General features: G+C 60.7%; 50 protein-coding genes and 2 pseudogenes (2 of these 52 only partly in view). 20 read left to right on the top strand and 32 right to left on the bottom strand.

The genetic code is table 11. The features are described 5' to 3' along the window. Positions 1 to 6,730: the 3' portion of a non-ribosomal peptide synthetase gene (locus tag K0P33_RS22715; RefSeq protein WP_242151561.1), read on the top strand. 6,167 nt of this gene lie to the left of the window's left edge; 6,730 of the gene's 12,897 nt are visible here — the last part of the coding sequence; its start codon lies off the left edge, out of view; it ends in the stop codon at positions 6,728 to 6,730. Between the two features lie 95 nt (positions 6,731 to 6,825). Here the strand turns inward: K0P33_RS22715 and K0P33_RS22710 are convergent. Beyond that, positions 6,826 to 6,987 (bottom strand): annotated as a pseudogene (locus K0P33_RS22710) (IS5/IS1182 family transposase); the annotation flags it as partial. 397 nt (positions 6,988 to 7,384) lie between these two features. Here K0P33_RS22710 and K0P33_RS22705 point away from each other — a divergent pair. Beyond that, on the top strand, positions 7,385 to 8,020 hold the full coding sequence (locus K0P33_RS22705) for a lytic polysaccharide monooxygenase auxiliary activity family 9 protein (RefSeq protein ID WP_094950788.1): 636 nt from the start codon (positions 7,385 to 7,387) through the stop codon (positions 8,018 to 8,020). Between the two features lie 40 nt (positions 8,021 to 8,060). Continuing rightward, a pseudogene (locus K0P33_RS22700) lies at positions 8,061 to 9,059 on the top strand (chitinase); the annotation flags it as partial. 267 nt (positions 9,060 to 9,326) lie between these two features. On the opposite strand, the gene dsbG reads toward K0P33_RS22700, so the two are convergent. Genes dsbG through dsbD form a run of 3 tightly spaced genes read right to left on the bottom strand, consistent with a single transcriptional unit; the run spans position 9,327 to position 12,636 of the window. Next, positions 9,327 to 10,088 (bottom strand): thiol:disulfide interchange protein DsbG, encoded by a 762-nt coding sequence (gene dsbG / locus K0P33_RS22695; RefSeq protein WP_242151558.1) that lies wholly within the window; start codon positions 10,086 to 10,088, stop codon positions 9,327 to 9,329. After that, positions 10,064 to 10,909, bottom strand: coding sequence for a TlpA disulfide reductase family protein (locus tag K0P33_RS22690; RefSeq protein ID WP_094950791.1), 846 nt, complete (start codon positions 10,907 to 10,909; stop codon positions 10,064 to 10,066). Before K0P33_RS22690 ends, dsbG begins: the two co-directional genes overlap by 25 nt. Beyond that, complete coding sequence (gene dsbD / locus K0P33_RS22685) at positions 10,909 to 12,636, bottom strand: protein-disulfide reductase DsbD (RefSeq protein ID WP_242151556.1); 1,728 nt, start codon at positions 12,634 to 12,636, stop codon at positions 10,909 to 10,911. Before dsbD ends, K0P33_RS22690 begins: the two co-directional genes overlap by 1 nt. A gap of 176 nt (positions 12,637 to 12,812) precedes the next feature. Here dsbD and K0P33_RS22680 point away from each other — a divergent pair, with 176 nt between their 5' ends. The 5 genes from K0P33_RS22680 to K0P33_RS22660 all read left to right on the top strand — a co-directional run bounded on the left by K0P33_RS22680 (position 12,813) and on the right by K0P33_RS22660 (position 17,581). Next, entirely contained in the window at positions 12,813 to 13,508 is a 696-nt protein-coding gene (locus K0P33_RS22680) for a response regulator transcription factor (protein WP_094950793.1), read from the top strand. Further along, positions 13,508 to 14,827, top strand: a complete 1,320-nt coding sequence (locus tag K0P33_RS22675; RefSeq protein ID WP_242151552.1) for an ATP-binding protein — start codon at positions 13,508 to 13,510, stop codon at positions 14,825 to 14,827. Before K0P33_RS22680 ends, K0P33_RS22675 begins: the two co-directional genes overlap by 1 nt. 124 nt (positions 14,828 to 14,951) lie before the next feature. Beyond that, positions 14,952 to 15,719, top strand: coding sequence for an N-acetylmuramoyl-L-alanine amidase (locus K0P33_RS22670; RefSeq protein WP_242151549.1), 768 nt, complete (start codon positions 14,952 to 14,954; stop codon positions 15,717 to 15,719). Positions 15,720 to 15,860: 141 nt separating this feature from the next. Beyond that, positions 15,861 to 17,273 carry an aspartate aminotransferase family protein gene (locus K0P33_RS22665; protein WP_242151546.1) on the top strand — a complete coding sequence of 471 codons (1,413 nt, stop codon included), beginning with the start codon at positions 15,861 to 15,863 and terminating at the stop codon, positions 17,271 to 17,273. Positions 17,274 to 17,356: 83 nt separating this feature from the next. Beyond that, positions 17,357 to 17,581: an MbtH family protein gene (locus tag K0P33_RS22660; RefSeq protein ID WP_028617283.1), complete on the top strand. Its 225-nt coding sequence runs from the start codon at positions 17,357 to 17,359 to the stop codon at positions 17,579 to 17,581. A 1,071-nt stretch (positions 17,582 to 18,652) separates the two neighbouring features. Here K0P33_RS22660 and K0P33_RS22655 read toward each other — a convergent pair. From K0P33_RS22655 to minC, 8 genes are all read right to left on the bottom strand, one after another. After that, positions 18,653 to 19,999: an amidohydrolase gene (locus tag K0P33_RS22655; protein ID WP_094951469.1), complete on the bottom strand. Its 1,347-nt coding sequence runs from the start codon at positions 19,997 to 19,999 to the stop codon at positions 18,653 to 18,655. 16 nt (positions 20,000 to 20,015) lie between these two features. Beyond that, positions 20,016 to 22,181 (bottom strand): mechanosensitive ion channel domain-containing protein, encoded by a 2,166-nt coding sequence (locus tag K0P33_RS22650; protein WP_094951468.1) that lies wholly within the window; start codon positions 22,179 to 22,181, stop codon positions 20,016 to 20,018. Positions 22,182 to 22,253: 72 nt separating this feature from the next. Then, complete coding sequence (locus K0P33_RS22645) at positions 22,254 to 22,430, bottom strand: hypothetical protein (protein WP_176462949.1); 177 nt, start codon at positions 22,428 to 22,430, stop codon at positions 22,254 to 22,256. Positions 22,431 to 22,613: 183 nt separating this feature from the next. Next, positions 22,614 to 23,903, bottom strand: coding sequence for a M18 family aminopeptidase (locus tag K0P33_RS22640; protein WP_094951467.1), 1,290 nt, complete (start codon positions 23,901 to 23,903; stop codon positions 22,614 to 22,616). 196 nt (positions 23,904 to 24,099) lie between these two features. Beyond that, positions 24,100 to 24,735: an RluA family pseudouridine synthase gene (locus tag K0P33_RS22635; protein WP_003192838.1), complete on the bottom strand. Its 636-nt coding sequence runs from the start codon at positions 24,733 to 24,735 to the stop codon at positions 24,100 to 24,102. A gap of 96 nt (positions 24,736 to 24,831) precedes the next feature. Further along, entirely contained in the window at positions 24,832 to 25,086 is a 255-nt protein-coding gene (gene minE / locus K0P33_RS22630) for a cell division topological specificity factor MinE (RefSeq protein ID WP_003175252.1), read from the bottom strand. Between the two features lie 3 nt (positions 25,087 to 25,089). Next, on the bottom strand, positions 25,090 to 25,902 hold the full coding sequence (minD, locus tag K0P33_RS22625; protein ID WP_057011745.1) for a septum site-determining protein MinD: 813 nt from the start codon (positions 25,900 to 25,902) through the stop codon (positions 25,090 to 25,092). 200 nt (positions 25,903 to 26,102) lie between these two features. After that, complete coding sequence (minC, locus tag K0P33_RS22620; RefSeq protein WP_094951465.1) at positions 26,103 to 26,840, bottom strand: septum site-determining protein MinC; 738 nt, start codon at positions 26,838 to 26,840, stop codon at positions 26,103 to 26,105. Positions 26,841 to 26,958: 118 nt separating this feature from the next. On the opposite strand from minC, the gene K0P33_RS22615 reads away from it, so the two are divergent. Continuing rightward, positions 26,959 to 27,894: a lipid A biosynthesis lauroyl acyltransferase gene (locus tag K0P33_RS22615; RefSeq protein ID WP_094951464.1), complete on the top strand. Its 936-nt coding sequence runs from the start codon at positions 26,959 to 26,961 to the stop codon at positions 27,892 to 27,894. Between the two features lie 30 nt (positions 27,895 to 27,924). After that, positions 27,925 to 29,073, top strand: a complete 1,149-nt coding sequence (locus tag K0P33_RS22610; protein WP_094951463.1) for a patatin-like phospholipase family protein — start codon at positions 27,925 to 27,927, stop codon at positions 29,071 to 29,073. A gap of 110 nt (positions 29,074 to 29,183) precedes the next feature. Here the strand turns inward: K0P33_RS22610 and K0P33_RS22605 are convergent, their stop codons facing one another. The 8 genes from K0P33_RS22605 to puuE all read right to left on the bottom strand — a co-directional run bounded on the left by K0P33_RS22605 (position 29,184) and on the right by puuE (position 36,432). Beyond that, positions 29,184 to 29,969 (bottom strand): outer membrane protein OmpK, encoded by a 786-nt coding sequence (locus K0P33_RS22605; RefSeq protein ID WP_094951462.1) that lies wholly within the window; start codon positions 29,967 to 29,969, stop codon positions 29,184 to 29,186. Positions 29,970 to 29,984: 15 nt separating this feature from the next. After that, positions 29,985 to 30,362, bottom strand: a complete 378-nt coding sequence (locus K0P33_RS22600; RefSeq protein ID WP_242151542.1) for a hypothetical protein — start codon at positions 30,360 to 30,362, stop codon at positions 29,985 to 29,987. 47 nt (positions 30,363 to 30,409) lie between these two features. After that, complete coding sequence (locus K0P33_RS22595) at positions 30,410 to 31,753, bottom strand: nucleobase:cation symporter-2 family protein (protein ID WP_242151539.1); 1,344 nt, start codon at positions 31,751 to 31,753, stop codon at positions 30,410 to 30,412. A gap of 194 nt (positions 31,754 to 31,947) precedes the next feature. After that, complete coding sequence (locus K0P33_RS22590; protein ID WP_242151536.1) at positions 31,948 to 33,240, bottom strand: urate hydroxylase PuuD; 1,293 nt, start codon at positions 33,238 to 33,240, stop codon at positions 31,948 to 31,950. Positions 33,241 to 33,291: 51 nt separating this feature from the next. Further along, the gene (locus K0P33_RS22585; RefSeq protein WP_094951459.1) at positions 33,292 to 33,795 is read right to left on the bottom strand and encodes an ureidoglycolate lyase; all 504 of its coding nucleotides are present in this window, start codon (positions 33,793 to 33,795) and stop codon (positions 33,292 to 33,294) included. Positions 33,796 to 33,919: 124 nt separating this feature from the next. Then, the gene (gene alc / locus K0P33_RS22580; RefSeq protein ID WP_242151534.1) at positions 33,920 to 34,915 is read right to left on the bottom strand and encodes an allantoicase; all 996 of its coding nucleotides are present in this window, start codon (positions 34,913 to 34,915) and stop codon (positions 33,920 to 33,922) included. Positions 34,916 to 34,993: 78 nt separating this feature from the next. Next, the gene (gene uraD, locus K0P33_RS22575) at positions 34,994 to 35,509 is read right to left on the bottom strand and encodes a 2-oxo-4-hydroxy-4-carboxy-5-ureidoimidazoline decarboxylase (protein WP_242151531.1); all 516 of its coding nucleotides are present in this window, start codon (positions 35,507 to 35,509) and stop codon (positions 34,994 to 34,996) included. Next, positions 35,506 to 36,432, bottom strand: a complete 927-nt coding sequence (gene puuE / locus K0P33_RS22570; protein ID WP_094951456.1) for an allantoinase PuuE — start codon at positions 36,430 to 36,432, stop codon at positions 35,506 to 35,508. Before puuE ends, uraD begins: the two co-directional genes overlap by 4 nt. A gap of 389 nt (positions 36,433 to 36,821) precedes the next feature. On the opposite strand from puuE, the gene uraH reads away from it, so the two are divergent. Then, positions 36,822 to 37,175 (top strand): hydroxyisourate hydrolase, encoded by a 354-nt coding sequence (uraH, locus tag K0P33_RS22565; protein ID WP_094951455.1) that lies wholly within the window; start codon positions 36,822 to 36,824, stop codon positions 37,173 to 37,175. Positions 37,176 to 37,340: 165 nt separating this feature from the next. Then, the gene (locus K0P33_RS22560; protein ID WP_242151528.1) at positions 37,341 to 42,572 is read left to right on the top strand and encodes a DUF6543 domain-containing protein; all 5,232 of its coding nucleotides are present in this window, start codon (positions 37,341 to 37,343) and stop codon (positions 42,570 to 42,572) included. On the opposite strand, the gene K0P33_RS22555 is transcribed toward K0P33_RS22560, so the two are convergent. The 3 genes from K0P33_RS22555 to K0P33_RS22545 form a co-directional block, all read right to left on the bottom strand. Continuing rightward, positions 42,553 to 43,188, bottom strand: a complete 636-nt coding sequence (locus K0P33_RS22555) for a LysE family translocator (protein WP_094951453.1) — start codon at positions 43,186 to 43,188, stop codon at positions 42,553 to 42,555. The genes K0P33_RS22560 and K0P33_RS22555 overlap by 20 nt on opposite strands. Before the next feature lie 67 nt (positions 43,189 to 43,255). After that, on the bottom strand, positions 43,256 to 44,587 hold the full coding sequence (locus K0P33_RS22550; RefSeq protein ID WP_242156099.1) for an NCS2 family permease: 1,332 nt from the start codon (positions 44,585 to 44,587) through the stop codon (positions 43,256 to 43,258). Between the two features lie 250 nt (positions 44,588 to 44,837). Next, complete coding sequence (locus K0P33_RS22545; RefSeq protein WP_094951451.1) at positions 44,838 to 45,272, bottom strand: MarR family transcriptional regulator; 435 nt, start codon at positions 45,270 to 45,272, stop codon at positions 44,838 to 44,840. Between the two features lie 81 nt (positions 45,273 to 45,353). On the opposite strand from K0P33_RS22545, the gene K0P33_RS22540 reads away from it, so the two are divergent. Beyond that, positions 45,354 to 46,520: a PLP-dependent aminotransferase family protein gene (locus tag K0P33_RS22540; protein WP_094951450.1), complete on the top strand. Its 1,167-nt coding sequence runs from the start codon at positions 45,354 to 45,356 to the stop codon at positions 46,518 to 46,520. 10 nt (positions 46,521 to 46,530) lie between these two features. Then, positions 46,531 to 47,133 (top strand): glutathione S-transferase family protein, encoded by a 603-nt coding sequence (locus tag K0P33_RS22535; RefSeq protein WP_094951449.1) that lies wholly within the window; start codon positions 46,531 to 46,533, stop codon positions 47,131 to 47,133. 118 nt (positions 47,134 to 47,251) lie between these two features. On the opposite strand, the gene K0P33_RS22530 is transcribed toward K0P33_RS22535, so the two are convergent. The 5 genes from K0P33_RS22530 to K0P33_RS22510 all read right to left on the bottom strand — a co-directional run bounded on the left by K0P33_RS22530 (position 47,252) and on the right by K0P33_RS22510 (position 50,036). After that, positions 47,252 to 47,623, bottom strand: a complete 372-nt coding sequence (locus tag K0P33_RS22530; RefSeq protein ID WP_094951448.1) for a glutathione S-transferase N-terminal domain-containing protein — start codon at positions 47,621 to 47,623, stop codon at positions 47,252 to 47,254. A 102-nt stretch (positions 47,624 to 47,725) separates the two neighbouring features. After that, positions 47,726 to 48,271 (bottom strand): GTP cyclohydrolase I FolE, encoded by a 546-nt coding sequence (gene folE, locus K0P33_RS22525; RefSeq protein ID WP_024076633.1) that lies wholly within the window; start codon positions 48,269 to 48,271, stop codon positions 47,726 to 47,728. A 78-nt stretch (positions 48,272 to 48,349) separates the two neighbouring features. Beyond that, positions 48,350 to 48,907, bottom strand: coding sequence for a Smr/MutS family protein (locus K0P33_RS22520; RefSeq protein WP_083357563.1), 558 nt, complete (start codon positions 48,905 to 48,907; stop codon positions 48,350 to 48,352). A gap of 75 nt (positions 48,908 to 48,982) precedes the next feature. Further along, positions 48,983 to 49,303: a hypothetical protein gene (locus tag K0P33_RS22515; protein WP_094951447.1), complete on the bottom strand. Its 321-nt coding sequence runs from the start codon at positions 49,301 to 49,303 to the stop codon at positions 48,983 to 48,985. A 142-nt stretch (positions 49,304 to 49,445) separates the two neighbouring features. Next, positions 49,446 to 50,036, bottom strand: coding sequence for a cysteine hydrolase family protein (locus K0P33_RS22510; protein WP_094951446.1), 591 nt, complete (start codon positions 50,034 to 50,036; stop codon positions 49,446 to 49,448). A 239-nt stretch (positions 50,037 to 50,275) separates the two neighbouring features. Between K0P33_RS22510 and prmB the strand changes: the two genes are divergently transcribed. Then, a complete protein-coding gene (prmB, locus tag K0P33_RS22505; protein WP_242151523.1) occupies positions 50,276 to 51,184 on the top strand; it encodes a 50S ribosomal protein L3 N(5)-glutamine methyltransferase in 909 nt (302 codons plus the stop codon). A 119-nt stretch (positions 51,185 to 51,303) separates the two neighbouring features. Here the strand turns inward: prmB and K0P33_RS22500 are convergent, their stop codons facing one another. Next, complete coding sequence (locus tag K0P33_RS22500; RefSeq protein WP_242151520.1) at positions 51,304 to 52,110, bottom strand: hypothetical protein; 807 nt, start codon at positions 52,108 to 52,110, stop codon at positions 51,304 to 51,306. Positions 52,111 to 52,209: 99 nt separating this feature from the next. Continuing rightward, positions 52,210 to 53,172 (bottom strand): alpha/beta fold hydrolase, encoded by a 963-nt coding sequence (locus tag K0P33_RS22495; RefSeq protein WP_094951443.1) that lies wholly within the window; start codon positions 53,170 to 53,172, stop codon positions 52,210 to 52,212. Positions 53,173 to 53,315: 143 nt separating this feature from the next. Between K0P33_RS22495 and aroC the strand changes: the two genes are divergently transcribed. From aroC to K0P33_RS22475, 4 genes are all read left to right on the top strand, one after another. Continuing rightward, complete coding sequence (gene aroC / locus K0P33_RS22490; RefSeq protein ID WP_094951442.1) at positions 53,316 to 54,407, top strand: chorismate synthase; 1,092 nt, start codon at positions 53,316 to 53,318, stop codon at positions 54,405 to 54,407. Between the two features lie 55 nt (positions 54,408 to 54,462). Then, positions 54,463 to 55,626, top strand: a complete 1,164-nt coding sequence (locus K0P33_RS22485) for an MFS transporter (RefSeq protein WP_242151516.1) — start codon at positions 54,463 to 54,465, stop codon at positions 55,624 to 55,626. Further along, positions 55,623 to 56,153 carry an acireductone dioxygenase gene (locus K0P33_RS22480; RefSeq protein WP_094951441.1) on the top strand — a complete coding sequence of 177 codons (531 nt, stop codon included), beginning with the start codon at positions 55,623 to 55,625 and terminating at the stop codon, positions 56,151 to 56,153. The genes K0P33_RS22485 and K0P33_RS22480 overlap by 4 nt, the downstream gene beginning before the upstream one ends. 212 nt (positions 56,154 to 56,365) lie before the next feature. Further along, positions 56,366 to 56,635: a helix-turn-helix transcriptional regulator gene (locus K0P33_RS22475; RefSeq protein WP_094951440.1), complete on the top strand. Its 270-nt coding sequence runs from the start codon at positions 56,366 to 56,368 to the stop codon at positions 56,633 to 56,635. 63 nt (positions 56,636 to 56,698) lie between these two features. Here the strand turns inward: K0P33_RS22475 and K0P33_RS22470 are convergent, their stop codons facing one another. Together K0P33_RS22470 and K0P33_RS22465 are read right to left on the bottom strand one after the other, a co-directional pair. Then, on the bottom strand, positions 56,699 to 56,977 hold the full coding sequence (locus K0P33_RS22470) for a DUF3509 domain-containing protein (RefSeq protein ID WP_048721059.1): 279 nt from the start codon (positions 56,975 to 56,977) through the stop codon (positions 56,699 to 56,701). Between the two features lie 96 nt (positions 56,978 to 57,073). Continuing rightward, on the bottom strand, positions 57,074 to 57,298 hold the full coding sequence (locus K0P33_RS22465; protein WP_242151513.1) for a hypothetical protein: 225 nt from the start codon (positions 57,296 to 57,298) through the stop codon (positions 57,074 to 57,076). 75 nt (positions 57,299 to 57,373) lie between these two features. Between K0P33_RS22465 and K0P33_RS22460 the strand changes: the two genes are divergently transcribed. Further along, on the top strand, positions 57,374 to 57,428 hold the 5' end (the start) of the coding sequence (locus K0P33_RS22460) for a long-chain-acyl-CoA synthetase (protein WP_094951438.1). Its footprint extends 1,772 nt past the window's final position; only the first 55 of its 1,827 coding nucleotides appear in the window; it begins with the start codon at positions 57,374 to 57,376; its stop codon lies beyond the right edge, outside the window.

Raw genomic sequence — 57,428 nt, 5'->3', positions numbered from 1 at the left:
GGTGATGTGCAACGTGCAGCGCTGGGAATTCCAGCAGAGCCGCCAACTGGCCGGCATGACTGTCGAGTACCTGGCCAACGATGCACGTGCAACCAAGTTCGACCTCAACCTGGAAGTCACCGACCTCGACCATCGCCTGGGTTGCTGCCTAACCTACAGCACCGACCTGTTTGACGAACCGCGCATTGCGCGCATGGCCGAGCATTGGCGCAACCTGCTGGAGGCGTTGATCGCCAACCCGCAACAGCGCCTCAGCGAACTGCCGCTGCTGACGGCGACCGAGCAGCGTGCGCTGCAAAACAGTTTGGGTGTCGAGGCCGGTGAGCATCGCCTCGATCAGTGCATCCATCCGCTGTTCAGCCAGCAGGCGAATAATCGTCCCGATGCGCCTGCGCTGACCTTCGCCGGTGAGACGCTGACCTACCGCGAACTGGACGCCCGCGCCAACCGCCTGGCCTGGATGCTGCGCGAGCGCGGCGTCGGCCCTCAAGTACGTGTTGGCCTGGCGCTGCCGCGTTCTTTGGAAATGGTGATTGGCCTGTTGGCGATCCTCAAAGCCGGCGGTGCCTATGTGCCGCTGGACCCGGAATACCCGCTGGACCGCTTGCACTACATGATCGAAGACAGCGGCATCGGCCTGCTGCTCAGTGACGCGGCGATGTTTGAAGCGCTCGGTGAACTGCCGGCGACGGTGGCGTGTTGGTGCCTGGAAGATGACCTTGCGGTGCTCGCCAATTACCCGGCCAACGAGCTGCCCTTCATCAACCTGCCGCAACACCAGGCGTACCTGATCTACACCTCCGGCTCCACCGGCAAGCCCAAAGGCGTGGTGGTGTCCCACGGTGAAATCGCCATGCATTGCCAGGCGGTGATCGAGCGTTTCGGCATGCGCCCGGATGACTGCGAACTGCACTTTTATTCCATCAACTTCGACGCCGCCACCGAGCGTTTGCTGGTGCCGCTGCTCAGCGGTGCGCAGGTGGTTCTACGAGCCCAGGGCCAGTGGGATGCCGAAGAAATCTGCGCGCTGATCCGCACCCATCGCATCAATATTCTGGGCTTTACCCCAAGCTACGGCAGCCAGTTGGCGCAATGGCTGGCGACCCAGCACCAGACCTTGCCGGTGCGCATGTGCATCACCGGCGGTGAGGCGCTGACCGGCGAACACTTGCAGCGTATCCGCGCGGCGTTCAACCCCGAGGTGTTTTTCAACGCCTACGGCCCGACCGAAACCGTGGTCATGCCGCTGGCCAGCCTGGCGCCGGAGCAGTTGGAAGAGGGCGCCGCCAGCGTGCCGATCGGCAGCATCATCGGCGCGCGTGTGGCCTACATTCTCGACGCCGACCTGGCGCTGGTGCCGCAAGGCGCGACCGGCGAGTTGTATGTCGGCGGGGCCGGTCTGGCGCAGGGTTACCACCAGCGCCCGGGCATGACCGCGGAGCGCTTTGTCGCCGACCCGTTTGCCACGAAGGGTGGGCGTTTGTACCGCACCGGCGACCTGGTGCGCCAACGCGTCGATGGCCTGGTGGAGTACCTGGGCCGTGTCGACCATCAAGTGAAGATTCGCGGTTTCCGTATTGAGCTGGGCGAAATCGAAACCCGCCTGCTGGAACACCCAGCGGTGCGCGAAGCGGTGGTGCTGGCGTTGGAATCACCCAGCGGCAAACAGCTGGTGGCCTATCTGGTCAGCGACGCCGACCACGGCACCCTGCGCGAGGCGCTGAAGGCACACCTCAAGGCGCAACTGCCGGACTACATGGTGCCCGCGCACTTGATCGTGCTGGACAGCATGCCGCTGACCGCCAACGGCAAGCTCGACCGTCGTGCCTTACCGCAGCCGGACCCGGAGGCGAATCGCCAACAATACGTGGCGCCACGCAATGAGCTGGAGCACACCCTGGCCGCGATCTGGTGCGCCGTATTGAACGTGCAGCAAGTCGGCCTGGACGATAATTTCTTTGAACTGGGCGGCGACTCAATCCTGTCGATCCAAGTAGTCAGCCGCGCGCGGCAAGCTGGAATTCACTTCAGCCCGCGCGATTTATTCCAGCACCAGACCGTGCAAACCCTGGCTGGCGTGGCCACACGTTCCGAGCAGGTTACCGCCGAGCAAGGCGTGCTGACTGGCAGCTCAGGGCTTACGCCGATTCAGCATTGGTTCTTCGATACCGAGATGCCTAATCGTCAGCACTGGAACCAGGCGTTGCTGCTAAAACCGCTGCAACTGCTCGAACCTCATCGCCTGGAGCAAGCGCTGTTGGCGGTGCTGGAGCACCACGACGCCCTGCGCTTGAGCTTCACCCCGCGCGACGCCCAATGGCACGCCGAGCATTTGGCCGTGCCGCAAGGCGGCGTACTGATGCAGGCGCAAGTGCGCGATATGCAGCAGTGCAGCGCGCTGTTCACCGACACCCAACGCAGCCTCGACCTTGAACACGGCCCGCTGCTACGCGCCTTGCTGGTGGACGGCCCGCAAGGTCAGCAACGCCTGCTGATCGCGATTCATCACCTGGTGGTGGATGGCGTGTCGTGGCGCGTGTTGCTCGAAGACCTGCAAACGGTTTACCGCCAGTTGAGCGATGGTCAGTCCGTGAGCCTGCCGGCCAAGACCAGCGCCTTGCGCGATTGGGCTGCGCGCTTGCAGGCTTATGCGAGCAGCGAATCCCTGCGCGAAGAGTTGGCTGTGTGGCAAGACCAGTTGGCCGGCCCGCAGGTGGTATTGCCGGTGGATCGCCCGAACGGCGCGCGGCGCAATCGCGATGCCGACACCGTCAGCGTGCGCCTGGATGCCGAACACACCCGCCAGTTGTTGCAACAGGCGCCAAGCGCCTACCGCACCCAGGTCAACGACCTGCTGCTGACGGCCTTGGCCCGCGTGCTGTGCCGCTGGAGTGGGCACGATTCAGCGCTGATTCAGCTGGAAGGCCATGGTCGTGAAACCTTGTTTGATGACATCGACCTGACCCGCAGCGTCGGCTGGTTCACCAGTGCTTATCCGCTGCGTCTTACACCGCAAGCAGAGCAGGGCGCGTCGATCAAGGCGATCAAGGAGCAACTGCGCGGCGTGCCGCACAAAGGCTTGGGCTACGGCGTGCTGCGTTACCTGGCGGACGATCTGTGCCAGCAGACCATGGCCGCCCTGCCAAGCGCCGACCTCACCTTCAACTACCTCGGCCAATTCGACCAGAGCTTCGGCGCCGATGCGCTGTTCCATCCATTGGATGAGTCGGCCGGCCTGGCCCATGACCCGGATGCGCCGCTGCCCAACGCGTTGAGCGTCGACAGCCAAGTGTATGGGGGTGAATTGGTGCTGCGCTGGACCTTCAGCCGCGAGCGCCATGATCAGCAGACCATTAGCGAGCTGGCCGATGCCTACCTCGCCGAACTGCAAAGCCTGATTGCCCACTGCCTCAAGGACGATGCCGGCGGCCTCACGCCTTCCGACTTCCCGCTGGCCCACCTGAGCCAAGCACAACTCGACAGCCTGCCGATTGCGGCCGGCACCATCGAAGACGTCTACCCGCTGACGCCGATGCAGGAAGGCTTGTTGCTGCACACCCTGTTGGAACCGGGCACCGGCCTTTACTACATGCAGGACCGTTACCGCATCCACAGCGCGCTGGACCCCGAGCGTTTCGCCCAGGCCTGGCAGGCGGTGATCGCCCGTCACGAAGCCTTGCGTGCGTCGTTCTGCTGGAACGTCGGCGAAGACATGCTGCAAGTGATCCACAAACCGGGCAGCACGCCGATTGAGTACCTGGACTGGAGCGCCGATCCGGAAAGTGAACAGGAGCCGCGTCTGCAAGCGCTGCTCAAGGCCGAGCGTGAAGCCGGTTTCGATCTGCTCAACCAAGCGCCGTTCCACCTGCGCCTGATCCGCGTCGGCGAAGCGCGCTACTGGTTCTTGATGAGCAACCACCACATCCTCATTGATGCCTGGTGCCGTTCGCTGCTGATGAATGACTTCTTTGATATCTACATGGCCCTGAGCGAAAGTCGCGAAGCGCAACTGGCCACGCCGCCGCGCTACCGCGACTACATCGCCTGGCTGCAACGCCAGAACCTCGCCGAAGCGCGCCAGTGGTGGCAGCAGAACTTGCAAGGTTTCGAGCGCACCACGCCGATCCCGAGCGACCGGCCGTTTCTGCGTGAACACGCAGGTCACAGCGGCGGCATGGTGGTGGGCGACTGCTACACCCGCCTGGATGCCCGCGACGGTGCGCAACTGCGTGAATTGGCGCAGGCCCATCAACTGACCGTCAACACCTTCGCCCAAGCGGCCTGGGCGTTGGTGCTGCGTCGCTTGAGCGGGGAGCGTGACGTGTTGTTTGGCGTCACTGTGGCCGGGCGCCCGGTGGAAATGCCCGAGATGCAACGCACCGTCGGCCTGTTCATCAACAGCATTGTGCTGCGGGTGAAACTGCCTGAAGACGATCAGCACTGCAGCGTACGCCAGTGGTTGAGTGGCTTGCTCGACAGCAACATGCAGCTGCGCGAGTACGAATACCTGCCACTGGTGACTATTCAGGAACACAGCGAGTTGCCCAAGGGCCAGCCGCTGTTCGACAGCCTGTTCGTGTTCGAGAACGCGCCGGTGGAAGTCTCGGTGCTGGACCGCGCGCAACGCCTGAACGCCACCTCGGATTCCGGCCGCACCCACACCAACTTCCCGCTGACCGCGGTGTGCTACCCGGGCGATGACCTCGGTTTGCACCTGTCCTACGACCAGCGTTACTTCGACGAAACCACCGTGCAAGGCATGCTCGGTGAGTTTAAGCGGCTGTTGCTGGCGTTGGTGCAGGGCTTCCATGGCGACATGGCCGACCTGCCGCTGATCGGCGAGCAAGAGCGTGAATTCCTGTTGGACGGCTGCAACCAGAGTGAGCACGCCTACCCATTGGAGCGCAGCTACGTCGAGCTGTTTGAAGCGCAGGTGGCCGAGCATCCGCAGCGCATCGCCGCCAGTTGCCTTGACCAGCAATGGACCTATGACGAGTTGAACCGGCGCAGCAACGGCCTGGGTTACGCGCTGATTGCGGCGGGTGTCGGCCTGGATCAACCGGTGGCGTTGCTGGCCGAGCGCAACCTGGATCTGCTGGGCATGATCATCGGCAGCTTCAAGGCCGGCGCCGGTTACTTGCCGCTGGACCCGGGCCTGCCAAGCCAGCGCCTGAGCCGCATTATTGACCTGAGCCGCACGCCGTTGCTGGTGTGCACTGAAGCGTGCCGCGAGCAGGCGATTGAGTTGTTGGAAGGCACCGACTGCCAGTTACTGGTGTGGGAGGAAGTGCCGGGCCGTGGGGAAAATCCAGGGATCTACAGCGGCCCGGACAACCTTGCCTACGTGATCTACACCTCGGGTTCTACCGGCCTGCCCAAAGGCGTGATGGTCGAACAGCGCGGCATGCTCAATAACCAATTGAGCAAGGTGCCGTACCTGGACCTGAGCCCGGCGGATGTAATCGCCCAGACGGCTTCGCAGAGCTTCGATATTTCCGTGTGGCAATTCCTCGCCGCGCCGCTGTTCGGCGCGCGGGTGGATATCGTGCCGAACACTATTGCGCATGATCCGCAGGGGTTGCTGGCGCATGTGCAGGCCCAAGGCATAACCGTGCTGGAAAGCGTGCCGTCGCTGATCCAGGGCATGCTCGCCCAGGAGCGCATGAGCCTGGACGGCCTGCGCTGGATGTTGCCGACGGGCGAAGCGATGCCGCCGGAGCTGGCACACCAATGGTTGCTGCGTTATCCAGAAATTGGCTTGGTCAACGCGTACGGCCCGGCGGAATGTTCGGACGACGTGGCGTTCTTCCGTGTCGACCTGGCGTCTACCCGTGGCACTTATCTGCCGATTGGTACGCCGACCGACAACAACCGGTTGTACGTGCTCGATGGCGCACTGGAGTTGGTGCCACAAGGTGCTGTGGGTGAGTTGTGCGTGGCGGGTACCGGTGTGGGCCGTGGTTACGTCAGCGATCCGCTGCGTACAGCGCAGGTGTTTGTGCCCAACCCGTTCGGCGAGCCGGGCGAGCGTCTCTACCGCACCGGCGACCTGGCACGTCGGCGCAGCGATGGCGTGTTGGAATATGTGGGCCGTATCGATCATCAGGTGAAGATTCGCGGCTACCGCATCGAGCTGGGTGAAATCGAAGCGCGCCTGCATGAACAGCCCCAGGTGCGTGACGCGGCGGTGGGGGTGCAGGAAGGCGTCAACGGCAAGCATCTGGTGGGTTACTTGGTGGCGGCGGACGACGTGTTGAACCCAAGTGATCGCCTCGACCGCATCAAGCAACGCCTGCGCGCTGAACTGCCGGAATACATGGTGCCGCTGCACTGGTTATGGCTCGAGCGCCTGCCGCTGAACGCCAACGGCAAACTCGACCGCAAGGCCCTGCCAGCCCTGGAGATCGGCCAGTTGCATAGCCAGGACTACCTGGCACCGCGCAACGAGCTGGAAACCACCTTGGCTGCCATTTGGGCTGAGGTGCTCAAGGTTGAGCGAGTAGGCGTGCAGGACAACTTCTTCGAGTTGGGCGGGCACTCGTTGCTGGCCACGCAGATTGCCTCCCGCGTGCAGAAAAACCTGCAGCGAGATGTACCGTTGCGGGCGATGTTTGAGTGCAGCACGGTGGCGGAGTTGGCCGAGTACATCGAGGGGTTGGCGGCGAATGAAATCAGCGCCGAGAAGGTGGATCGGTTGAGTGATTTGATGGCGGAGTTGGAGGGGCTTTAAGCAAACGTGGAACAACTGGCGGTGAGCGTGCTGTTAGTCGAAACGCAAACGACTTTCAGCGTTGCTTAACGCAGAATCCACATCGGCGCTGATAGGGCCTTTATTCCAAAGTGGCACGGGTTACCTTTTTGGGTCTGATGCCTCTCAGGATCACGCTGGCCTCCCTCGTTCTTGGTTGAACTGGGAGCATGAATAATCGTGGCATCGACGAGGGTGCCCTGGCGCGGGGACAGATCTTTTTCCTGTCAGTAACCGTTCGAAGTCGCAGAAGCCCATCGGGCTCATGCGTGGCTCGGGCCAGGTGGTGAGGGTGGCTTTCAGCACATCTGATTGATTGAGAACGCTCCCTAGAAATTCTTTCTCGCCGCCAGGCCAATGCCTCATCACGTGCAGAGGGCCATCACTTACGAACGGGCTAAGGCGATTTGCGAGAGACGCTGTGTCTATTTGCGCCTTGAATTGTAGGAAATTGACCCCTGGTAGCGTAGGTTATTGCCATTATACTGTTTTTATATACAGTGTTTGCGGGTCTATCGTCTCATGAGAAGAAAATGAGTGAAAAACGGGCCTGTGGAAAAAAAAAGCAACTCCGTTAGTTTGAGGTTCTCTCCTTAAGGAAAGGAGAGTTCTTAATCAATCTCAATGGAGTAACAAATGAACAAACCACAAACCCAGACACCTCTTCGCCATGGTCGTGTCACGTCCCCTTCCAGCCGTGGCGCAGTCGCCGTGGATCTCGGCCTGCTGGCTACCTGGCAGGTCAATGAAATGGAAGGCGGCAAGAACTTTCCGGCACTGATTGCCGGTCCGTTCCCGGCGCCTTATCAAACCGACACTGACAGCGTCACTCCACCAGCCGACGGCTTCATCCTCAGCGGCGGCAAGACCGATGCCCGTGACTGCATCAACTTCACCAACGAGGAAATGGCCAAGAAACTCAGCCGCGACTTCACCTGGCCGCTGCTCAATGTCGACCCGGGTCAGACCTTCAAGGTCACCTGGGAATACACCGCGCCGCACACCACCCGTGGCTATCGCTGGCTGATCACCAAGGATGGCTGGGATCCGAAACAGCGCATCACCCGCGCACAACTGGAAACCCAGCCGTTCGCCGAAGACTTCTATACCCAGGTGCCGTACTTCAGTCATGCAGGTGAACTGAAGGCCAAGGTCAATCACGAAGTGAAACTGCCGGCCAACAAAAAGGGCAAGCATGTGATCGTGTTGATGTGGATCGTCGCCAACACCGGAAACGCCTTCTATCAAGCCTTCGACGTGGACTTCAAATAAGCCCACGCCGTTAAACCCATACGTTCTGAAGGATTAGAACATGTCAAAGATTGACTTCACCTTACTGAAATCGCCGCTGAACGATGTCGCCTCGCTGATGCCGAGCATTGCCGGCAAAAAGATCCTCATGGGCTTCTGGCACAACTGGCCTGCCGGCGCGAGCGACGGCTACCAGCGTGGCCAATTCGCCAATATGAGCCTGGCGGACGTGCCGAGGGATTACAACGTGGTGGCCGTGGCCTTCATGAAAGGCAACGGTATCCCAACGTTCAAGCCGTACAACCTGTCCGACGCCGAGTTCCGCCGCCAGGTGGGCGTGCTAAACAGCCAGGGCAGGGCGGTGCTGATTTCCCTTGGCGGCGCCGATGCGCACATCGAGTTGCATAAAGGCAACGAACAGCCACTGGCCAACGAGATTATCCGCCTGGTGGAAACTTATGGCTTTGATGGCCTGGACATCGATCTTGAACAGAGCGCGATTGATTTCGCCGACAACAAGACTGTCCTGCCCGCCGCGTTGAAACTGGTCAAGGACCATTACGCCGGTGAAGGCAAACACTTCATTATCAGCATGGCGCCGGAGTTTCCTTACCTGACCACCGCCGGCAAATACGTCGGTTACCTCCAGGCGCTGGAAGGCTATTACGACTTCATTGCCCCGCAGTATTACAACCAGGGGGGCGACGGGATCTGGGTGCAGGAGGTCAACAACGGCAACGGTGCCTGGATTGCCCAGAACAACGACGCGATGAAAGAGGATTTCCTGTTTTATCTGACCGAAAGTCTGGTGAGCGGAACGCGAGGGTTTACCAAGATTCCGGCGGACAAGTTCGTCATTGGCCTCCCGGCCAACGTCGACGCAGCCGCCACCGGTTATGTGATCAACCCCGCAGCCGTGACCAATGCATTCAAGCGTTTGTACGACAAAGGGTTGTCGATCAAGGGCCTGATGACATGGTCGGTGAATTGGGATAACGGGATCAGCAAAGACCACGTGCCCTACAACGGGGAATTCAGCCGCCGTTATGGGCCGTTGATCAAAGGCACTCATCTCTCTGGCCTCGGTGAGGATGAGGCGGATCTCGAAGTCGCCAATCGGCAGTAGCGCAAAGAGACATCTGGCAGACGTGCCTGATCTCAAGCCGCTATGTTTATGATCTGATCGTTGGCTTTATGAAACAAAATCCGATGCCTGTTTGGGCATCGGATTTTTTGCGTCAAGCTCAAATCTTCATGCGGTTTTCTATGAATTTGCTTTGCTCGTTTTCTGTTGGGCAAGCCTGAAACAGTCTTAGGGAAACGCCGATTACTTCGGCCCCAGAATCTTCGCCAGCTTGTCCGGCGATGGTGCGCCTTGTTGCTGCTGCAACCCACCCTTGTCATCCAGGTAGAAAATCGCCGGCGTTGCCGACAATTCCAGCTCTTCCATCAACTTCATGTTGGCATCGAGTTTGGCTTCGATATCCGCCGGGATCTTGTCCAGCGCCTGCAATTTGCTGCCTTTGCCGGCGGCTTCGTGTTCTTCCAGGGCTTTTTGCGGGTCTTTGGCGGCGAACAGGGCTGCCGACTTGCCTGGGCTGTCTTCGCGGATGATGCCGACCATGATGTGGCGCAACTGCACCTTGCCGGCTTTTACCCACGGCCGCGCCTGTTCCCAGAACATGTTGCAGTACGGGCAGTTAGGGTCGCTGAACAGGTAGACGGTGCGCGGCGCGTTTTTATCGCCGTCCTGAATCCAGTTGCTGTGTTCCATCTTGGCCCAGACTTCCTTGGCCATCGGCGCGTACACCAGTTTTTCCAGGGGCGCGGTGCTCAGGTCTTTACCGTCGGCGTCGTACAGGTTGCCGGCGACCACGCTTTTGCCGTCGGCGGTCAGGTACAGGGCCATGCCCCGGTTCTGGTACTGCGCGGCGTAGCCGGTGAGGCCGCTGGGGGCATCGAACTTGCCGAGGATCTTGGCGCCTTTGGCTTCGATCTGTTTGATCGGTGCCGGCCAGTCTTCGGCCTGGGCCAGGGTGGCCGCGAGCGTCAGCGGCAGCAGGGTCAGCAGTTGGCGGAGGCGAGGCATGTCGGTTTCCTTTCAGGGGCGGTGTCGAAGGGTTCCATGGCACGGGCCAGGCTGGCTTGGGACAGCTCACCGAGGTGGCTGTTGATCAGGCGCCCGTCGGCTTGGTAGAACAACGTGGTCGGCAAGGCCATGGAACCCACGGCCTGGCCGAGGCGGCCGCTGGCGTCAAACAGCATGTTGTCGAGAGTCAGGCCTTGGGTCGCGAGGTAGGTGCTGACGCTTTGCATGCTTTCGGCCTGGTTGACGAACAGGAAGGTCACGTCGGGGCGTTGTTGCTGTGCGCGTTCCAGCACGGGCATTTCCCGTCGGCACGGCGGGCACCAGGTGGCCCAGAGGTTGATCACCAGCGGGCCGCCTTTGTAATCGGCCAGTTGCACCACGTCGCCATTGGCATTGCGCAAGGTGATATCCGGCAGTTGCGCGCCCTTGTCGTAAAGGCTCAGAGATAAACTGGTCATGCCCCAGAACAGCAGCCCGGTGATCACCCCGGCGCTCAGCGGTTTGCGCAGCGCAGGGCGGCGCCAGCCGTACAGCAGTGCACCGAGCACCAGCGCGATCACGCCGGGCCAGGCGAGAAAACCGCCGTCGCGCAGGTCGACCATTTGCAGCGGGTCGTGGCGGTAGTCGCTCCAATACATCAATACAAAGCTAATGCGCGCCACCAGCATGCCCAGCAGGAACAGGCTGAAAAGCACTGACTCCGGGTTTTCACCGCCGTGCTTGGCCACGCGCCAACCCACCACGGTGGCGAGAATCAGCGCGCTGATCAGCAGGATGTGATTTAGGGCGATGGCGAAGGTGCCGATGGTCAGGGTCAGCATCAGCGCGCGTCCCGGGTCTGTAACCAACGTTGCAGGAAGGCGGTGGCATCCACTTCGCCGGTGATGCGTTGGGCGCGGCGTTCTTCACCGTCCGGGCCGATCCACACGAAGCTCGGTGGCCCCGGCACCTTGTAGCGGCCGAGCAGCTCGCGGCTGGCGGCGTTGTCGGCAGTGACGTCCAGGCGCAGCAGGCGCACATCTTTGAGGGCGTCCATCACTTCGGGTTTGCCGAACACCTGTTTTTCCATGATTTTGCACGACACGCACCAGTCGGCGTAGTAATCCACAAGCACCCATTGGCCCTGAGCCTTGGCGCTGTCGAGTTGGCTTTGCAGCGCGGCCGGGTCGTTGATGGTCATGAAGGCGTCATGGGCACTCGGTGCAGCGCCCACCTGCGAGCCGCTGTAGACCTTCAGCGGTTGCCACAGGTCGTCGCTGCCTCCGGCTGCGCCCACCACCAGCACGGCGCCCCACAGGCCCAGCACCAGGGAACCAGCGCCAAAAACCTTGGCCGCCAAGCCATACTCGCGGGCCAGGCTCCAGCCGCAGTAGGCCATCACCAGCGCCAATGCGCCCCACAGGCCGAGCCACAGGCTTTCGCCGACGACCGGGCGAATCATCAGCACCGCCGTGCCCAAGAACAGGAAGCCGAAAACGCCCTTGAGCACATTCATCCAAGTACCCGGTTTAGGCAGGAAGCGGTTGCCCACGGTCACCAGCAGCAACAACGGAATACCGATGCCGATGCCCATCGCAAACAGGATCAAGCCGCCGTGCAGCGCATTGCCGCTCTGGGCGATATACAGCAGGGCGCCGGCCAGCGGCGCGGTCATGCACGGCCCCACCAACAAACCGGACAGTGCACCGAGAATGCCGGCGCCCACCAAACTGCCGCCGCTTTGCTGGCGGCTGACGTTGTCCAGGCGGTCACGCAGGAAGGTCGGCAGTTGCAGTTCAAAGAAACCAAACATTGGTAGCGCAAGGATTACAAACAGCGCGGCGAAGCTGCCCAGAATCCACGGCGTTTGCAGCAGTGCGGCGAGGTTGCCGCCGAGTAACGCGGCCAATACGCCAAGGGCCGCATACACCAGCGCCATGCACACCACATAGCTGCTGGCCAGGGCAAAACCACGGCGCGGGCTGGCGCCACTGCCGACCACCAGGCCTGCGAGGATTGGCAGCATCGGCAACGAGCACGGGGCAAATGCCAGCAACAGGCCGAGGCCAAAGAATACCAATAGGCTCCAACCCAGGCTGCGCTGCTGCAGGCCGCTGGCCAGGCTCTCGTCCTGGGCTTGGGCGGTAGCGGCAACGGCCGGGTTGCCGCCCAGGTCCACGGTGGTCGACTGCGGCGGGTAGCACAGCCCCGCATCGGCGCAGCCCTGCCAGCTCAGTTTGATCTGGCCGGTGGCGCCGGCAGGAATCTTCACTTCCAGGCCTTGGCGATACACTTGCTGCTCACCGAAGAACTCGTCGCTATGGGCTTCACCCTGCGGCAATACGGGCTTTTCGGCCAGGCCCTCGAACTTCATGCGCTGCTGGTAGAGGTAATAACCGTCGGCAATCTGCCAATACAGCTGGGTCTCGCCACTTTCAAGATGCTCGGAGGTAAAGGTGAAAGCTTTGCCCACCGGGAGGAAGTCGGGTTTGGTCTCGAATGGATTGCCCGGCGCGGCCTGGGCGAATCCCGCGAATAACACCAGCAGAAAGGTAAACAAATACCGCATGGACACGCCTTAGTTTGATGCAAGTTAGGCACACAATGTGTGGCGTTGATTAACCGATGATTAACCGGGCGCTATTCTAAAGTGAGGGAATGCCCGAGTGCGCCTGTTTTCACGGCATAATCGGCGCTTAATCCGCCGCACCTTTAATTCTCCCCATCTTTCATGAAGGGTTAACCATGCACGTACTGGTCTGTGAAGACGACGAACTGATCGCCAGCGGCATTGTTGCTGGCCTCGGCGCCCAAGGCTTTACCGTCGAGCGCGTGGCTACGGCCGCTGCCGCGCGGGCGATGCTCAGGGCTGCCACGTTCGACATCATGGTGCTCGACCTCGGTTTGCCCGACGAAGACGGCCTCAAGTTGCTGCAGCAACAGCGCAGCCAAGGCCTGGAAATTCCGGTGCTGATCCTTACCGCGCGCGACTCGGTAACTAATCGCGTCGACGGCCTGCAAGCCGGCGCCGACGACTACCTGCTCAAACCCTTCGACTTGCGCGAGCTTGCTGCACGCCTGCAAACCCTGCTGCGGCGGGTGGCGGGGCGCAGAATCAACCTGATCGAACACGGCCGTCTGGCCTATGACCCCAGCAGCCGCGAAACCTTCCTGGCCGGCGAGCCGGTGGACCTTTCCCGTCGCGAACAAGCGTTGTTGCAGGCACTGCTGCACAACAAGGGCCGGGTGCTGTCCAGCGAACAGCTCAAGGACAGCGTCTACGGCTTCAACGACGAGCTGGAAAGTAACGCTCTCAATGTGCATATCCACCACCTGCGGCGCAAATTGGGCAACGGCATTGTCGAGACCGTGCGTGGCCTCGGTTATCGCCTGGGCGTGGCGGACGGTGGCGTGCTGGATGATGGAGAAAATGCTTCGTGATGAGCCTGCGCCTGCGCCTGACGTTCAAGCTGGGCGCTGCCTTTGTGCTGATTTGGCTGCTGGCGGCAGCCTGGATGCTCAACGACCTGCGCAACCAGATGATGTTTTCCCTCGACCAGCGCCTGGTCGCGTCGGCACGCATGGTGGCGGGTCTGACCGAGCAGATGCCGGGCCTTGCCAGCGTGAGCGGCGGTACGCAGTTGCGCACCGAACAACTGAATGTGCCGGGTGGCATGGCCTGCCAGGTCAGCTCCTTGCGCGGGGAAGTCCTGGCGCGCAGCCATACCACCCCGAATGAAGGCTTGGAGTCGCGCAAGAGCGGCTTTCGCGATCAGGTCATCGACGGCGTGGGCTGGCGCAGTTTCACCCTGTCCCGTGGCGATCTGCTGATCACCACTGCCGATCGCCAAGTGGAGCGTGAGGCGCTGAACCTGTCGATCCTGCTGGCGGCTTCGGTGCCGGTCGGCGTGGCCTTGCTGGGTTGCCTGTGCCTGCTGTGGCTGGGCATCGGCCAGAGCCTGGTGCCGCTGAACCGCATGCGCGATGCGTTGATGCGCCGCAGTGCTGACTCCCTAGAACCCCTGCAGATTCACCCGCTGCCCAGCGAGCTGAAGCCGCTGCTCGACACCCAAAACCAACTGTTGCAACGCATCGCCAAGGCCATCGAGCGTGAGCGCCGGCTCACCGGCGATGCCGCCCATGAGCTGCGCAGCCCGCTGACGGCGATCAAGACCCACCTGCAAGTAGCGCGCATGACCGACGGTGCGGCCCGCGACCAATCCCTGGCTCATGCCGAAGAGGGCGCCGACCGCTTGCACCGCACCCTGGAGCAATTGCTGCTGTTGGCGCGGGTGGAGGGCAGCCTGTCGTTCGACGATGGCTTGCAATCCAGTGCTGAACAAGTCGCACGGCTGGCGATCCAGGACGCCAACGCCGGCGATAACCGGCGTATCGACCTGATCCTGGCGGACAACCTCACGCAAACCCCGGTAGAAATGCCGGTGGCCTTGGCCGTCGCGGCCTTGCGCAACCTGCTGGATAACGCCCTGCGCCACACCCCGGGCGACACGCGCGTGGAGCTGGATGTATTCACCAGCGCCGACACGGTGGTGTTCCGCGTGCGTGACCATGGCAAGCAGATTTCCAGTGATGACCTGCAATACCTGACCCAGCGTTTCTGGCGCAATGGCAGCAGCGAGGGGTGTGGACTGGGCCTGGCGATTGTGCAGGCTATCGTGCAGCGCTGCTCCTGCTCGTTGAAATTCGACAGCCAGCCGGATGGCCTGCGGGTTGACTTAGGCATGCCGCTGCGGCGCTGATCACGTTCTTTTAAGGTGCCAAATAATTACCGCCTTTTTGAAGTTCAGCGCTTCAGGATGGCGGTAATTTTTTTGCGCTTGAACGGGCTGAATGACTCGGCCTGTACTGAAAAGGACGGTTCTTATGTTGGTGATCGATAGCAGTTTCCCTTCCAGGGATTTCAATGAACGCATGGGCGAGCCCGTGCGGCAGGTGGTCCTGCATTACACCGCGTCGCCTTTCGCTTCATCCCTGCTTACGCTTACTCAAAATGGCGTCAGCGCTCACTATCTGCTGCCGGACCCTGATGAGCTCGGCTACCGTGCCGCCGGGTATGACGAATTGCGCGTGTTTCGGTTGGTGGACGAGGATAAGCGTGCCTGGCATGCCGGGGTGAGCCATTGGGGTGGTCGGGATAATCTCAATAGCCGGTCGATTGGTGTCGAGATTGTTAATTTGGCGCGGGAGGATGGCGGGGTGTTTACCTTTCCTGCGTACGGCGAGGAGCAGGTTGATGTGTTGATTGCGTTGGTTCGCGACATTCTTGAGCGGTATCCGCAGGTTGAGCCCGTCGACATTGTTGGGCATTCGGATGTGGCGTATTGGCGCAAGAGTGATCCTGGGCCTCGGTTGCCTTGGCGGCGATTGTTCGAGGCTGGGATTGGGGCCTGGTTTGATGAGTCGACGCGGGCCATGTATCAGCGGCGTTTTTGTCTTGGGTTGCCGCCGGAGGTTGAGGTGGAGCGGGCGTTTCAGCGGTATGGGTATAAGCCGGCTTGGAATCGCCAGGCGTTTGAGCTGAGAACGCGGGCGTTTCAGATGCACTTTCGGAGTCGGGATTATGGTGGGGTTTTGGATGGCGAGACGTGTGCGATTTTGTATGCGTTGAATGAGCGGTATCGGGGGCTTTGACTGACGGAATGATCGTTCCCACTCAAAAAACCACAACAAGCCTAAATCCCCCCACCCCTGGTGCGTCTCCAGAACATGAAATCCGCGCGCACGCGGATCGGCAGTTTGGTCACCCCCACCAGCGTATTGAGGGATCGAGAGATGTCAGTCGCTACCAGCCGTATCGAAGACGCCCCGGTGCACGCCAGCCCGGCACCCGTGGAAACGCTCTACCAGTTCGAAGAAACCCCGTTACTGGCCCGCCAACGCCAGCAGGAGTCCAACGCCCGCAGCTATCCCCGGCGTATCCCCCTGGCGCTCAAGCGCGCTAAGGGCATCTACGTGGAAGACGTCGAAGGCCGAAGCTTCATCGACTGCCTGGCCGGCGCCGGCACTCTGGCGTTGGGCCATAACCACCCAGTGGTGATCGAAGCCATCCAGCAGGTACTGAGCGACGAACTGCCACTGCACACCCTCGACCTGACCACACCGGTGAAGGACCAGTTCGTACAAGACCTGTTTGGCCTTTTGCCGATGGAGCTGGCGCGGGAAGCGAAAATCCAGTTCTGCGGCCCCACCGGCACCGATGCGGTCGAAGCCGCGCTGAAGCTGGTGCGCACGGCCACCGGTCGCAGCACGGTGTTGTCGTTCCAGGGCGGTTACCACGGCATGAGCCAAGGCGCGCTGAGCCTGATGGGCAGCCTGGGGCCGAAAAAACCTTTGGGCGCCTTGCTCAGTAATGGCGTGCAATTCCTGCCGTATCCCTACGACTACCGCTGCCCTTTCGGCCTGGGTGGCGCAGAGGGCGTGCGGGTCAACCTGCATTACCTGGAAAACCTGCTCAACGACCCGGAGGCCGGGGTGTTGTTGCCGGCGGCGGTGATTGTCGAGGTGGTGCAGGGCGAGGGCGGTGTGATCCCGGCCGGTCTCGACTGGCTGCGTGGCCTGCGCCGTATCACCGAGCAAGCCGGTGTGGCGCTGATCGTCGATGAAATCCAAAGCGGCTTCGGTCGCACCGGCAAGATGTTTGCCTTCGAACACGCGGGCATCATCCCGGATGTAGTGGTGATGTCCAAGGCCATCGGCGGCAGTTTGCCGTTGGCGGTGGTGGTGTACCGCGACTGGCTCGACACCTGGCTGCCGGGCGCGCATGCCGGGACATTCCGGGGCAACCAGATGGCGATGGCGGCGGGGTCGGCGGTGATGCGCTACCTCAAGGAGCACGACCTGGCCGGCCATGCCGCGGCCATGGGCGAGCGCCTCGGCGAGCACCTGCGCATCCTGCAACGCGACTTCCCGCACTTGGGGGATATTCGTGGGCGTGGGCTGATGCTCGGCGTGGAACTGGTGGACCCCAGCGGCACCCTTGATATCCAGGGCCACCCACCGGTGCATCGCCAACTGGCGCCGCTGGTGCAGCGCGAATGCCTCAAGCGCGGCCTGATCCTCGAACTGGGCGGCCGCCATGGGAGTGTGGTGCGCTTCCTGCCGCCGCTGGTGATCACCGCCGCCGAAATCGACCGGGTTGCCGAGATCTTCGGCCGTGCCTTGGCGGCAGCGGTCGCCAGCCTCTAATTTTTCGTACCCTTGGTACGTTTCTACAGATATCAGCGCTGCGCGTGGTGCGCAGCCAGCCTTATTTTTGATGGAGAACAGCAATGACCTCAGTATTTGACCGCGACGACATCCTGTTTCAGGTAGTGGTCAACCACGAAGAACAGTATTCCATCTGGCCCGACTACAAAGCCGTACCGGAAGGCTGGCGCACCGTGGGCAAGAGTGGCATGAAGAAAGAGTGCCTGGCTTACATCGAAGAAGTCTGGACCGACATGCGCCCGCTCAGCCTGCGCCAGAAGATGGATGGCGCAGCGTTGGCTGGCTGACACACCGCAAACCCAATGTGGGAGCGGGCTTGTCTGCGATAGCCACGGGTATCTGCGCAACTTTTTGTGTTGCGTTAAGTTTTTGATGGGGTTTTTAGGTGGATATGAGTACATATCCGTTGCTGCGGTAACGGCTTCGTATGGTTCCGCCCTTACAGCGGGTCACTTTTGGAAAAGAGCCCCAAAAGTAACCAAAAGGGCTCTTGCCCCACCACTCGGCACCTCGCCTAGGCTCGGTGTGCCCTCACTCCGGCTTGAATCCGTGGGCCGCCGCCATGGGCCATCCTTGGCCCATCGCGGCTAACCCGGCGTCCTGCCGGGTTACCCACGGATTCAAGCCTGCGTTCGGCCATCGTGGTTAACGGGGCGCCTCAGATCAAGATCAAAAGCAGATCAAGATCAAAAGCAAGAGCACGGCGGCCTAGTAGCCGACCTGAGTGGTTGAAGCAAAAGCAGGGCAAAAGCACAGCAAAAGCAGATCTGCTTTTCTGTGGGAGCTGGCTTGTCGGATCGCCGCACCGCTGCGATGCAGACACCTCGGTCCATCAAGTACACCGAGTTGATGCCATCGCAGGCAAGCCAGCTCCCACATTTGATTGAGTTCAGCTTCCACTATCAGGTCGGCTGTCAGGCCGCCTCGGCTTCGCTTTTGATTTAACCACTCAGGTCGGCTACTAGGCCGCCGTGCTCTTGCTTTTGATCTTGATCTTAGGCGCCCCGTTAAACCACGCTGGCCGAACGCAGGCTTTGGAGCGTGGGTAAACCGGCAGGACGCCGGTTTAGCCGCGATGGGCCAAGGATGGCCCATGGCGGCGGCCCACGGTCCAAAGCCGGAGTGAGGGCACACCGAGCCTAGGCGAGGTGCCGAGTGGTGGGGCAAGAGCCCTTTTGGTTACTTTTGGGGCTCTTTTCCAAAAGTGACCCGCCGTAAGGGCGGAACCCATAGCAGCCGTTACCCAAATAACGGATATGTACCCAGCGCCCCCGCGACAACCAAAGAACTCAACCCATAAAAAGATGTGTAGATACCTACACCGCCATCGCGGGCAAGCCCACTCCCACATAAAAGCGTTATTGCGGTGGGTGGGTATAGAGATAATCCGTCGCCAACGACGCCAACGTCCTGACCCCCACCACCAACGCCGACTCATCCACAAAGAAGCCCGGATTGTGATTCGGTGCCGCCTTGCTCATCTCCTGATCCCTCGGCGTCACCCCCAGGAACACAAACAGCCCCGGCGCTTCCTTGGCGTAAAACGAGAAGTCTTCGGCACCGCCGACCAGCGGCCCCTGCACCACATCATCCTTGGCCGCCCAACGCAGGCTTGGCAGCATTTTCTCTGTCAGCGCCGGGTTGTTGATGGTCGGGTCGTACTTCTCGATGATGGTGACTTCGGCCTTGGCACCGCCACTTTCAGCGATTTTCTCCACGGTCTGGCGCACGTCCGCGTGCAGTTTCTGGCGGATGCCGTAGTCGTAGGAGCGGATGGTGCCGGTCATATCCACCGATTCGGGGATGATGTTGTAGCGGGTGCCGCCGTTGATGGTGCCGATGCTCACCACCGACGGGAATGACGAAATGTCGGTGCGGCGGCTGACCACGGTCTGCAGGCCGACAATGGTTTGTGCGCCCACGGTGATCGGATCGATGCCGTCCCAAGGGCGGCCGGCGTGGGTCTGTTTGCCGAGGATCTTGATGCGCAGGTCATCGGAGCTGGCCAGGGTCGGGCCCGGACGGTAGGCGATCTGCCCGGCGGGGACACCGGCCCACACGTGCAGGCCGAACACCGCGTCCGGCTTGGGCGCTTTCATCACGCCTTCCTGCACCATCATCTTCGCGCCCCAGGTGTTCTTACCGTCGGGGACAAAGTCGCTCGGGCCTTCTTCGGCCGGTTGGAAGTAAAACACCACGGTGCCGGGCAAGCGGTCGCGCATGCCGGTGAGGATTTTCGCCGTGCTCAGTAGGATGGCGGTGTGGGCGTCGTGGCCGCAGGCGTGCATCACGTCGACCTCTTTGCCCAAGTAGGTGCCTTTGGCTTTGGAGGCGAAGGGCAGGTCGGCGACTTCCTTGACCGGCAATGCATCCATATCCGCACGCAAGGCGACGGTCGGGCCGGGCAGGGCGCCCTTCAAGATGGCGACGACGCCGGTGCGGGCCACGCCGGTTTTGACTTCAAGGCCCAGGTCGCGCAGTTGCTTGGCGACCAATTCGGCGGTGCGGGTTTCGGTGTTGCCCAGTTCAGGGTGGGCGTGGATATCGCGGCGGGTTTCCAGCAGGGCCGGTTCAAGGATTTTGGCCTGGGCGGCGATTTCCTCCCGGGCACTGTCCTGGCCGCTGCTGGCGGCTATGACCACCCCGCTGGCGGCGCCGCACAGCAAGCCCAAAACCCATTGGTGTGTCAGACCGTTTAAACGCATAAGCACCTCTCCCTAATTATTGTTGTGGATCTTTCTCCAGCACGGAGCCTGCGGTCACTACCTGCACGCTCAGGCGCGGCGTCGCCAGGTCCAGCCCGGCCTCATCCAGATGGCGCTTGAGCGACAGGTTGAATGCCCGCGAGACTTCCCACTGCTTGATCGGCGCGGTCTTGAACCGCGCCCGCAGAATCGCGCTGCCGGACTCAAAGCTTTCCACGCCCTGAATCTCCAGCGGTGACCAGATGTTGCGGCGTTGCAGTGGGTCGTTGCGCATTTTCTGGCCGACGTCGCGCATCAACTTGATGGCGTCGTCGATTTCCATGTTGTAGGGGATCGCCACCCGGAAGATCGCGTAGCCGAACTCCCGCGAGTAGTTCTTGATACTTTTGATTTCGCTGAACGGAATGGTGTGCACGATGCCGTCGATGTCGCGCAGGCGCACGGTGCGGATGGTCAGGCCTTCGACGGTGCCGAGGTGGCCGCCGACGTCCACGTAATCATCAATCGCCAGGGAGTCTTCGATGATGATGAACAGGCCGGTGATCAAGTCGGCCACCAGCGACTGCGCACCAAAACCGATGGCGATACCGATCACACCGGCACCGGCCAGCAGTGGCGTGACGTTCATGCCCATGTTCGCCAGGGCCACGATGGCGGCGATGATAAAGATGGTCACGAACAGCACGTTGCGGATCAACGGCATCATCGTCTGCGCACGCGCATTCGCCATGCCTTTGCGCGAGCGGGTCAGGGCATGGTGGATCGCGGTGTCGCTGAGGATCCAGATTAGCCAGGCAAACAGCAGCGTGCCGCCCAGGCCGAACAGCTTGACGCTGACTTCATGGCCGTCACCTTCGGTGAAGCGAATCATCGACAGCCCCCAAACCCGCAGGCCCAGCTCGATAAACACCAGCCACACCACCAGATGGATCAAGGTGTAAACGAAGCTTTTCAGGCGGTCGGAGTACAGCGCATGGCGTTTGTGCCCGCGCTGTGGCTTGAGTGCATGGCGGCGCACCAGGCCGTTGATCACCATGCACAACACCAGCAACACCGTGCACAACAATGATTGGCGCAGCGCCGTGCTGGTGTCGCCGGCCGACAGGAAGGTGGCGAACAGCGAGATGCCCACCAGTAACAGCGCCGGCAAGTACCAGAAGGTGCCGATGATCGAAAGGGTATCGGTGAGGGCGCGGCGGGTAAGGCGGCGCGACAGCGGCTGGTTGCGGATCAGGTGCGCGATCGGACGGCGGAAACGCAGGATAAACACGCCGGTGGACAGCGCGGCCATCACATTGGCGACCGTCGCGGCGGTATGGGCAAGGTGTTGGCCGAGTGCCGCGATCAGTCTTGGGTCGCTCAAGGCTTCACCAAACGCGGCAAAACTGCCGATCCACCACAGTGGGCGGAAGGCTTGGCGGCGCAGGATGTACAGCGCGCGGTGGCGATGCGGGCCATCGAGCACGGAGAAGGCAATCACGCAGATGGCCGAGAAACAGGTGCCGACCACCAGCGCATAGGCCAGCACCATCGCCAGGGACTTACCCAGGGACGAAGGCAAGGCGTAGCTCAGGTACACCGTGATCACCAGGGCGATCAACCAAGGGCCCAGTTTGCGCAGGGCGAAACGCAGCATGTCCCAGGTGCGCGGGTGTTGCGGCAGTTCCTCGGGCAGGCCGAACCGTTCGCGCACGCGGTGGCTGAGCCAGATCAGCGCGGCGGCCAGCAGGCTCCACAAGGCCAGGATCACGGCAAAGCCGAAAATGATCGGCAACCATTCGCGTGCTGGCAGCATCAGGGCGCTGAGTTCGTCCTTGGCCAGGTCGACTTCATTGGACCAGCGTTGCACCGGGCTGTCGGCGCCGGAGAACTGCTGCTCAAGGTCGGACAGCGTACTGCCGATCAAACCAAGCACGCCTTGTTCGGCGGCCGGTTGGGCTTTTTGCGTGGCTTCGCGCAGCTTTTTCAGGTCGCTCAGCAGTTGAGTACGCTGCTTGTCGTTTTCCAAGGTTTTGATCACCTCGTCCAGCGACTGCCCCAGCGGCACGTCGGCCTGGGGTTGGGTCTTGGTGGTGCTGCCGAGCAGGCCGGGCAAGCCCGCGGCGTGGGCAGGCGTGAGCGGCAGCAGCATCAGCAGGGCGAACAGGCAGTAGCAGGGCAGAGCAAACAGACGGGAGAGCACGAGGCGGTCAACCTTGAAAACGACGAATTGACCGAGTGTACGAGGCCGCTATGCCCAATGCGAGTGCATTTGTCATTCCGCCAGTTTGGCGAGGATTTTGTACACCACGGTGCCCAGGATCAACAGCATGCCGACCCACATGCCAAACACGCCCACAGGTTTGTCACGAAAGTTGAAACCGGTCGCGAGCAGGATCATGCCGATGATGATGGGAATGAGCATGGTGTGGAAAGAGGACATGGAGATCATGGTGCGACGGCCTTGTCGGAGTGGGAATACTGACAAGTCTAGGTCGAATTGCGAGAAGTGGAGTTGATGTGAGTCAGATAGCGTTGGGTGTCAGTGAAATTGTCATCGCGGGCAGGCCCGCTCCCACAGGAAAATGCATTCCAAAGTGGGAGCGGGCTTGCCCGCGATGGCCGCGACTCGGTCTCAGGGCAGATCGCGACTCGCATAGAACGCGCCCAACACCTTCACCAAATGCGCCAGGTCATGGCTGCCGCACAGCTCACGGATGGAGTGCATGGCAAACGTCGGCAGGCCGATGTCCACGGTGCGCACGCCCAGGTGGCTGGCGGTGATCGGGCCGATGGTCGAGCCGCAGCCCATGTCGCTGCGCACCACGAAGCTCTGTACCGGCACTTCCTGGGCCATGCACAGGTGGCGGAAGAAGCCGGCGGTTTCGCTGTTGGTGGCGTAACGCTGGTTGCTGTTGACCTTGATCACCGGGCCAGCGTTGAGTTTCGGGCCGTGGTTGGCGTCGTGTTTCTCGGCGTAGTTGGGGTGCACGCCGTGGGCATTGTCCGCCGACACCAACAGTGATTTCTGAATGGTACGTACGAATTCGTCACCTTCGGGCAACAGGCGGCGCAGGGTCTGTTCCAGCATCGGGCCATCGGCGCCGCACGCCGAGCAAGAGCCGACTTCTTCGTGGTCGTTGCACACCAGCACGCAGGTTTCGTCGGTTTCGCTGGTGAGCAAGGCTTGCAGGCCGGCGTAGCACGACAGCAGGTTATCGAGGCGCGCACCGGCGATGAAGTCGCCATTGAGGCCGATCACCGCAGCGCTTTGGGTGTCGTAGAAGCTCAGCTCGTAGTCGAGCACCACATCCGCGTTCAGCCCGTGCTCCCTTGCCAGCTGCTCGGTGAGCACGGCGCGGAAGTCCACGCGTTCGTCACCGGCAAATTGCGCGAGGATCGGCGGCAGTTCGGTCTGCGCATTGATCGCCCAACCCTGGTTGGCTTCACGGTTCAGGTGAATGGCCAGGTTGGGGATGATGGCGATGGGCAGCTTGAAGTCGATCAGTTGGCTTTCGACCTTGCCGTCGCGGCGGAAGGTCACGCGGCCGGCCAGCGACAGGTCGCGGTCGAACCACGGCGCCAGCAGTGCGCCGCCGTAGACTTCCACACCTAACTGCCAGAAACCCTGGCGCTGCAGCTCCGGCTGGGGCTTGACGCGCAGGCACGGGCTGTCGGTGTGGGCGCCGACCAGGCGAATGCCGCCTTGCAGCGGTGAGTGGCGGCCGAGCTTGAAGGCGATGATCGAGGAGTCGTTACGGGTGACGTAATAGCGCCCGTTGGCCTCGGTGGTCCAGGTTTCGCGCTCGTCGAGACGCTGGTAACCCGCGGCTTCCAGGCGCTGGGCGAGGGCGGCAGTGGCATGAAAAGGAGTAGGGGAGGCCTTGAGGAAGTCGATCAGGCCTTGATTCAACGCTTCGCGCATAAATAGCTCCAGACAGCAATGCGCGGAGTTTACCGTATTGGCTCCACATTTGAAGTGAAGCTGCGTTGTTGAGAACTACACAAGGCTAATGTGGGCGCTGGCTTGCCTGCGATAGCGGCCCATCTGTGCCAAATGTATTGGCTGATACACCGCTATCGCAGGCAAGCCGGCTCCCACATTTGACCGTGTTCGCAGCTTAAAAGGGCGCGGGGCACTCGAAGCGAAGCCGTTCGCCACTCTGCGGATGCGTGAAGCTCAACATGCTCGCATGCAGGCACAAACGCGGCCAGGCGGCCAAGGCTTGTTCGTGGGCGTACAGGCCATCACCGAGTAACGGGTGGCCGATCGACAACATGTGCACGCGCAACTGGTGCGAACGCCCGGTGATCGGCGTCAGCTCGACGCGGCACCAGTCGCCGCAACGTTCCAGCACTTTCCAGAAAGTCAGCGCGTGTTTGCCGAATTCGTGGTCGACCACGTGGCGTGGCTTGGTCGGCGGGTCGTAGCGCAGGGGCAGGTCGATGCTGCCGCTGTCCAGTGCCGGCTGGCCCCAGGCCAGGGCGGTGTAGGCCTTTTCGGTTTCGCGGTCATGAAACTGGCGCGACAGTTCGCGGTGGGTATCGGCGTCCCGCGCGAGCAGGATGATGCCCGAGGTTTCCCAGTCCAGGCGATGGACAATGCGGGCTTCGGGGTAGCCGTTTTCCTGCAGACGGGTGATCAGGCAATCCTTGTTGTCATCGGCGCGGCCGGGCACCGAGAGCAACAGGGTCGGCTTGTTCACCACCAGGACAGCGTCGTCCTGATGCAAGATATGGATATTGGACAGCGGCATTAAACAGCCTCGTAACAAACGCCAACGGCGGCTCGCTCACCCGGTCCCATAAAAGGGATCAAGGTGCCCGAGCCGCCGTGGCGACCGCCTGTTCGATCAACGATCAGGCAGGGTGATATTGAGTTCCAGGATCGAGCAGCTGCCGTCATTTTCCAGGGCGACATGCACGTCATCGTTGCCGATATTGACGTACTTGCGGATCACCTCGACCAGTTCCTTCTGCAAGGCTGGCAGGTAGTCCGGCGTGCTGCGTTGGCCGCGTTCGTGCGCCACGATGATCTGTAGACGCTCTTTCGCTACCGACGCGGTACTTGGCTTTTTGTTGGCGCGAAAGAAGTCGAGAAATTTCATTGTTTAGTTGCCTCCAAAGATACGCTCGAAGAATCCCTTCTTCTTAACATCGAGGAAGCGATGTTCCACGGTCTTGCCCAGCAAGCGATCGACGGCATCGCTGTACGCCTGGCCGGCGTCGCTCTGGTCGTCAAGAATCACCGGTACGCCTTGGTTGGAAGCCTTCAGCACGGCCTGGGATTCCGGGATCACGCCCAGCAGGGTCACTGCGAGGATTTCTTTCACGTCTTCAACGCCAAGCATTTCGCCGTTGCTGACGCGCTCCGGGTTGTAACGGGTCAGCAGCAGGTGTTCCTTGATCGGGTCCTGGCCGTCTTCGGCGCGCTTGGATTTGCTGGCCAGCAGGCCGAGCATACGGTCCGAGTCACGTACCGAAGACACTTCCGGGTTGGTCACAACGATCGCTTCATCGGCGAAGTACATTGCCAAGTGAGCACCGGTTTCGATGCCGGCCGGGGAGTCGCACACCACGTACTCGAAGGTTTCTTTCAGCTCGGCGAGTACTTTGCCTACGCCTTCTTTGGTCAGCGCATCTTTGTCGCGCGTCTGGCTGGCGGCCAATACATACAGGTTCTCAAGGCGCTTGTCCTTGATCAGGGCCTGTTGCAGGTTGGCTTCACCGTTGACCACGTTGACGAAGTCATACACCACGCGGCGTTCGCAGCCCATGATGAGGTCGAGGTTACGCAAACCGACGTCGAAGTCGACGATGACTGTCTTGTGGCCGCGCAGAGCGAGGCCGGTACCGATAGCGGCGCTGGTGGTGGTCTTACCCACACCACCCTTGCCGGATGTAACCACGAGAATCTTGGCCAAGGTGTTTCACCCCTAAGGAAAAAGGACTTTTCGGTCCCTGAAAAACATCTCTTGGAACTCGCCGCAGGCGGACAGCCTTTGTAGGAAAAAGATGTGGTTTCCACGGGGGAACGCCAACTTCCAAATAGTCCTACGCAAGTCTTGCCGGTTTCGCTTTGCTATCAGAGTCTAGAGATGCTTGGAAAATGCGGCAGTATCCGTTAAAGACGGATGATGTTCAACACATCGCCCGACAGGCTGACTTGTACCCCGGCCCCCCACAGCGGATCACGGCGCAAATCTTCTGAAACCTTGTACTGGCCTGCGATGGACACTAGTTCAGCGGTCAACTGCTGGCAAAAAATACGGGCCTTGGTATCACCCTTGATGCCGGCGAGGGCACGTCCGCGCATCGGGCCGTATACATGGATGTTGCCATCGGCGAGAAGTTCCGCGCCCGGGCTTACCGGAGCGATCACCACCAGGTCGCCGCCCTGGGCGTAAATTTGCTGCCCGCCGCGTACGGGGGAGGTGATGATTTTTGTAGGCTTGATCATCGGTTCCGGCGGCTTTTCCGGTTTTTTCTTCACTTCACCTTCGGTCGGATCGAGCGGACGCTCGCGTGCACCGGACGGCGGCAGTACTGGCAGTTCAATGGCGATTGCGGCAGCGATGTCTTCGATACGGCTGGCGCGAATCGCCAGGGTGCGCAAACCATGGGAGCGGCAGACGCGCATCAGGCCGGGCAAATCAATCACACCCTGGCCAGCCGGGAGTTTGTCCAGGGCCAGCACCAGCGGGGCATTGTTGAAAAAATTCGGCGCCAAGGCGACCTTGGCGGCCAGTTGGCGGTCCAGGGCGTCGAGGTCATTGCGGGCCAGTTCCAGCACGGTGATGGCGAGCATGCTGCCTTTCAGCTGGAACACGGGATCTTGGTCTAGCGGTTCGGTTTGGCTCATGGTCGGCGAAAGCGGCTTGTCACGAAAAGTGTCGAGACTTATAACGAGAACATCCACGGGCCGCAAGCCGAGTCGAACCGTTGTAGAATGCGCGGCCCTGTCTTTACCGGAATCTGTAATGGATCGCCCGCGTTTTCGAGCTGTATTTCTTCACCCGCGTTTCTGGCTGCTATGGCTGGGCCTCGGCCTGCTGTGGCTGATTACTCAGTTGCCGTACCGCGCGCTGTTGACCATTGGTCGCGTGCTTGGCGCGGGCATGTACCGCGTGGCTGGCGAACGCCGCCGCATCGCCGCGCGCAACCTGGAACTGTGCTTCCCCGAAAAATCCGCCAAGGAGCGTAAGAAGCTGCTCAAGGAAAACTTTGCCTCCACCGGCATCGCCTTCTTTGAAATGGCCATGAGCTGGTGGTGGTCGCGTCAACGCCTGGCGCGCCTGGCCCATGTCGAAGGGCTTGAGCACCTCAAGCAGGCGCAGTTGGATGGCAAGGGCGTGATCCTTATGGCGCTGCACTTCACCACCCTGGAAATCGGCGCGGCCCTGCTCGGGCAGAAACACACCATCGATGGCATGTACCGCGAACACGGCAACCCGTTGTTCGACTTCGTCCAGCGCCGTGGCCGCGAGCGGCATAACCTCGACTCCCTGGCCATCGAGCGCGAAGACGTGCGCGGCATGCTCAAGCTGCTGCGCGCCGGCCGCGCCATCTGGTACGCGCCGGACCAGGACTACGGCGCCAAGCAGAGCATTTTTGTGCCGCTGTTCGGCATCCAGGCCGCCACCGTGACCGCCACCAGCAAGTTTGCGCGCCTGGGCAAGGCGTTGGTGGTGCCGTTCACCCAGGAGCGCCTGGCCGATGGCAGCGGTTACCGGCTGGTGATCCACCCGCCGTTGACCGACTTCCCCGGCGAAACCGATGAGATCGACTGCCTGCGCATCAACCAGTGGGTCGAAGCCTCGGTACGCGAATGCCCCGAGCAATACTTGTGGACCCACCGGCGCTTCAAGAGCCGGCCACCGGGCGAGGCTAAGCTGTACGAGAAACGCCGCCGATAAGCCTTACTTTTCTGCACATGGAGTGACGCAATGCGCCCAGCTGAACCGGTCACAGGCTTGATTCTTTCCGGCGGCGGGGCGCGAGCGGCGTATCAGGTGGGGGTGTTAGCAGCGATTGCCGAGCTGCTGCCGCCAGGGGCACCGAATCCATTTCCGGTGATTGTCGGCACCTCGGCGGGGGCGATCAATGCGGTGAGCCTGGCCAGCGGGGCCACCGACTTCACGGCCGCCATCCAACGTCTCACGGCGTTCTGGCAGGGCTTTCGCAGCCACTTGGTGCTGCGCAGCGACTGGCCCGGTGTGATCCGCCAGGCCAGTCGTTTCACCTTCCACAGCCTGCTGGGTATCGGCGCCCAGGTGCCGGTGGCGTTGCTCGACAGCACGCCGTTGCGCGCGCTGCTCAACGACAAGCTGAACCTGGACGGCATCGATGTCGCCATCCGCAACAAACACCTGCATGCGGTCGCCGTCACCGCCTTTGGCTACGAGTCCGGGCACGCGGTGACGTTCTATCAGGGTGGCGGCACCATCGATGCTTGGCTGCGCCATCGACGTATCGGCATGCCCACCCAACTGACGGTTGAACACTTGCTGGCCAGCTCGGCAATTCCCTTGCTGTTTGCCCCGGTCAAACTCGACCAGGAGTACTTCGGCGATGGCGCAGTGCGCCAATCCGCGCCGATCAGCCCGGCCCTGCACCTGGGCGCAAGCCGCGTGCTGGTGGTGGGCGTGAGCGGTAACCCTCGGGGCAATGAGCCGGCAGCGCAACGCACGTTTACCGGCCAGCAACCGACCCTGGCGCAGATCGGTGGGCACATGCTCAACAGTACGTTCATTGACAGCCTGGAAAGCGACATCGAATTGCTCGAGCGTCTCAACCAGTTCAGTCATGTGTTGCCGGCGGATGCGGCGATACAGGGCTTGGCGCCGGTGGAAGTGCTGGTGATTGCGCCGAGTCAGCCGATCGATGAAATCGCCGCGCGTCATCGCCAGGAACTACCGGCGGCGTTGCGCCTGTTCTTGCGCGGGCCGGGAGCGACCAAAACCAGCGGGGCAGGGGTGCTGAGTTACTTGCTGTTCGAGGCGGGGTATTGCAGCGAGTTGATTGAGTTGGGCAGGAAAGATGCGTTGGCCAAGCGCGAGGAGTTGTCGAGGTTCCTGGGCTTGTCGTCGATCTAAAAGTGTGGGAGCTGGCTTGCCTGCGATAGCGGTGTGTCAGCCAATATAGTTGGCACAGATATAACGCTGTCGCAGGCAAGCCCACTCCCACAGGGGTATTGCCGTGTCTGTTAGAAGTGGTACTTCACCAGGAAGCTCGCCGTGTCCTGGTTAGTCTTGAACGCACCGGAATCTTCAATCCCGTACTTGTTCTTCCAGTAGTCGTATTCAAAACCCACATACAACTGCTTCTCGCCCCAGTGCAGCGCCTTGCCCAGGTCATATTTGACCTGCGGGTTGAAGTGCAGGTTGGCGTGGTAAGTGCCACGGGCGTTCTTATCGTTATCCACCACCCAGTCCATGAAGCCGTCGATCAGCACGTTGGAGTTGCCCACGGGAATGGTGTACGACCAGACCGGGGTGATCTGCCAGACGCCGTCACCCGGGCGATTGCCTTCGGTCTGGCGCTGGTAGAAGTTCAACTGGAAGTAGTCGAAACCCGGGATGTTCAAGTCAAAGCCCGGGCCCAGTAGGTACGACTCGTTATCGCCTTCGCCGAACTCGTAAGTGAAGGCCAGCAACACATCTTTGATCGGGCCGAATGACAGGTCTTTGTCGAAAATCTTGCCGAACGACAAACGCGGGCTGATCTCACCGTAGTAAGTACTCGGGCCGACGTTGCCATCTTCCTTGCCGTTGTAAAAGATGCGGTCGACAAACAGGAAGTTGTCGCCGTACTTCCAGGCATCGGCATGTTCGAAGGTGACGGTTTGCTGGATCTGCGGGTTGACGGTGAAGTTCTTGCCCCACAGGTACGTCAGGCTGTTGGTCTGCCACTGCAACAAATCGCCGGCCATGGCTTGGCCGCCGGCCAGCAGGGATCCCGCCAACATCAGGCCTTTCAACATAGGTTTCATTCGGTTGCTCCCGAGTCAAAGTTTTATGGTTGTTTTTCTACGCAGGCGCTCTGGTGTGGCGCCTTTTGGTTCGCTGCAAAAATCGTCTGTTTGGTCAGCTTTAATGCTTTTAGCAAGAGCTGCGCCAAGGTGTTTAAAAAGCCAATAAAACGCCTTCGGCTGCACTTGATGCAGTCGAATACGCAGGTTCTTTTGTGCACGTTGGCCGCAGACACGGGGCCAGGATAAGTTGGCCCTGCAGTCAGCTTTTACATTCGCTGTTTTTTTTTGAGTCGATTTGAGCGGGCGCGGAGAATACTGGCTCCCAGGCCTTGGCTCAAGTGCGCTGTTACAGAGCGCGTGGGGCAAGAATGGGGCGCGGCTTGTGGCCAGCCCCAGGTGAAGGGTGTGCATGGTGTTGTTCTCTGTTCGTTATTATTTTTGTTTGGAGCAGGAACGCATCAGTGTGTAGGGGCGACGACGGGGCGTTCAGCACCGCCGAGGATGTTGAACAGTACATTCAGCGACAACGCGCTGAGCGTGGCCATGGCAATCCCACTGTGGGTAATCGGGCTCATCCATAAGGGCAACTGCGCGAAGAACTCCGGACGCACCACCGGGATCAGCCCCATGCCAATGCTCACCGCCACCAGCAACTGGTTACGGCGGTCGGCGATGTCGGCTTCCTGCAGGATCTTGATCCCGGTCGCCGCGACCATGCCGAACATGGCAATCGCTGCGCCGCCGAGTACCGCCGGCGGAATCGAGGCGACCAAATACGCCGCCTTGGGCAACAGGCTGAGCACAATCAAAAACGCTCCGGCCATGATCGTCACCGAGCGGCAACGCACGCCGGTCATCTGCACCAAGCCGATATTTTGTGCGAACGAGGAGTGGGTAAAGGTGTTGAAGACACCGGCAAAGAACGACGCGCCGGCATCACACAGCAAGCCACGGCGCAGCATCTTCGGCGTGACCTCCTGGCCGGTGATTTTGCCCAGGGCGAGGAACATGCCGGTGGACTCGACGAAGATGATCACGACCACCAGGCACATCGACAGGATCGGCGCCAATTCGAACTTAGGCATGCCGAAGTGCAGCGGTGTGACCACCTGCACCCATGGCGCCTGGGCCAGGCCGCTGAGGTCGACCATGCCGAGCATGCCGCACAAACCGTAGCCGAGCGCCATGCCGATCAGTACCGAGATGTTCACCCAGAAGCCGCGCATGAAGCGGTTGATCAGCAGGATAGTGCCCAGTACCAGCGCGGCAATCGCCAGGTAAACCGGCGAGCCGAACGAGGCGGCGGCGCTGCCACCACCGGCCCAGTTCACGGCCACCGGGAACAGCGACAGGCCGATGGCAGTGATCACTGTGCCGGTCACCAGCGGCGGGAAAAAACGCACGACCTTGGACATGAACGGTGCGATCAACAGGCCGAAGAACCCGGCGGCGATGGTCGCGCCGAAAATCCCCTGCAAGCCGATGCCGGGCATCCCGGCCATGGCCACCATGCTGCCGACGGCGGCAAAACTGGCGCCCATCATCACCGGCATGCGAATGCCCACCGGGCCGATGCCGAACGACTGCACCATAGTCGCGACGCCAGCCACCAGCAGGTCGGCGTTGATCAGAAAGGCGATTTCTTCACGGCTCAGGCCTGCGGCCTGGCCAATAATCAGGGGCACGGCGACGGCGCCGCCGTACATCAGCAGGACGTGTTGCAGGCCGACCAGAATCAATTGCAAGAGGGGCAGCCGCACCATGGCGGGCGCGGCAGGAGTCTGCGTTTCTAACGGGGACATGCAACACCTCGGATCTTTTTATTTTTGTGTTGTTTGGCATTCAATTGCCATTTGGAACGCGATCTTTCAAACACTGCATAACCCCTGTGGGAGCGGGCTTGCTCGCGAATGCGGTAGTTCAGTCACTGATTGATTGAATGACACACCGCTTTCGCGAGCAAGCCCGCTCCCACATGGGGTTCTGTGTGAATCAGTTAATTTGTGCGGGCTCCTTGGTTGATCCAAGTACCTATCAAATCCCGTTCCTGCTGGGTCATCTGGGTGATGTTGCCCAGCGGCATGATCTGGCTGGCCACAGCCTGCGCCTGGATCCGTGGGGCCATTTGCTGGATCTGCTGCGGCGTATCAAACATCACGCCCGCCGGTGCCGTACTGAACAGCGGGCTGGTGGGCTTGGCCGAATGGCACACGGCGCAGCGTTCCTGGATGACCCCGTGCACCTTGTCGAAATCAATCGATGCCTGGGCAGGCGCAGGTGCCGCAGCAGGTGCTGCCGGGGCGGCTGGTTTCAGGCCGCCACCCAATGCGGTTTCCGGCAATGGTTGGTACTCGATGGCGGCAGGCGCCTTGGCCACATCTGGGGCAGTCGACACCGGTTTCGGGCCGGTCACGTACGCCAGGCAAATCATCGCCAACGCGCCAACCGGCAAGGTCCACGCATACTTCTGGCTGTTGTGCCGGGTGTTGAAGTAGTGCCGCACCAACACCGCCGCCACCGCGATCCCAGCCAGGATCAGCCAGTTGTATTGGCTGCCGTAGGTGCTCGGGAAGTGGTTGCTGATCATGATGAACAGCACCGGCAAGGTGAAGTAGTTGTTGTGGCGTGAACGCAGCAAGCCTTTGGCGGGCAGCGCCGGGTCCGGCGTGCGGTTCTCGGCGATGGCGGCCACCAGTGCGCGCTGGGCGGGCATGATGATGCGGAACACGTTACCGACCATGATGGTGCCGATCACTGCACCCACGTGCAGGTAAGCGCCACGGCCGCTGAACACTTTGCTGAAGCCGTACGCAGCGCCAATCAACAGCACGAACAGGATCAAACCGAGCAGGGCAGGGCGCTTGCCCAGGGCCGAATCGCACAGGAAGGAGTAGATGAACCAGCCGGCGAACAGCGAGCCGATGCCCAGCAAGACGCCTTCGGTGCCGCTGAGCGTGCTGCCGGGGGCGAGCAGGTACAGCGTCGGGTTGAGGTAGAACACCACGCACAGCAGCGCGACGCCCGACATCCAGGTGAAATAGGCCTCCCATTTGAACCAATGCAGGTTGTCCGGCATGGTCGGTGGGGCCAGTTTGTATTTTTCCAGGTGGTAGATACCGCCACCGTGGATCGCCCACAAGTCACCGGCCAGGCCGTCCTTGGGGTTGACGCGGTTGAGGTTGTTTTCCAGCCAGACGAAATAGAAGGAAGCGCCGATCCACGCGACGCCAGTGATCATGTGAACCCAGCGCACGCTAAGGTTCAGCCATTCCAACAGATGTGCTTCCACAGTCTTTACCTCTCGCCTGTCACCCTTGTTGTCGGGTGATCCGGCCTTCTCTTATTGGTGGGGGGCGAGGATCAACCGCTCATCCTCTTTGAAAAAATGCTCATCGCAGTTATTGCCGGTGCCACTGCGATCAACCACCAGGAAGTCATCCCGCTTTTCGATCGTCAGCACCGGGTGGTGCCAGACGCCGCGATGGTAATTAATGCCCTGCCTGCCGTTGGTGACGAAGGCGCGGACCAAGCCTGATACAGGTGCATCGCCAAGTGGCGCGACCACGATCAGAAAGGGGTTGCCGAGCAGCGGTATGAAAGCCTGGCTGCCCAGCGGGTGTCTCTCCAGCATGCACACGGTCAACGGCATGTCCTGCGCGTCGGCGCGGAAGATGCTGATGATCGCGTTGTCTTCAGGCTGTGCGGTTTCTACCGTTGCCAGCTTGTGAAAGCGCATGGTCGACCCGTTGTTGATCATGAAGTGATCGCTGCCATCGGTTTCGATAACGTCTCCGAAAGGCGCGAAGGCTTCTTTGGTCAGGGGTTCGATCATCAGTGTGCGCATGGCTGTCTTCTTAAGTTTTCGAATTTGATGTTGTCTGGTCTACCGCTATCGCGGGCAAGCCCGGCTCCCACATTTGACCGCGTACCCCTGTGGGAGCCGGGCTTGCCCGCGATTGGGCTCACCCTTATTTCGCGACCTTACCGAGAACCCGCAGGCGGCTCACACCACCGTCCGGGAATACGTTCAGGCGGATGTGGGTAATCGGCCCCAGTGCCTTGATCTGCTCGGCAAACGTGTGTTCGGCGTGCATTTCCAGTTTCTGTGCCGGCAGCAGTTCGCGCCAGAACAGCGATTGGGTTTCGATCTGGCTGTCGGTGCCGCCTTTAACGAACGCGCCCTGGATCGAGCAGGTGTCCGGGTAGTTACCCTTGAAGTGCAGGGTGTCGACGATGACTTTCTCGATCTCGCCTGGGTGCCCCAGTGCGACGATCACCCAGTCATTGCCTGGCGTGCGACGACGTGCGGTTTCCCAGCCGTCGCCCATGTTGATGCCACGGCCCGGGTTAAGGATGTTGCTCATGCGGCCAAAGTGTTCATCGGAGCAGGCCAGCGCGCGACCGCCGTTCAGGGCTGCTGCCAGGTCGACTTGTTCGTTGTCACCCACAGCCGACCAGTCACGGAACGGCACACCGTACACACGCAGACGGGCCACGCCGCCATCCGGGTAGATGTTGAAGCGCAGGTGGCTGAACGCCTGGGCATTGTTGATCTCGTGGTAGTGGTGGCTGTTGCCTTGCAGCTCAACGGCCGACAGCACTTCAACCCACTGGGTGTTGTCGTCAGGTTCGCCCGAGGCCAGGAAGCAGGCTTCCAGGGACGCCGACGGCGGGTAGTTGCCGGTGAAGAATGAAGTGTCGATGTCCACGCCTTTGATCGAACCGGGCACGCCCAGACGAATCACTGCGCTGTCGTAGCCTTCGAAGCGCTTGCGGCGCGACTCCCAGCCGTCCATCCACTTGCCGTTGTCATCGAAAACGCCCTCCTTCCACACAGCCGGGGTCGGCTGGAACAGGCGGTTGGCGTCAGCGAACCAGTCATCGGTCACCGAAATGATCTTGGTGCCCAGGCGGGCGTCGGCCAGGTTGACGAACTTCTCGAAAGGTACGGGTTGCGCTTTCATTCTTCTTGTCTGCCTTAGATTAAGTGGCTTGGGATGCTCGCCAGGCCCTGGGCGTCATGAGCGCTCGGGCCAGGTCTGCTAAAGGGTCAGTAATCGGAACAACGCGATTTTATTGATCTCGGCCAGCGCGCATTTGAACTCGGCGTCTGCCGAGTTGTGGATGCGCGTTTCGAACGCGGCGAGAATCTGATGCCGGTTGCTGCCTTTTACCGCCATGATGAAGGGAAACTTGAACTTGGCCTTGTAGGCGTCGTTCAGCTCAGTGAAGCGTGAGAACTCTTCACTCGTGCACTGGTGAATACCGGCGCCAGCTTGTTCATTGGTGCTGGCTTCGGTCAATTGGCCCTGGACGGCAGCTTTGCCAGCCAGGTCCGGGTGAGCGTTGATCAGCGCCAGCTGGCTGGCGTGATCGGCACTCAACAGGATATCGCTCATGCGCTGGTGCAGGGTTTCGATCTCATCGATCGAGCTGTCCTGGCCCAGGTCGAAGGCCTTTTCGGCCACCCATGGCGAATGTTCGTAGATGTCGGCAAAGGCGTTGACGAATGCGTCGCGGCTCAGGCTCGACGGTTTCAAGGTTTGGAACGCAGTCATTTCGCCGCTCCCGTGTACGGGTGGGTTTCGTGCCAGTGGCGGGCAATGTCGACGCGGCGGGTGAACCACACCTGTTCATGACCTTTGGCGTACTCGATAAAACGCTTCAGCGCGGCGAGGCGCGCCGGGCGGCCGATCAGGCGGCAATGCAGGCCGATCGAGAGCATCTTCGGTGCCTCGGCGCCTTCGGCATACAGCACGTCGAAGGCGTCCTTGAGGTATTCGAAAAAGTCATCGCCCTTGTTGAACCCCTGCACCTGGGTGAAGCGCATGTCGTTGGTGTCCAGGGTGTAGGGGATCACGAGGTGCGGCTTGCCGGTGGGGTTGTTGGGTTCCCAGTAGGGCAGGTCGTCGTCGTAGGTGTCGCAGTCGTAGAGAAAGCCGCCTTCCTCCATCACCAGCCGCCGCGTGTTGGGGCCGGTACGGCCGGTGTACCAGCCCAATGGGCGCTCGCCGGTCAGTTCGGTGAGGATGCGGATGGCTTCGAGCATGTGCTCGCGCTCCTGGGCCTCGTCCATGTACTGGTAGTCGATCCAGCGATAGCCGTGGCTGCAGATCTCATGGCCGGCGGCGACCATCGCGCGGATCACGTTCGGGTGGCGCTGGGCGGCCATGGCCACGGCGAAGATAGTCAGCGGAATGTCGAATTCTTTAAACAGCCTGAGGATGCGCCACACGCCGGCACGGCTGCCGTATTCGTACAGCGACTCCATGCTCATGTTGCGCTCGCCTTGCAGTGGCTGGGCCGAGACCATTTCCGATAGAAAGGCTTCGGACTCTTTGTCACCGTGCAAAATATTGCGCTCGCCGCCTTCTTCGTAGTTGAGTACGAAAGACAACGCGATGCGTGCCTTGCCCGGCCAGTGGGGGTGAGGAGGGTTACTGCCGTAACCGATCAGGTCGCGTGGGTAGTCAGCGCTCACTGCAGTCTTCCTTCTTGTTCGTGGTAGCAAGTGTGTGTGGCGGCCGGGCAGTGAAAAGACTGGGTGGCGTCACAGCGATGAGTGATTGTATACAACTTATCGGCAAGTTTGTAAGCCTGAATTTCTGCATTTTTTCGGCAGAGTACTGTGCATTTGGCTTAGCAAGAAACTTGCCCAACTGGTCAGCTAATGGACAAAAGGTCGTTTGAAAGCAAGGATTACCCGGTCATTGCCCTGCCGATTAACACAGTTGGGAGGATCGCTGAGTTTGTGATTTTTATTGTGTACAATTTTTTTAAAAAGTGTCTTAATCAGCCATCGCCGACTTTTTGATGCCCTGAAAAAGTGCGGTCTTCTTATTTACTGACTTCGGGAGGCGCGCAGACGCCATGGGACGCTTGACCACACACGTTTTGGACGCCGCACACGGCTGCCCCGGCAGCGCAATCACGGTTGAGCTGTACCGCGTCGAAGGCGCGCAGCTGGAGCTGGTTGCCAGCGCCATCACCAACAGCGACGGCCGTTGCGATGCGCCGCTGCTACAAGGCGATGACTACCGCAGCGGCGTGTACCAACTGCAATTCAGCGCCGGCGACTACTACCGTGCGCGGGGGGTGCAGTTGCCTGCACCTGCGTTCCTCGACGTGGTGGTGCTGCGCTTCGGCATCAGTGCCGAACAGGATCACTACCATGTGCCGCTGCTGATTTCGCCTTACAGCTACTCCACCTATCGCGGTAGCTGAGCGTCACCTCGCTTCATACCCCCAAAGCTCTTCGTTGGTTTTTCGCCCGCCCACACTGCGGGCTTTTTTTTGGCGCGCGGTTGGGCCGCGCAGGGTTCTACTATGTAACGCACCCTTGTGAGGCGAGGTACTTAAGCTGGGCTTTTGCGCACGGAACAGTCCGCCATGAGTACAGACAGCAGCTCTTTTGCCCCACTGGCCAGTGACACACGCTGGGCCGACACGCTGGATTTCGCTGACCCGCAAACCTCCCAGGTGCGGCGTGAGGAAGCGATCCGGGTGTTATTGACCCGCCGACTCAACGCGGTCACGCACCCCAGCCATGAAATCAATCAACTGCACGCGTCGCAGGCCCGGGGCCGTGAATGCGCCAAGGACCTCAAAGGCTTGATCGGGCGTGCGCCCCGCGTGCAAGGGATCATTCGGGGCGCCTTGCGCGAGGCCTTTGCTCTAGACCCGGACACGGTGCTGTTCACTGAGCGGGCGTCGGGCTCGCCGCAGAAGGTCGACAGTTTGACCGAGCGCGCCTTGGCGTTGCTCGTCCAGCCGTATGTGCCGATCAATATCAACCAGTTCACCACCTTGAGTATCAAGGACGACCCGACTGGGCGCCTGCCGTTTACTGCGCTGCAAGCACTCGAACGGGTCAAGGGGCTGGCGCTGCTCGATCGGCTCGACAGTGCGGTGCGTGCGTATTGGCAGCAACTGGCGCACGGTTCCTGGCTGAGTCGGCGGGAGCGGTGGGTGCAATTGCGCCAGGCGTTGTTCGCCGAGAATGCGTGGCTGGCGCATCGTCTGTATCAACTCACGGACAGTGGCTTTGCCATGGTCCGGCAACTGATGGAAATACCTGGCACCGCCGCGCGCAAGCAGGCCGGGGGGCAATGGGCGACTCTGCTCGTGAGCAGGGTCGTGTGGCCTGGGACTAATCAGGCTCAGGTGCCGATTCCGGGGGCGTTGCATATTTACCGTGAGGGCGACGTGGAGGATACGTCCCATGTGATTTACCTGCCCGGCCTGGTGCGTGAGTTTTATGAGTTCAGTTCCTGGAACCAACTGCAGTGCGACCTGCCCACCTTGGTCAACGGCCCCTTGAGCAGCGTCTTGTGGCAATGCCTGCCGCTGCGCCGCTGGCATGAGCTGTGTAATACGGCAAGCGCCACGCCCATGGCGTTCAGCCTGCAACTGATTGGTACACACCAGGACGATGTGTTGCAGGCCAGCGCGACCGAGCTGCTGGACGCGCAGTGGGATAACGAACTGGCCTGCGCGTTATCGATTAATTTTGCCGCGGTGGGCATTCAGGCGGCGGACACCGCCTCCGCTCCGACTACAAAACGCTATCTCGCGTTCATCGAAAAAGGCCGCCGGCGCATCGTCGGTTTCGCAAGGCTGGGACGTACCCTGGACACCTTGCTTGCGTGGGATCACCGGCGACGCAGCAGGGAAATTGTAGGAGGCAGCCTGACCCAGGGGCTTGCGATCAACACGTGGGCGCAGCAGCTCGGGCGTTACGAAAAAGGCCTTTTAGCCTTGCTGGATGCGACGGACGTGGCGAACGACAGCGTGGCCTACCAGGACTTTTTGAAGCTTGAACGCCAATGGCAGGAGCAGGTGGAGGCGGCAAGCAAGTGGGCGCAAGGCCCGCAAGAGCGCGTGTTTCAAAAAACCTTCTGGCTTGAGCAACTCGAAGGTTCGCGCAATCGTGCCTCGCTGGTGGGTGCCGCGCAACACCAGGCCTTACAGCACGAGGCTTATATGCAGCAACGCTTGAACCTGATCTCACCCGCGCACCTAGAGCGATTGAAGGCTGCGTTGAGTAAGTCCTGGGTGCCTGCAAAGAACGCCACCGACACCTGTGTGCTTCAGGTCACGGTAGGCGGCGAGGCTGCCACGGCGTTGCCGTTGCTGGGGGCTTTTGTGGTGACCGCCCACGAGGCTCAGGCTCATCCGGCACACCAGCACCCGGTGTTGTTTTGCGTGATCGGCCGGTTGGGTGGGATCGTCGCGTTCGAGAGCCTGGACGCCTTCGCCGAGGGCCTGCGGGCCAGCCTGAACAGTCGGGATGGGTCGATACTGTGGCGCTGCATTGAGCGTCACCAACGTGAGAGCCTGCGTACGATAATCAGCCGGTTGCCCGCGGGTACGCCCTTGGGGGTCAGCTATGCGGCGATCGAACGTCACATTCTCAAGGACCTGTTCCTTAAACTGACGCAACATTACGCCGCGATGGACAAGCGTATTGATCAGGGCGTCAGACTGTTCAGCGAGGTCAGTGATCCGGTGTTGAGTCGCGCACTGCTCGCCCAGGAGCTGTTCGAGAGCCTGCAAGTGCCCGCCAATGACGCGCGAACACTGGCCCTGGCCAACATCAACCTGTTGCAAGAGGCGGCTCGTCAGGCGAAAAAACTGCCTTCGTGGCTTGGCATCGCCTCGACGAGTCAACGCAGGCAATACAAGCGCTTATCCCGCCGTTATCTGCTCAACGCCTGGGCGGTGGATAGCAAGCTCTGGCAGGACCTGCCTGAGCTCGATGCCTTCGCCCGCAAAGCCCTGATTGCACAATTGACCAAGGATGGTTTTTACCCGCAACTGGATATCGATAAACCCTTATTCGACATGCCTGATGAGGTCAGTTCCCAGTACTGCGGCTATACGAGCGGGTGTGTGGTGGGGGATCGCAACATTAAAATGGTCGTCAGCCCGCAGCGTACGACTTTCAGCTTGCTGCAATTAGCGCTGCACAACCTCGACCCCAAGGCGCCCTGGACCCGCTGGCGCTTGAACCGTGCCCGCTGGCTGGACCCGGTCTGGAAAGAGCGGTTGAGCGTGCCCTATCTGATCAAAATGATCTCGTCGCTGAATGTGGGCGGCGAGTACGAGAATCAGATCTGGAGGGCTTTTTATCCGCCGGCGTCCATCCCGGCCCGGTCCTCTGGCCTGTCTGAAGCACTGGTGTATCGGGCCCTGAAACAACGCGCGCAGGTGCATCTGTACTCGGGGATTCGACAAGGCATGAGCGACAAGGCCCAGCGTCTGTTTACCTTCGCTATGGCTGCGCGGGCGGTAGGCGACCTGAAGGCCGATGGGTTTGACGCGCAACTGGCGGTTGTGCGACTGGTGGGCGTTACCCTGGAGCATGATCGCCACATCACCGGCGTGCTCTTGATACATGACAAAATCTCGGGTGTGTGCGTGCTGTATTGGCCCATGGCAGTGGCAAGCCGAATAATGGTCGGGTACAACACGTTCGCCGACGCCGTGGAAGCGTTGAATCGGCTGGGCGCATTACCTGAGAACCTGAAAATGTTGGCGCGCCAGGTGGCGCCTGGCTGGGAGTCCACGGCACTTGCCAGTTACCCAGGCGTTAGCCTCCAGGTAGATCCCAGACAGCCTTACTCGGCCAGGCCCTACCTGACAGGCCTGCAACGCTTTGTTGCTGTAATCGTCGAATTTTTCACGGTTGAGCATAAAGAACCGGCGGTTGCCCTGGATACCATTGAGGCGCAAATCAAGGAGCAGATTGCGCTGCAGCCAGAGCTGTGGTTGGAGGCTGTGGTCACCTCTCACGGCCATGCACTGGCGCTGTTAGCCCATGCCCGGGTGCTCGAGCTGCAACGCCGCACTCGAGCCCGCTCCCGTTCCTCTGCGACGTTGGATGAGTACCGTGAGCAACGCTTCAGCGATCAGCATGAAGCGAGCATCCGGGGGTTACTGTCATTTGTGCCGGTATTGGGTGTTGGTATCAGCGTGTATGAAGTGCTGCTCGCGGCGCGGCGCTATCACTTCAGCGGCTCTGCCCATGACGCAGTGGATGTGGCGTTTTTGACGATACTGACGTTTGTTGACGTGCTGATGACCTTTGCTCCTGGCCCCAAGAATGCGCGTGCTGCGCAGGTCGCCATACCCCGCGTGCATCGCTATCAAAGCGTTGCCGTTGCGCTCGCCGGCCTGAAGGCGGCACCGGCCAAACCGACCCAGCTGCTTGCGTGCTTCAAGGCAAGCGGCGCATTGGAGGGGGCGATTGAGTTGAAAGGGCCGGGAGGCAAGGGCCGGTATGTGAAAAATGGCCAGCAGTATATTGTCGACGGTGACGACGCCTACCCGGTGTATCAACACAAGAACGAAGGCGGCCTGCGCCTGAAAAACCCCAAGGCCGAAGGGTCGGATGAGCTGATTCTACGGATTGAGCAGGCCCGGGAATGGGAGTTGGGGGCCGACTCGCCGGTGCCGGGGCCCAGCTCAGGTGTGTTACAGCCTTGGGCTCCGATCAGAGGCACAAGTGATTGGTCACCGCCATCGCGCGCGGGCATGGAAACGGCCTTGCGCGCATCACCGGCGGCCAGCGACGCCTCCTGGCAAGGCTGGGGCTTTCAGTGGGAGCAAGCGCTGACCGAGGTGGCGCCACCGCGCGGAATTTTCCAAGTGCCGGCAGTGGCGGGGTATCCGGCCTATGAAGTGTTGAAAATAGGGGCGAACTATTACCGGCTGTTGCCTCAGGGCACTAACGCGCTGTCCCCGAACCTTGTCTTTATCATGAGAAATCATGACCTCGGCTTCAGGGCCTATATGGATATGGACCGTTGGCTGGGCGTTGGCGCAGCCGAGCAGCCCATGCCGACGACCCTCGGTGCCAATGGGCGGTGGACGCCCCATTTGGCACTGTTTGATGAGCCCCTGGAGGCCACGGTGGGCAGGGCTTTTCCTGGTATGACCGCAGGCAGCAGGCGGTTTTTCGGCGAGCGGCTCATCGAATTGGCGGGCTCCGACCCGACGATGACGGCGACGCATTTACTCAATATCAGGGCCACGCTCGATCATTGGCTGGCGCCGGGGACCCAGGGGCGCATGGTCGATTTGCTGAAGTTGTTACAGCCCGTGGGCGAACCGGGTGGCCGTAGTTTCAATATAGGCTCTGAAGGATTGGCGCCGGGGGCGATGCGTCTGGATTTCACCCCGCCCAGCCGCCTCAACGCCGCGTTGCTCAGGCGCAGAGGCAACACTATCATTCGCTCGCAATCGGCAGAGGCAGCCGTCAGGCAGATTCTCGAGCGCCATGGTTTTACCGTCAACGGCATCGCAAGACGGCGTGGAGCGACAGCAGCATTGGATTTCTACTGCACTCACCCACACACCGACACCGTCTATTTTGTGCTGACCCAATGGGTTGATAGTAACAACGTCAACCTACGCTCCAGGGTGGCGCCAGAGCTTTCCGATCCATGGTTTCGAAACCGTATCAGCTCAAGCGTGCCATTCTCAGCGGAGTTTGCCGCCATCGAAATCGCCATGGACGAAAACCGCCTGGTCAGGCTGGTGGCGGGTATTCAATGGCCGGTACGTTTTGCCGAGCCGGCCACTGTGTATTTTGTCAAAGTCATGCCGGCAAGCTTTTGAGTAGCGCCGCCGTCGCCGCGCCGCCAAACAGCAGGGCACTGACCCGGTTGAACCAGCTCTGGCCCGTGCCGCTGCGCAAATACCGCGCAGCACCGTGGGCGCCGAGGCCGTACGCCAGCTTGCACAGCAGGTCGAGCACGGTCCAAGTGGCGATCATGATCAGCAATTGCGGCAGGAAGGCTTGCTCAGCGCTGAGAAACTGCGGCAGGAAGGCGGCGAAAAACAGGATGTCTTTGGGGTTGCTGGCGCCCAGCACAAAGGCCCGGCCAAACAGTGTGCGAAAGCGCGGGGTGGCTGCCATGTGCGGCACGTCGGCGCGATGGGCCGGTTGCCGCGATTGCTGAAAGCTTTGCCACGCCAGATAAAACAGGTACAGCGCGCCGACGATTTTCAACGCACTGAACAGCTGTTCCGACGCCAGCAGCAGGGCGCCGAGGCCCAAGGCCGAGGCGCTCAGCAGGCAAATCGAGGCAAACACCCCGCCGAGAAACGCCGGGTACGAACGGCGCAGGCCGTAGTTGAGGCTGTTGCTGATCATCAGCAGCGACAGCGGGCCGGGGATCAGGATCACGATCAATGCAGCACCGCTGAACAGCAGCCAGGTTTCCAGGGTCATTTACAGTCCTCCATTCGTGCAAAAGCCCCACCCGGAGGTGAGGCGGTTTTCGGCCGTTTCCTGCGAACTACAGGAAGATGAATTTTGCGATGAAAATCACGCACAGCACCCACAAGCTGATGGAAATCTCACGGTACTTGCCGGTGCCGGCCTTCAGCGCCACGTACGTGATAAAACCCAGGGCGATACCGTCGGCGACCGAGAACGTCAGCGGCATCATGATCGCCGTGACAATCGCCGGAATGCTGTCGGTGGCCTCATCCCAGTTGATATGGGCCATGCTCGCCATCATCAGCATCGCCACGTAAATCAACGCACCGGCGGTGGCATACGCCGGAATCATGCCGGCCAACGGTGCAAAAAACATCGCCGCTACAAACAGCACGCCCACGGTCACGGCGGTCAGCCCGGTGCGCCCGCCAGCAGCAACACCGGCTGCACTTTCCACATAGCTGGTCACTGGCGGCACGCCGACCATGGCACCGAATACACTCGATGCACTGTCAGCCTTCAACGCACGGGACAGGTTATGAATCTTGCCCTCGGCATCGACCAGCCCGGCGCGTTGCGCAACGCCCATCAGTGTACCGGCGGTATCAAACATGTGTACAAACAAAAAGGCAAAAACCACGCTGATCATGCTGACATTGAATACACCTTTTATGTCCATCGCCATCCAGGTTGGCGCCAGGCTGGGTGGGGTGGAGAGAATGCCGTTGTAGTGCACCAGGTCCAGGCCCCAGCCGGCCAGGGTTACGGCGATGATGCTGATGAGGATCGCGCCGAATACGCGGTGGTAGCTGAGGATCGCGATCAGCAAAAAGCACACCGCCGCCAGCAATGGCGCGGGCTCGTGCAGCGAACCGAGTTTGATCAAGGTGGCCGGGCTGTCGACGATGATGCCAGCGGTTTTCAGGCCAATCACCCCGAGGAACAAACCCACACCGGCGCCCATGGCATGGCGCAGGCTCACCGGAATACTGTTGAGCAGCCATTCACGCACGCGCGACAGGGTCAGGCCCATGAACAGCACGCCGGAGATAAACACCGCACCCAACGCCGTTTCCCAGTGGTAGCCCATGGTGCCGACCACGGTGTAGGTAAAAAACGCGTTCAGGCCCATGCCCGGCGCCAGGCCGACCGGCCAGTTGGCGTACAAGCCCATCAACAGGCAGCCCAGCGCAGCGGCGATACAGGTGGCGACAAACGCCGCGCCGTGATCAATGCCGGCGTCGGCCATGATGTTGGGGTTGACGAAAATGATGTAGGCCATGGTGATGAAGGTGGTGAGGCCGGCAATCAGCTCGGTCTTCACTGTGGTGCCATGTGCGCTCAGTTTGAACAGGCGTTCCAGCCAGCCATGCTTTGCGGGGGTGAGGCTGGGCGGGGAGAGGTCCAGCGTCGGGGCTTCGGATTTTCGGCTTTCCACAGCAAGTACTCCTCAAGAGTTTTATTGTTATTTCCAGCGCCGGTCACAAAAGTGGGCAACAGCGCTTTGAGGTACTGGCGGGTTTTGTTGACCAATAGGTCAGGAACTCGCACGAAGCGAATTATGCTTTTGTATACAAATAAAGCAAATAATGTTTTCGATTGTTTGTGCGAAAGTGGATGAAAGGCTAGCAAGGGGGCTTTGTGGTGAGCGGGGAAGATCAAGGCTGCCCGGCCAGCGCCTGGTTCACCGCCAACCATCCCGCCACTGCTGCTTCACCGGCTTCGTTGAAGGCACGTTGCAGCAGTTTCACCTGCTCGCGGCGCAGCGACTGCTCGAAACGCTGGCCTTCTTCGCTCAGCTCCAGCAGGCGTTTGCGCTTGTCGGTCTCGGCCGCGACGCTGTTGACCAAGTGCATTTCCTGCAATTGGCGCAGCGGGATGTTCAGCGCCTGCTTGCTCACGCCGAGCAATTCCAGCAGTTGCTTCACGCTCAAGGCCGGGTAACGCGCGATAAAAAATACGATGCGCTGGTGCACGCGGCTCAGGCCACGGCGCTCAAGCATTTCGTCGGCCTTGGCGGTGAAGGCCTGGTAGCCGAAGAAGAAGGCTTCCATCGCCTGTTGCTGGCTGTTCTGGTTTTTAAGGTCAAGCATATTGACGTATCTACTCAAGCCGTCGTAATTTCGGTCAAGTAGTTTGACGTATTTCCCACGTGCTTTGCCACCGGTGACCTTATGGCCTTCTCTGAACGTGTTACGCGCCTCAAAAGCTCCTTGATTCGTGAAATCCTCGCCGCGGCCCAGCGCCCGCAGGTGATGTCGTTCGCCGGTGGCCTGCCGGCCGAAGCCATGCTGCCCACATTGAACTGGGACGGCATGCCGCTCAACATTGGCCAATACGGCATGAGCGAAGGCGAACCACAGTTGCGCGAACTGCTCGCCGACCAAGCACGCGCGTTGGGCGTGGCGTGCCAGGCCAGCCAGGTGCTGGTGGTCAGCGGTTCTCAGCAAACCCTGGACCTGGCGGCCAAGCTGTACATCGACAAGGGCACCCCAGTCCTGCTGGAAGGCCCGACTTACCTGGCGGCCTTGCAGATCTTCCAACTGTTCGGCGCCGAGTGCCTGACCGTGCCACTGGAAGCCGATGGCCCGGACCTGGCCACCCTGCGCGCCAGCCTCGAACGCCATCGCCCGGCGTTCATCTACCTGATCCCGACCTTCCAGAACCCCTCGGCCGTGCGCTACAGCGAGGCCAAGCGCGCAGCCGTCGCGGCCTTGCTCGACGAGTTCGGCGTGACCCTGATCGAAGACGAACCCTACCGCGAGATGACCTTCGACGGCGCCAGTGCGCAGCCCATCGCTGGCCGCCTGAAGAAGGCCAGCTGGATCTACACCGGCACCGTCTCCAAGACCTTGCTGCCCGGCCTGCGCGTCGGCTACCTGATCGCCAGCCCGGATTTATTCCCGCATTTGCTCAAACTCAAGCAATCGGCCGACCTGCACACCAACCGCGTTGGCCAGTGGCAGGCGATGCAGTGGATCGGCAGCGAAAAATACCAACAGCACCTGGCTGAACTGCGCAGCTTTTACCGCGAGCGGCGTGATGCATTCCAGGCCGCGCTGCAGCGCCATTTCGGTGATTTGGCCGACTGGCAAACACCTCAAGGCGGATTATTCTTCTGGCTGACCTTGAAACAGCCGCTCGATACCCGCACCTTGTTGGCGCAAGCATTAGATCAGGACGTTGCGTTCATGCCCGGTGAACCGTTCTTTTCCGAGCCCGACCAGCACCATGGCTCGTTGCGCCTCAATTTCAGCCATATCGACCCGGCCCGTTTGGACGAAGGTCTCAAGCGCCTGGCCGCGGTGGTTCGGCAAGCACAGCACGCGCAAGCGGCATAAGGGGAGCCCCATGTACAAGGTTTATGGCGATTACAAGTCGGGCAACTGCTACAAGGTCAAATTGATGCTCAGCCTGCTGGGCATCCCGTATCAATGGATCGATGTCGACATCCTCAAGGGCGACACCCAGACCGCCGAATTCCTGGCCAAGAACCCCAACGGCAAGATCCCGGTACTGGAACTCGAAGACGGCACCTGCCTGTGGGAATCCAATGCGATCCTCAACTTCCTCGCCGATGGCAGCGAGTTCCTGCCGTCCGAACCACGCCTGCGTACCCAGGTGCTGCAGTGGCAGTTTTTCGAGCAGTACAGCCACGAGCCTTACATCGCAGTGGCGCGGTTTATTCAGTTTTACCTGAACATGCCGCAAGACCGTTTGGAGGAATACAAAACCACCCATAAAGGCGGCTACAAGGCCTTGAAGGTCATGGAGCGTCAGCTGCAAGCCACGCCCTACCTGGTGGGCGAGCAATATTCAATTGCCGACATCGCGCTGTATGCCTACACCCATGTGGCCCATGAAGGTGGTTTTGACCTGACGCCTTACCCGGCGGTGCAGGCGTGGCTTAAGCGCGTGGCTAGCCATCCTAAGCATGTACTGATGCTGGATTAAACACAGGTTCATATGTAGGCGCTGGCTTGCCTGCGATGCAGGCAACTCGGTTGCTCAGGTACTGCGCGCTGATGCTATCGCAGGCAAGCCAGCGCCCACACCGGTTAACCAGTGTTTGTCAGACCGCAGCAAACCGCTTGTCCAGGTAATCAATGATCACCTTGGAGTCATACATCCAGGTCGTCTGGCCATTCTCTTCGATGCGCAGGCACGGCACTTTGATCTTGCCTCCTTGCTCCAGCAGGGTCTGGCGGTCTTGCGCGTTGTTCTTCGCATCCTTCAATGCCACCGGCACATTCAGACGGTGCAGCGTACGACGGGTCTTCACGCAAAACGGGCAGGCATGAAACTGATACAGCGTCAGGTCCTTGGCCGCAGCGTTCACCTGCGCCTGTTGTTCGGCGGGGCGCTGCTTTTTGCGTGGGCGGGTAATGAAGTCGCCCGCGATGATGACGTGGCCGAGGCCCACTCGAAGTGCTTTGACGAACATGGCTGAAAACCTCTTGCCCATGAAGAAGGGGCCGCAGCTTACCTGATTTCTGCAGGCGAAAAAAAACCGGCGATGAACGCCGGCCTTTTCCTACGCAGCCTGTTACTTGATCAGGCTGAGGAATTCGCTGCGGGTGGCCGCGTTTTCGCGGAACTCACCCAGCATCACCGAAGTGATCATCGACGAATTCTGTTTTTCCACACCGCGCATCATCATGCACATGTGCTTGGCTTCGATCACCACCGCAACGCCCAGTGCACCGGTCACCTGCTGGACCGCGTCGGCGATCTGGCGGCTGAGGTTTTCCTGGATCTGCAGGCGACGCGCATACATGTCGACGATCCGCGCGACCTTGGACAGGCCCAGCACTTTGCCGCTCGGGATATACGCGACGTGAGCCTTGCCGATAAACGGCAGCAGGTGGTGTTCGCACAGCGAGTACAGCTCGATGTCCTTCACCAGTACCATTTCGCTGTTGTCGGAGCTGAACAAGGCACCGTTGGTGACTTCTTCGAGTGTCTGTTCATAGCCGCGGCAAAGGTACTGCATCGCCTTGGCGGCACGCTTTGGCGTGTCGAGCAGGCCCTCGCGGGAGACGTCCTCGCCGAGTTGGCCGAGGATCTCTGTGTAATTCTGTTCCAGGGACATGAAACTACCTGTGGGATTTTCGCAAAGCGCAAGGTTACGGTGGCGGACACATCGCTGCAAGCCTGACGATGGCACTTGTTACTCGTCGCGCCCCTCCATCATGGTGCGCTTGAGCATCACATACACCGCGCCCGCGCCGCCGTGGCGGGCCTGGCATGAGGTAAAGCCGAGCACCTGGGCATGCTGGCGCAGCCAGGTGTTGACGTGGCTCTTGATCATCGGCCGCTTGCCATCCAACCGCACGGCCTTGCCATGGGTGACGCGCACGCAGCGGATTTCGAATTTGGTCGCTTCGGCCAGGAAGGCCCAGAGGGTTTCGCGGGCTTTTTCCACGTTCATGCCGTGCAGGTCAAGGCTGCCTTCGAATGGGATCTGGCCGACCTTGAGCTTGCGCATCTGGCTTTCCTGCACGCCGTCGCGGGCCCACATCAGCTCGTCTTCGGGGCCTACATCGATCACGAACTGGTCTGACAGGCCATCCACGGTGGTGGCATCGGTGCGCACGGTCGCGGCCTGGCGCAGCTTGGCAATCTGCGCCCGGTCGGTCTTGGGTTTGCCGGTGTCGGCGCGGTCGTGCTTGATCGGCTTGACGCCGCGCAGCTCGTTTTTGAACAGGGAAAAATCGTCGTCTTGCATGTCAGCCTCCGCGAAGGGCGGGCAGTTTACCTAAATCGCGGCGGCCAGGGCGCAGGAAACGCTATCCAAGCGCCATCAGTCGTGCTTTTTCATCAGGTGCGACGCAATGTTCAGCGACAACGGCTGGCGCATCCGCCGACGGCTGCGACGCCATAACCACACCCCAAACCAGAGCACCAACAGCCCGATCCCTAACAGGATAGCCGAGCCGCCCGGGCTGGCATTCAGTTCGCCGAGCGCCGGCGAATGACCAAACAAACCGGCGCCACCGGCACCTGCCAGCAGCACACCAACAATGGCCAGCAGCGCGGCAAAGCCGGCTACCAGGCGCAGACGCCAATTGCTCGGGCCCTTGGGGCGCAAGCGACGAGCATCAAAACCATCGGATATCTTCATTCCGACCTTTCCTCCAGGGTATCGGCCCTTCGACCGGAAGATACACAGGTTGTTCCTGTGCCTGAGGCAATTGCAGAAAATGAAAAGCTTTTGCAGATGAGCGGGGCAATAAACATTGCCGCGCCGCTCATCAGAAGGACGATCAGATCAGATCTTTGGTCAACGCGAGGGTCGCGAAGTTATCGGCCATGATGGCCATTTCGGTCTGCTGTACGTGTTCAGCACTCAGGATGCCGCCTTTGTAAGGCAGGTCGCGCGTGGCGCAGGCGTCTTCCACCAGGGTGCAGCGAAAGCCCAGGTTCTTGGCAGCGCGCACGGTGGTGCTGACGCTGGAGTGGCTCATGAAGCCGCTGACGATCAGGTCCAGGGAGCCAAGGTCTTGCAGGTGTTTTTCAAGACCGGTGCCGTGGAACGCGCTGGGCAGCAGCTTGCCGATGATGGTTTCATCGCCCAGGGGTTCCAGGCCGGGAATGAATTCGCCACGCTCGCCCTGCGGGTCAAACAGACCGCCGACGGTGCCGAGGTGGCGCACATGCACGATCGGCCGCCCAGCGTTGCGCGCTGCCGCGACCAGTTGCTTGATGTTGTCGACCGCCGCGTCCATGCCTGAGAGGGCGAGTGGGCCGCTGAGGTATTCCTTCTGGGCGTCGATGATCACGAGGGTCGCATGGTTCAGGTTGGCTGCTGCGTAACCGCGACCGCTGAGTTGAAACATCGTCTTTGGAACGGACATTCTGGGGCTCCTGTGAGGGGGGCTTTTGTGACATTGTCCACTGGCTGAGCGGTTCTGTGAATCGCTACCATCGTAAGGTACGCCGTTGTTGACGTGCAGCCATGTCAAGTGGGCGGCTTGTTTAGCGCAATGATGGCAAATAGGATGAAATCCGACGGATGGTGAAGGGCTTTCGTACATCGTCGGTACAGGCGAAGGCTGTTAGAATCGCCAGTCGTTTTTTCCAGGAGCTTGCCCCCGTGATCACCTCCCGCCTGCGCACACTGCGCGACCACATCCGTTGGGCTGTCAGCCGTTTCCATGGGGAAGACCTGTTTTTCGGCCATGGTACCGACAATGCTTGGGACGAAGCCCGGCAATTGGTACTCGGTGCCTTGCACCTGCCTTGGGAAATTGCCGACAGCTACCTGGACTGCAATCTGGAGGAAGAGGAAATCTCCCACGTGCAGCGCTTGCTGCACCGCCGCATCCACGAGCGCGTGCCTACGGCTTACCTGCTGAAAGAAGCCTGGTTCTGCGGCATGTCGTTTATCGTCGATGAGCGCGTGTTGATCCCGCGTTCGCCGATTGGCGAGCTGATCGAAAACCGCTTGGAACCTTGGCTGGCCCAGCCGCCGGCACGCATCCTCGACCTGTGCACCGGTTCCGGTTGCATCGGCATTGCGTGCGCCTATGAGTTCCAGGACGCCGAAGTGGTGCTGGGCGACTTGTCCTTTGAAGCGTTGGAGGTGGCCAACCAGAACATCGAGCGCCACGGCGTCGACGAGCGCGTCTACACCGTGCAGGGCGACGGCTTCGATGGCCTGCCGGGCCAGCGCTTTGACTTGATCGTGTCCAACCCGCCGTATGTGGATGCTGAAGACTTCGCCGACATGCCGGACGAATACCAGCACGAACCGGAGCTGGGCCTGGCCTGCGGCGATGATGGGCTGAACCTGGTGCGGCGCATGCTGGCCGAGGCGGCGGACCACCTGACCGAGAAGGGCTTGCTGATTGTCGAGGTTGGCAACAGCCAAGTGCACGTCGAGGCGTTGTACCCCGAAGTCGACTTTGCCTGGCTGGCGTTCCAGCGCGGTGGGCATGGCGTGTTCATGTTGACGGCTGAGCAGTGCCGGGAACATCAGGCGGTGTTTGCTGCCAGGGTTTAACCAGAACTCAAAGTAAGCATGCGGTCAGTGTGGGAGCTGGCTTGCCTGCGATGGCGGTGTATCAGTTGCCCGCCATCGCAGGCAAGCCAGCTCCCACATTTTTGATCGCATTGCACCCGCTATCGGTGTGTCGCAATCCAGATCAACAGCCCCGCCTGAAACACCGTAAACGCCACCAGACAGGTGATGGTAAAGCGCAACCCGCTGTCCTCACGCTTGAACTTGGTGACCTTTTCCTCTTCCTTGCGCAGCTTCACTTCCTGCTCGGCCAGGTTCTGCTCAGCCTGTTGCAGCATCTGTGCGGCTTCGAGGATTTCCACGAACTGCACCTTCTCGGTGTTCCAACTGTCCAGCACTGCGCTGACTTTGCCGGGTTGTACATTGCCTTTCAAATGCTGCACATCGGCATACGCCACATCAAAACCCTGGATGCGCAGGAAGTGATCGCGGCGCAGGCGCGTGGCTTCGTTAAGGGCGTCTTTGTTGGCCAGGTCCACGCCGTCGACGCGGTAGTGTGACCACGTCTTTTTCGCCCACGCTGCGCCTTGGGCGACGAGGAAGCGACCGATGCCACGGTTGGCCGGTTCGATTTCCAGGCTGTTGCCCGGGCCGAAGTGCACGCGGTGTTTATCGTGATCGACCCAGATATCCAAGTGGTTCTGCTCGCGCCGTACCCGTTGGCCCGGCAACTGGATGACCATGCGCAACAGGCTCTGGTGTTTATCGTGGCGCTCGGCATAGCCGAACTGCACAAACCGCAACGGCCGCACGCCGGTGGCGCGGTCCGTGGTCAGGGGCGCCAGGCGCAGCATCTTGAAATGTTCGGCTTGCACGTCCGCCCACGGCAGCGCCGCCGCCTCGACGGCCTCGGGTTTTTCGGCCGGGGTGTCGGCGATGGGTTCTGGTGTAGCTTCTGTGGTTGTCATGCGGTGCGATCCTGTCCAAGCCCTGCGAGTCGACAGTCTTTTTACTGTCGACCCTGGGCTTATCGGCCGCTTTCTTGAGGACTGGAGGTAAATAGTCGCTTAACGGGCTTGAAGTCCGTCGATAAAGCGCACGATGCGCTCGCCCAGTTCGGCGGCGAGGGGCAGTTTCGGGTCGTTGTAGGAGGCCAATTGCTGCTGCACATTGTTGGGCACGATGCGCATCACGTGGTTCATGCCTTCGATCACCGTCAAGTGTGCATCGGGCTTGGCGTTTTTCAGTTGCCGGGCATCCGCGACGCCGACCTGGATATCGTTAGTGCCCTGGATGATCAACGCCGGCATGCGCAGTTTGGCGAAAGCGGCTGACGGATCGGCGCGAAACAGGCTGATCAGGTACGGCTGCACGCTGGGTCGGAAAATACCTTCCAGCGGGGCAGGCACATCAGCATCCACCTGGCCGGCCTTGAGGTGGTCGAGGATCTCGTTGCTGCGCAGCAACAGGGCAGGGGGCAGGTGATTGGCCAATTGCTGGCGGATCACTTGGTCCACCGGCCGGGCGCTGCCGGACAGGGAAATAACCCCGGCCGGCTCCAGCTGCGGCGCGGCGAGGGCGGCGACCAGCGCGCCTTCACTATGGCCCAGCACAATCAGCGGGCCCATGCGGTTGTCGGCCTTGAGCAGCTTGCCCCAGGCCACGGCGTCGGCCACGTAGGCGTCCAGCGTGAGGTTGCGTTCGTCGGGCGTGGCCGCCAGGCTGGCGGCCACGCCGCGCTTGTCGTAGCGCACACTGGCAATGTTATGCCGGGCAAGTACCCAGGCCAGGCGCTTGAGGCTGTCGTTGCGCGCGCCGTCGGCACTGTTGCCGTTGCGGTCGGTGGGGCCGGAGCCGGCGATGATCAACACCACCGGCACCGGTTTGTCGGATTTGGGCAGTAAAAGTGAGCCAAACAGCTCGCCGCTGCCGGTGTCCAGGCTGATGGGCCGTTGCAGCACGACAGGGGAGGCGGCGAAGCCAAGGCTGGAAAACAGGGTGAGGGTCAAAAGCAGAACTCGCAGCATCATCGCGCCATCATGAGGAAGGTGCCGGTTGGACCAACGTCTACCGGTAAGGTTTCGAGGATGAACTAGTCGGTTAGCCTGCGTATACTGGCTGCCTTAAGTTATTACGGTTGACTTGATTCAACTGATTTCACGGAGCGCCCTGCATGTCCGGCAATACCTTCGGCAAGCTGTTCACTGTCACCACCGCGGGCGAAAGCCATGGCCCGGCGTTGGTCGCCATTGTCGACGGCTGCCCGCCAGGGCTCGAGTTGTCCCTGGACGACCTGCAGCGTGACCTCGACCGCCGCAAGCCCGGCACCAGCCGCCACACGACCCAGCGCCAGGAGCCCGACGAAGTCGAGATCCTCTCCGGCGTGTTCGAAGGTCGCACCACCGGTTGCGCCATCGGCCTGTTGATTCGCAACACCGACCAGAAGTCCAAGGACTACTCGGCGATCAAGGACCTGTTCCGCCCGGCTCACGCCGACTACACCTACCACCACAAATACGGCGAACGCGACTACCGTGGCGGTGGCCGCAGCTCGGCCCGCGAAACCGCCATGCGTGTGGCCGCCGGTGCAATCGCCAAGAAATACCTGGCCACTCAGGGCATCGTGGTCCGTGGCTACATGAGCCAACTGGGCCCGATTGAGATCCCGTTCAAGACCTGGGACAGCGTGGATGACAACGCTTTCTTCAGCCCTGACCCGGACAAAGTGCCGGAACTGGAAGCCTATATGGACCAGTTGCGCCGCGATCAGGACTCTGTCGGCGCGAAGATCACCGTCGTGGCCGAAGGCGTGAAGCCAGGCCTGGGCGAGCCGATCTTCGACCGCCTCGACGCCGAGCTGGCCCACGCGCTGATGAGCATCAACGCGGTGAAGGGTGTGGAAATCGGCGCCGGTTTCGCCTGTGTGTCGCAGCGCGGCACCGAGCACCGTGATGAGCTGACGCCGGAAGGTTTCCTCAGCAACAACGCGGGCGGCATCCTCGGGGGTATTTCCTCCGGCCAACCGATCGTTGCGCACTTGGCCCTCAAGGCCACGTCGAGCATCACCACCCCGGGCCGTTCGATCGATGTGCACGGCAACGCAATGGACGTGATCACCAAGGGCCGCCACGACCCATGCGTCGGCATCCGTGCCACGCCGATTGCCGAGGCGATGATGGCCATCGTGTTGATGGATCATCTGCTGCGCAACCGTGGGCAAAATGCTGATGTACGCGTGAGTACCCCGGTACTGGGCCAGCTGTGACGGCCTGTGGCGAGCGAGCTTGCTCCCGCTGGGCTGCGAAGCAGCCCCTTACCGCATGACCCAAGCCCTCCCGTACTGGCGCCTCTCCAGCTTCTACCTCTTCTACTTCGCCCTGCTCGGGGCGACGGCGCCGTTCCTGGCGCTGTATTTCGATCACTTGGGGTTCTCCAGCGCGCGCATTGGCGAGCTGGTGGCCATCCCCATGCTGATGCGCTGCGTGGCGCCAAACCTGTGGGGCTGGCTCGGCGACTATACCGGTCGGCGGCTGGCCATCGTGCGCTTTGGCGCGGTGTGCACCCTGGCCAGCTTCTCACTGATCTTCGTGAGCAAGACCTACGCTTGGCTGGCCCTGGTGATGGCGCTGCACGCATTCTTCTGGCACGCCGTGTTGCCGCAGTTTGAAGTGATCACCCTGGCTCACCTGCAAAAGCAAACCTCACGCTACAGCCAGATCCGCCTGTGGGGCTCCATCGGGTTCATCCTCACTGTGGTGATCATGGGGCGCCTGTTCGATTGGCTGAGCCTGGACATTTATCCGGTGGTGGTCGTGGTGATCATGGCCGGTATCATCGGCGCCAGCCTGTGGGTGCCCAACGCGCAGCCTGTTACCCACGGCAATCGCCTGGCCGGTGCCGGTTTTCTCAAGCAATTGCGCAGCCCCGGCGTTCTGGCGTTTTATGCCTGCGTGGCGCTGATGCAAATGAGCCACGGCCCGTATTACACCTTCATCACCCTGCACCTGGAACACCTGGGCTACAGCCGTGGCGTGATCGGCATGCTCTGGGCCATCGGGGTGGTGGCGGAGGTGCTGATGTTCCTAGCCATGAGCCGCATCCTCACACGCTTTTCGGTGCGTCGGGTGCTGCTGGCCAGTTTCCTGCTGGCGGCCGTACGCTGGTTGCTGTTGGGCTCATTCGCCGAATTTTTCTGGGTGCTGCTGCTGGCGCAAGTGATGCACGCGGCCACCTTCGGCAGCTTCCACGCGGCGGCGATTGCCTTTGTTCAACGCAGCTTCGGTGATCGCCAGCAAGGCCAGGGCCAGGCGCTGTATGCCGCGTTGGCCGGCACCGGTGGCGCGGTGGGCGCGCTGTATGCCGGCTATAGCTGGAACCTGCTGGGCCCGACCCTGACCTTCAGCATCGCCAGCGTCGCGGCGCTGGCCGCCGCCATTATCATTGGCCTTCGATTGCAAGAGCCGAATAAAGGAGACGAGCAATGAGTTATGTCGCTGTTTACCACGTTGCTACACCCGATACCCCGAACAAGGTCCTGACCCACTTCGACGATATCGCCAAGACCCTGGCCGAACACGGCGTACGCTTTGAGCGCTGGCAACCTAGCCCTATCGAGAAGGGCGCCAGCAATGCTGAAATGATCGCTGCATACCAACCGCAGATCGATAGCCTTGGCTACGCGGCTGTGGAGGTGCTCAGCGTGAGCGGCGAGCATCCGCAGAAAGCCGAGCTGCGTGCGCAGTTCCTCGATGAGCGCCGCTACAGCGAAGACGAAGTGCGTTTCTTCATCGCGGGCCAAGGCCTGTTCAGCGTGCACGTGGGCGACTACGTATACGCGGTGCGCTGTGAGAAAAATGACCTGCTGGTGATTCCGGCCGGTATGCCGCATTGGTTCGACATGGGTGAGAATCCACACTTTGTAACCCTGCGTTTGTTCAACACCGCCCAAGGCCGGGTACCTGAGTTTACCGGCGCTGATATTACCGGTGGTTTTCCAGGCCTGGACGACTAAGCACAAGTATTTAACTGTTCAACTCAGGCGAGTTGGAAGTTGTTGTAGGAATAAGCCTAATTTCCTGTAGGGCGTAGCTGTTTATGCTGCGCCTTGTGCTTTCATCCCATTCGTTATGTAACTCTCTCTTTCGTTTTTGATGTTTGCGCCACCTGTCAATAGGAGCAATCCGAATGATGGCAGGGCATCCGCTAATACAAGGAGAGAGATCAATGAGTGGCCCAGAGGAGTCGTGTCGTACGCTGGTTACCGTGCCCGTGGTGGTTAGAAGGCGGCTGAGCTTAGGCGGCAAGCCTCTCACGCCGACTGAGCTGGAAATCCTGCGCTGGGCCTCGGAGGGCAAGACCGTCTGGGAAATCAGCCAGATTCGCGCCACCTCCGAAGCCACGGTCAAATTCCATCTGCGTAACATCTACGGCAAGTTGGAAGTCACCAATCGCGTACAGGCGATGAATGAGGCTACCCGCCAGGGTCTGTGCTGACACGCCATAAAAAAAGGGCCGCGACGCTTAATGGCGTCGCGGCCCTTTTTGCACAGCAGTTGCTTAGGCCGAATGGTAAGTCGGCAACGCAAAGCGGTTCTGGCTTTGCAGCATCGAAATTTGCGGCAGGTCGCTGGCTTGTTCGGCCAGGTCGCGGCGGATGGCGCTGATCACCCACGTCAGTTGGTCGGCGGTGTGCAGCTGTTGATACGAAATCGAGCGCTTGACCTGTTTGCCTTCGCTGTTGCGCAGGGTCAACAGGATGCCGCCGTCTGGGCGTGGCTGAGTGGTGACGTCGTATTGGGAGAATACAGAAGCGAATTTATCTTGGATCAGGCTCATGTCTATCAGCTCCGTTGGCTCAAGTTGGCAAGCGTGGAGTGATAGGTGCAGTGATTGTGCCAGTATTCGTATTTGTAAAAAATCGTTATAAAACAATCACTTAAAAAATATCCTTATTTTCAGTTTCGTGCAAATTGCATGAATGGCCATCGTGCATCCTGCATTTTGCGCTATCGAGGCCGACCGTTTCAGGTCGCCCTTACTCATAATGACTGCCCAGAGGCCGCACAATTCCATTTTTGTGGCGGCGCTGCCCTGGGATACAAAACTTTTCAAATCCTGCGTGTACAGCCAAAGAACGGCAGGCGTATTTTCCTGCAAGGCGCTCGGCCTCCTGGCGACAGGATTGCCGGTGTTCCTGGCTCATACGAAGAATAAGAAAAAGGACGTTCCGCCATGACCCATCCGCAAGACGACATGATCACCTGGGGCAAGATGCTGCGTAAGGTGC

The organism is Pseudomonas sp. ArH3a, from assembly GCF_022648765.1.
Lineage (GTDB): Bacteria > Pseudomonadota > Gammaproteobacteria > Pseudomonadales > Pseudomonadaceae > Aquipseudomonas.
The sequence above is the reverse complement of the archived record's forward strand: the minus strand, read 5'-3'. Positions and strand labels throughout refer to the sequence as shown.

Excerpts from the sequence above, each read along its gene's own strand:
- K0P33_RS22705 (WP_094950788.1), top strand. The coding sequence starts at position 7,385 with ATGAACAAACCACAAACCCAGACACCTCTTCGCCATGGTCGTGTCACG.
- dsbG (WP_242151558.1), bottom strand. The coding sequence starts at position 10,088 with ATGCCTCGCCTCCGCCAACTGCTGACCCTGCTGCCGCTGACGCTCGCG.
- K0P33_RS22690 (WP_094950791.1), bottom strand. The coding sequence starts at position 10,909 with ATGCTGACCCTGACCATCGGCACCTTCGCCATCGCCCTAAATCACATC.
- dsbD (WP_242151556.1), bottom strand. The coding sequence starts at position 12,636 with ATGCGGTATTTGTTTACCTTTCTGCTGGTGTTATTCGCGGGATTCGCC.
- K0P33_RS22680 (WP_094950793.1), top strand. The coding sequence starts at position 12,813 with ATGCACGTACTGGTCTGTGAAGACGACGAACTGATCGCCAGCGGCATT.
- K0P33_RS22675 (WP_242151552.1), top strand. The coding sequence starts at position 13,508 with ATGAGCCTGCGCCTGCGCCTGACGTTCAAGCTGGGCGCTGCCTTTGTG.
- K0P33_RS22670 (WP_242151549.1), top strand. The coding sequence starts at position 14,952 with ATGTTGGTGATCGATAGCAGTTTCCCTTCCAGGGATTTCAATGAACGC.
- K0P33_RS22665 (WP_242151546.1), top strand. The coding sequence starts at position 15,861 with ATGTCAGTCGCTACCAGCCGTATCGAAGACGCCCCGGTGCACGCCAGC.
- K0P33_RS22660 (WP_028617283.1), top strand. The coding sequence starts at position 17,357 with ATGACCTCAGTATTTGACCGCGACGACATCCTGTTTCAGGTAGTGGTC.
- K0P33_RS22655 (WP_094951469.1), bottom strand. The coding sequence starts at position 19,999 with ATGCGTTTAAACGGTCTGACACACCAATGGGTTTTGGGCTTGCTGTGC.
- K0P33_RS22645 (WP_176462949.1), bottom strand. The coding sequence starts at position 22,430 with ATGATCTCCATGTCCTCTTTCCACACCATGCTCATTCCCATCATCATC.
- K0P33_RS22640 (WP_094951467.1), bottom strand. The coding sequence starts at position 23,903 with ATGCGCGAAGCGTTGAATCAAGGCCTGATCGACTTCCTCAAGGCCTCC.
- K0P33_RS22635 (WP_003192838.1), bottom strand. The coding sequence starts at position 24,735 with ATGCCGCTGTCCAATATCCATATCTTGCATCAGGACGACGCTGTCCTG.
- minE (WP_003175252.1), bottom strand. The coding sequence starts at position 25,086 with ATGAAATTTCTCGACTTCTTTCGCGCCAACAAAAAGCCAAGTACCGCG.
- minC (WP_094951465.1), bottom strand. The coding sequence starts at position 26,840 with ATGAGCCAAACCGAACCGCTAGACCAAGATCCCGTGTTCCAGCTGAAA.
- K0P33_RS22615 (WP_094951464.1), top strand. The coding sequence starts at position 26,959 with ATGGATCGCCCGCGTTTTCGAGCTGTATTTCTTCACCCGCGTTTCTGG.
- K0P33_RS22610 (WP_094951463.1), top strand. The coding sequence starts at position 27,925 with ATGCGCCCAGCTGAACCGGTCACAGGCTTGATTCTTTCCGGCGGCGGG.
- K0P33_RS22605 (WP_094951462.1), bottom strand. The coding sequence starts at position 29,969 with ATGAAACCTATGTTGAAAGGCCTGATGTTGGCGGGATCCCTGCTGGCC.
- K0P33_RS22600 (WP_242151542.1), bottom strand. The coding sequence starts at position 30,362 with ATGCACACCCTTCACCTGGGGCTGGCCACAAGCCGCGCCCCATTCTTG.
- K0P33_RS22595 (WP_242151539.1), bottom strand. The coding sequence starts at position 31,753 with ATGTCCCCGTTAGAAACGCAGACTCCTGCCGCGCCCGCCATGGTGCGG.
- K0P33_RS22585 (WP_094951459.1), bottom strand. The coding sequence starts at position 33,795 with ATGCGCACACTGATGATCGAACCCCTGACCAAAGAAGCCTTCGCGCCT.
- alc (WP_242151534.1), bottom strand. The coding sequence starts at position 34,915 with ATGAAAGCGCAACCCGTACCTTTCGAGAAGTTCGTCAACCTGGCCGAC.
- uraD (WP_242151531.1), bottom strand. The coding sequence starts at position 35,509 with ATGACTGCGTTCCAAACCTTGAAACCGTCGAGCCTGAGCCGCGACGCA.
- uraH (WP_094951455.1), top strand. The coding sequence starts at position 36,822 with ATGGGACGCTTGACCACACACGTTTTGGACGCCGCACACGGCTGCCCC.
- K0P33_RS22560 (WP_242151528.1), top strand. The coding sequence starts at position 37,341 with ATGAGTACAGACAGCAGCTCTTTTGCCCCACTGGCCAGTGACACACGC.
- K0P33_RS22555 (WP_094951453.1), bottom strand. The coding sequence starts at position 43,188 with ATGACCCTGGAAACCTGGCTGCTGTTCAGCGGTGCTGCATTGATCGTG.
- K0P33_RS22545 (WP_094951451.1), bottom strand. The coding sequence starts at position 45,272 with ATGCTTGACCTTAAAAACCAGAACAGCCAGCAACAGGCGATGGAAGCC.
- K0P33_RS22540 (WP_094951450.1), top strand. The coding sequence starts at position 45,354 with ATGGCCTTCTCTGAACGTGTTACGCGCCTCAAAAGCTCCTTGATTCGT.
- K0P33_RS22535 (WP_094951449.1), top strand. The coding sequence starts at position 46,531 with ATGTACAAGGTTTATGGCGATTACAAGTCGGGCAACTGCTACAAGGTC.
- K0P33_RS22530 (WP_094951448.1), bottom strand. The coding sequence starts at position 47,623 with ATGTTCGTCAAAGCACTTCGAGTGGGCCTCGGCCACGTCATCATCGCG.
- folE (WP_024076633.1), bottom strand. The coding sequence starts at position 48,271 with ATGTCCCTGGAACAGAATTACACAGAGATCCTCGGCCAACTCGGCGAG.
- K0P33_RS22520 (WP_083357563.1), bottom strand. The coding sequence starts at position 48,907 with ATGCAAGACGACGATTTTTCCCTGTTCAAAAACGAGCTGCGCGGCGTC.
- K0P33_RS22515 (WP_094951447.1), bottom strand. The coding sequence starts at position 49,303 with ATGAAGATATCCGATGGTTTTGATGCTCGTCGCTTGCGCCCCAAGGGC.
- K0P33_RS22510 (WP_094951446.1), bottom strand. The coding sequence starts at position 50,036 with ATGTCCGTTCCAAAGACGATGTTTCAACTCAGCGGTCGCGGTTACGCA.
- K0P33_RS22500 (WP_242151520.1), bottom strand. The coding sequence starts at position 52,110 with ATGACAACCACAGAAGCTACACCAGAACCCATCGCCGACACCCCGGCC.
- K0P33_RS22495 (WP_094951443.1), bottom strand. The coding sequence starts at position 53,172 with ATGATGCTGCGAGTTCTGCTTTTGACCCTCACCCTGTTTTCCAGCCTT.
- aroC (WP_094951442.1), top strand. The coding sequence starts at position 53,316 with ATGTCCGGCAATACCTTCGGCAAGCTGTTCACTGTCACCACCGCGGGC.
- K0P33_RS22485 (WP_242151516.1), top strand. The coding sequence starts at position 54,463 with ATGACCCAAGCCCTCCCGTACTGGCGCCTCTCCAGCTTCTACCTCTTC.
- K0P33_RS22480 (WP_094951441.1), top strand. The coding sequence starts at position 55,623 with ATGAGTTATGTCGCTGTTTACCACGTTGCTACACCCGATACCCCGAAC.
- K0P33_RS22475 (WP_094951440.1), top strand. The coding sequence starts at position 56,366 with ATGAGTGGCCCAGAGGAGTCGTGTCGTACGCTGGTTACCGTGCCCGTG.
- K0P33_RS22470 (WP_048721059.1), bottom strand. The coding sequence starts at position 56,977 with ATGAGCCTGATCCAAGATAAATTCGCTTCTGTATTCTCCCAATACGAC.